This window comes from Facivitalis istanbulensis (assembly GCF_040560405.1).
Classification (GTDB): domain Bacteria; phylum Pseudomonadota; class Alphaproteobacteria; order Sphingomonadales; family Sphingomonadaceae; genus Sphingomonas; species Sphingomonas istanbulensis.
In genome coordinates this window covers 1-51,070 of sequence record NZ_JAVSCQ010000029.1, presented here as the reverse complement: position 1 = coordinate 51,070, position 51,070 = coordinate 1, and the positions used below count along the sequence as shown (strand labels likewise).

Sequence of the window (51,070 nt, the reverse complement as noted above, 5' to 3'; positions counted from 1 at the left end):
TCTTGGGAAAGAACGGCCGAAGCCGCTTCATCTGATCGTCCGTCAGCCAAAACAGGTCGCTCATATCGGTCTCCTTGCGGAGCCTGAATCAGATCACGGCGCTCACATCAATGGGTCCTGACCCTAGCAAGGCGGATTGCCGCGATGCCTGCGCACCGAATTGCGTGGTGTTGTTGTTCGAGATGGCACCCTGACGAAGATCTCCGGCCAGGTTCGACATGCCGCCGGCCGTGGGCGCTTTCGCTTAGATTTGGCCATCGCGGCTTTTGAAATGTCTTTGCAGGACGATGTTGATTACCCGGCGTGCCGGATCGCCGCCATATTGCGCGCCAGCCTCTCGCGGCAGTATTTCGACGCGCACCAGGGCATCCGGTGGGAAGCGGGAAAACACGCTGGGATCGGCGACGCTCTGGCCGTTGACGATGACGACGGGGTCACTGCCCAGCGCCTTTGTCTGGGCAACGCGGTAAAGCACCTCGCCGATGTCATAGGCGCCCAGCGCGTCGATTTCGTTCGGCGGCAGTTCCGTTTCGGGCGGCATATCGGCCGCACCGCGCCGTCCGGTCACCAGAATGTCGGCGGCATGGGATTCTGGGGCAGACCCGTTCCGTGCCGTCTGCCCGTAGCTCACAGACGGGGGCACCGGGCCGGGCGACCGATCATCGGTCACGGGGGCGGCCAATGCGCAAAGGAATAACGGCATCGCGCGACTGTCCTCGCCATGTCCGGCCGACAGGATCCGGCGGGTTTGGTCCGGACTTCGTTCAACCAGACCCGGTTCAAGCGGCGTCCACCTGCCGAACGCTCAGATCATCCGTCCTGCAGGAACCCGATGCTTTACCCCTTCTATGTGACACGCGCTGGTGCCCAGACCGGAGGGCGGTGCCTGGCCCAGGCGGAAGCCTGTTCCAATTCGAATGCGAGTTCGAGCAGGGTGCGTTCGTCGCCGAGGCGGCTGGCGAACTGGATGCCGATCGGCAGGCCGCCGGGCGTCCGATAGAGCGGCAGGCTGATCGCCGGTCCGCCGCACGCATTCTGCACCATCGTGAAGTCGGCATAGCCGTTCAGCCGTTGGGACAGCGTTGCGAGGGGCAAGGTGCCGTTGATCTCGCCGATCTTGACCGGTGGCTTCAACAGGACCGGCGACATGAGCAGGTCGACCGTGTCGAAGGCGCTGAAATAGGCTTTCGCATAGCCATCCACCCGTCCGAGCGCCTGCTCCGCGCTGGCAGGCGGTATCATGTCGCCCATCATGCCGATCGCCACCGAGGCCGGCTCGATCAATGCCGCGAGACGCTGGGCGTCGAGGCCCGTCAGGGTGAGCAGGTCTTTCTTGAGCTGGGCACCTTCGAGTGCGTAGATCAACGTGAAGTCCGACAGGAACGCTCTGGTGTCGAACGGCCACTTCACCTCGTGAACCTGATGGCCGAGGCCGTTCAGCAGCTTGTCGGCGGCATCGAGGGCGCGCAGCGTCTCGGTATCGGGCAGCGCACCGCCCAGGCCGTTGATCAGCAGCCCGACCCGCAGCCGCCGGGTCGATGGACCGGTGACGCGACCCACCGGCGGATAGGGTCCGTTCCGCCCGATCTCGACCGCGGCGAGGAAATTGGCGGTGTCGCGCACCGTGCGGGACAGGCACAGCGGCTCGGTCAGGTTGAGGTGCGCGAGACGCCCCGGGGCATCCGGCACCCGCCCGCGCGACGGCTTGAGGCCGACCAGCCCGCAATTGCTGGCCGGGATGCGGATCGATCCGGCGCCGTCGGCGGCATGCGCGATCGGCACGATCCCGGCGGACACCGCCGCCGCCGATCCGCCCGACGATCCGCCCGGCGTATGATCGAGCGACCAGGGATTGTGGGTGATCCCATAGGCAAGCGTCTCGGTCGTGGGCAGCGCGCCGAACTCGCTCATCGTCGTGCGCGCGAAGATGGTGAACCCGGCCCGCCCGATCGCCGCGGCCATCGGGCCGTCCTGTCGGGCGACCGGCGTGACCTTGTCGAGCCGCGAGCCGAAATGGATCGGGGTGCCGGCGATAGCCTCCTCGTCCTTCATCAGGACCGGCACGCCCGCGAACGGCGGCGAGAAGTTCCTGGTCGCCAGCGCCTGCTTGCGGGCGCGGTCGTATAACTGCTGGCTGAAGCAGTTGATCTCGGGCAGCACGGCCTGCGCCCGCGCGATCGCGGCGTCGAGCGCCTCGACCGGGCTGAGCTTGCGAGCGCGGATCGCCTCGGCCAGGCCGGTCGCATCATATTCGGCGAAGGCGTGCACTGTATCGGGCGCGATGGCCTGCGCCAGACTGGCGGGCATCAGCGCGCCGATACCGACTGCGCCGGCCTGTTGCAGGAAATGGCGGCGCGTGTTCGCGGGCATGGCGGGATCGTCGCGAGGCATGATCGGGTTCCTTGTGTTTGATGCGAAGATCACACGCTCAAGATGTTGCGCCCGCGCTCCACCGTCATCGTCCGGCCGGGCCGGGTCGCGAGGGAGTGCGTCAGGATGGTGTCCATGAACACCCATTCGCCGGTCACCCTGTCGGGTGTGAGCTGGATCGCCATATAGCCGCGATTGCTGGTGTCGGCCCATTTCAGTTCGGGGCTGGCCCCCATGATGAACTGGGCGATCATCGGAGGCGGCATCGTCAGATACGCCTCCAACCCCGGCGAGGTGATGCTGTGGCCGCCGAACTCGACGCCGGCGGGCTTGCCGTGTGAGGCGAGGTCGAACGCCCAGGCATTGTGGCTGTCGCCCGACAGCACGACCAGATCCGCCTCCACCGCCTGCGCGGCGTCGAGCAGGCGAGTCCGCGCTGCCGGAAAACCGTCCCAGTCGTCGAGGTCGGGGGCGATACCGGCCTTGCCGGCGGCCGAGATCACGCTGAGAAAGGCTGCCTGGTCGGGCGGCAGCTTGAGGTTGTCGGTAAAGCCGGCCGGCAATTCGGGCAGCCGCGTTTGGCCCATCACCACTTCCTGCGCCAGCACCTGCCATTTCGCGCCGCGCTTTCGGGAACGGGCGAAGCCGTCATACAGCCACTGTTCCTGCGTAGCGCCCATCATTGTCCGCCGTGGGTCGGCCAGCGGGCCGTCGCGCAGCGCCCTGAGCCTGGCCACCGGATCGCCACCGGTGCCGATCGCCTCGGCCGGATCGAGCCGCACGCTGCGCGCGGTCAGCCGGGTCTCCGGGCGGAAGATCGTCGCGAGATCGCCGACTTCAAAGCTCGACCAGGGCCGGTCCGACACGGGCAGCCATTCGTGCCATGCCTTCATCGACGCGCGCTTGCGCTCCTCGTAATCGCCTTCACCGGGCTGGTGGTTTTCCGCGCCATGCGCCCAGGCGTCGTTCGCCGTCTCGTGATCGTCATGCTGGGCGATCATCGGGAACATCTGGTGCAGCCGCTGCAAATCGGGATCGGCGCGGTAGCTGGCGTAGCGCAGCCGATAATCGGCGAGCCGGATCGCCTCGCCCGCCGGTTCGATGATGCGCCCGGCGACGGCCTTGTCCGCGCCCGGATAATAGCCGCGTTGATATTCGTAGATATAGTCGCCGAGATGGACCATCAGGTCGATATCGTCGCGCGCCGCCGCATGGGCATAGGCGTTGAACCAGCCGAAGGGCAGGTTGGCGCAGGAGAAGACGCCCAGCCCGAACCGCGCGACCGGCCCGATCGGCAGCGTCCTGGTCCGCCCGGTGGGGGAGACGCTGCCGTCCGGTGCGATGAAGCGGTAATAATAGGTCTGGCCCGGCTTCAGGCCGCCGACCATCACCCGCGCGGTATGATCGTCGGCGCGGTTCGCCATCGCCACGCCGCCCGACTTTCGCGCGAAGTCCGGGGTTTCGGACAATTCGGCGGTGAGCGGGGCGTCGTCGCCATGGGCGGGGACGTAGCGGGTCCATAACAGGATCGAGTCCGGCCCCGGCTCGCCGCTGGCGACATTATGGGTAAAGCCCCGTGCGGTCAGCAGCGCCTGCGCATGGGCAAGGCCACCCATGGCCAGCGCGCCGATGCCGAAGCTGCCGGTCAGGATCAGGCCGCGCCGGTCGAGAATGATCGTCATAAAGCCTCCTTTGGAGGATCGAGGATTATCGGGAACCGGCCGCCATGCGATCGCTCGCGGCCGGGGCAGGGGCTGGGACAGCGGCCGGAACAGGGGCTGGCGGTGGGGCCTGGCTCGGGCTTGGGGGCGGGGTGTCCGGCGACGGCGGGGAGGGCGTCGCGGTGGCGGCCATGGCATCCGGCGTCGATGGGCCGGGCAGGGGGATCGCGCGCAGCGCGGTGTCCACCGCCTTTACCCGCTCATGCGGCACCGCATCGGGGAACATCGCCTCCAGCGTCTCGAGGCTCATCGCCTTGAACTGATCATATTGCGGATGGGTGGTGAAGCCGGGCAGTTCGCGTTCCAGCACCGCCCGCGCCTGGGGGTTGGCGGCGATCCGCTCGATCGGCGTCTTGATGCTGAACGCCGGTTTCTCCTTGTCCGGCGCGGCGTGCAGCGGTGCGACCACGGCCTGCAAGGCGACGGCCAATTGCAAGATACGAAAACCCATACGCATCGATGACATCCTGATGGCTTGCAAAAAGAGGCGATGCGGCGCCCGAAAACGCCGCATCGCCCGAGTGGTCGGGGAAATTAGTTGATGACGATCGCCGGCGAGAGAGTCAGGCTGCCGGAGGCGTGGCACTCGCCGTGAATCGCCGCCAGAACGCCGGACGTGCCGGGCAATGAGCCATAAAGCGGGCCAGCGACGCCGCCGCTATACGAACCGACGACGTCGGCCGGGCCGCAGTCACCGAGCCGGGTTGAAACCGTCAAACCCTTGATCGTTACGCTGGTCGGCGACGTGGCCTCGACATGGAGCGGAAGCACCAGGCCATCATCGCAAGCCAACAGTCCGCTACCAACCTTGGTGCCGGTGTAGCTCGTGAAAGTCATGCCTTTCTGGTCGGCATCCACGGTGCCAGTAAAGGTGAGGTTGCAGACCGTGGTGAGGTTGCCGTTCAGATCCTGGGTGAGTTGGCCCGAAGCCGTTACCGGCGTACCGGCCGGCGAAGTGATCGTCGCGGCTACGGCTGCCGTCTGAAAGGCGACGACGCTGGTCAGGCCAATGAGAGATTTTGTGAAGATGTTCATGGTAAGTTTCCTTCCTATTGGGTAAGTTGGAAAAATTATACTTCACGAACAGTTTCTATTTATGAGACTTACTTCCTCCCTGAAATCAAAATTCATTTGAAACCAACTTTCACGCTGAAGCCGATGATGCGCGGATCAAGCGTGAAGACGTTGGTAAAATTGCCGACTTCGATCGGTCCGGTGAAGGCGTCGGTGATCGGCGTGCTGTCGAACAGGTTTTTGACGTAAAGCTGGTACGTCAGGTTTGATTTCGGCCGGCTCAGCGTCAGCGCTAGATTTGCGTTACCCCAGGCCCGCAAACGATCGTAATCGGTGTTGTACATGCGAGCGAAACTGGCTGACTGGCGATAATAATCGCCACGGAGTGAAAGTTTCCACCTGTCGCTATCGAAGTAGAAGCTATACTCTGCTCCGACGTTGAATGTTAGATGCGGTGCATTGGGCAATTGGTGCCCACTGAGATCAGCCGAAAAGCCATATCCGTTATTAGGCGCTCCATAGTTTGATGGATTGGCGCCGTAATAATTTGCTGGCTTGTTCGGGTCATATGGTGCTGTAGCATCGTATGTAAAACCATAGAAAGCATTTCCTGGACCGAAAGGATTTCCAAGGTTTCCGAATAGGTGAGGCTTTTCGCAGAAGAAAAGTACGCCGCCGTCGCTGGCGTCGTTGACATTCTTCGATGGGGAAGCCTTGAGGTAGGCGCCGATCAACTTCTTGGGGGCGATGCAGGCGTTAGGGCTCTGGGCCCAGGGATTGACCACCATCCAGTCGTTATGACCTTGCAATCGGTCCATCACGTCGATCGAGCTTTGGCCATTGCCGATCCGAGTGCCGAGGTAGCCTAGCGTCGCGCCAATTCTGAAATGCCGCGACGGCACCCATGCGGCTTCGACCTCCGCACCATAGGTAATGGCGTTGACATTCTCGGTATTGATCACACGGTTGATCAACTGCGAGATCTGATAGTCTTTGTAATCGTTGAAGAACGCAGCCAGGTTGAGCATAACCTTTCCACCGGCAATCTTGTTCTTCATGCCGATCTCAAAGGTGTTGACCTCTTCCGGTCTGAAGGTGGTGGGAAGCTGGGTATAAGTTCCGCACGTGATGGCTCCGTTCGGTGGGAAGCCTTTCGCGTCGCAGGGTTTGTCGACCTGCCCCTTGGCGTTGTCGCCACCGCCCTTGTAACCATGTGAATAGGAGGCGTAGAACGCTGTTTCATCGGTGAACGACAGATGCGGTTTCCAATCGACCGCCAACCGGCCGGTCACGCGCCGCCATTGCATGGTTTCCACGGGGTCAGCCGGATATCCGCGATCGACAGTGCCGCTGTTGAAGCCTTTGGTGTCGCTCAGCAATTGGGTGGGGTAAGGCGTGATCTGCTTACGATCATCGGTATAGCGTAGGCCTGCCGTGACCTTAAAATTTTCAGAAGCTTTCCAGTAAATTTCTCCAAATGTGGCCCATGATGTCGTATGGAGTTGCTGTATGCTTCTGAAATAATTGTGGCCTTCACCGTTTATTTTATCGATTGGGTTGGGGTCAATATATGTACATCCGTTGCCATTTTTGTCGCAGAATGCTGTTTCAGATATCGCGGCGGCTGTGAACAGATTGCTGAATACGTAGTAATTTTCAGTTGTCTTGTAGGATAAGTAGTTGCCTCCAAGGTTGAAGTTGACTGGGCCATCGAAGGAGGAGTTCAGTCGTACCTCCTGCGACCATTGCTCACTACGCGCTTCTGAACGATCCACAGCAGCCGGAACGGTCAGCTCACCAAGTTGTGGATCCTTGAATGTACCAACGCCGTTCTGAGAACCAAGATAGGGCTTCCATGCGGTGACGAGACCTCCCTTATATTTCTCGGGGGCCACAAACCAAGGGGCTGCCTCAAACCGGAAAAAATCCTGCGAAGCGTTGTAATAGTCTTTAGAATACAGCGTCTGAGAGGTGAAATGGAGATCATGTTGGATGTCGAATTCAGCATTGAATTGAAAGAGGTCATTGTGAGCCCGATATTTCGGATCATAGAAGGTCGCGATTTCCCGCAGATTATGGGATTGCTCCCCATTGGCTGTGGCGAAGGGGTCAAGTCCCATTGGAATGAGATAGCTGCCGTAAGGCCCGCGACTGCCAGGTAGCGCCAGAATGAGCGCAGTGACGAGCGGTGAGCCGATGCCATTCGGCACGCCATAAGCGGAGTCGGAATAAAGCGACTTCTCCTGGCACCCCCGCGTCAAGGCGCCCATGCTCCACGCGCCGTTCACGGGGCCAGACTGCGCCTTGCCATTCTGATCGATATAGTCGACCGACTTTGGCGTCGCGCCACGCGTGCAGAGCTGCTTGCCGGTGCGCGCCCGGTCGTCATTCTCGTTGAAATGCTCCCAGAAGAAGCTGAAGCGCAACCGCGGGTCGGGCTCCCAGAGCGCCGACAGCCGCGTCGAATAGAGATCGCGGCCATTCACCTTCTTTTGCGTGACCGTGTTGTAGTCATAGCCGTCGCGCTTGGTCCATGCGCCCGCCGCGCGGATCGAGAAGGTGTCGCCGATCGGGATGTTGATGAAACCGCGCAGGCGGGTCGTGTCGTAATTGCCGACTTCGCCCTGAACCTCCCCCTCCCATCGTCCAAGCTTCGGCTTGGCCGGCAGCATGTTGACGACGCCAGCGGTCGCGTTGCGGCCATAGAGGGTTCCCTGCGGTCCGCGCAGCACTTCCACCCGTTCTACGTCGAAATATTCCTGCTCGAACAATCGGTTGCGAATGAGAGGCGTATAATTGAAGCTGATGGCGACGGCCGGGTCGGCGGTGAGGGAAATCGCCTTGGTGCCGATGCCGCGAATGGTGAAATTATAGCCCGAGAAATTGTCCTTCGAGAACGAGACGTTCGGAATGGCGCGCAGCAATTCCGGCCCGCCCTCGATCTTCTGGTCGGACAGATCCTGTGCGGTGAACGCGGACACCGCCGCCGGCACGTCGATCAGGCGCTCGGACATCTTCTGCGCGGTGACGATGATGTCGTTGCCCGAACTGGTCCGCGTATCTTGACCGGCGGCGAGGCTGCCGTCGTTTCCGCGCGAGGCCGTATTCGCTCGGCCCGGCGCGCCCGGGTGCGCGGCGGACGTCGCGGTCCGGCGGGCGGCGGGACGCAGTACGATGGTCGCGCCATTGTCGGAGGCGATTTCCAGCCCCAGCGGGGCGATCATGCGGCGCAGCGCCTGACGCGCATCCTGCTGCCCCCGGACCGCCGGCGCGATCCGTCCACGCAGCCTGGATGACGGGACGATGATCTGGATACCGGCCTGCCGCGCAAACGCCGGAATGGCGTCGACGGCGGGCTGGGCGGGAATGTTGAAAGCGCGATCTTGTGCAAAAGCCGGGCTGGCGACGGCCATCAAGGCCAAGGCACCAGCACCCCCCAAAAGTCGGCAAGTCGTCGTCGTCTTGGTCACGAAACCCCCTCTTGCTAGCGGGGGCGTTCGTCGCGGCCCCCATCAGTCTGGAGATTCCAGGGCCGGTCTTCCCCCATAAATTTTTCCGGAAAAATTTCCGGGTGGAGGAAGGAAAAATCGCGGGAGCGGCTAACCGATTACGATCCGGTCCGATTCGACTCGTACGGGGACATCGAACGCGGTGCCGATCGCCTGGGCAAAACCGGCGGGATCGTCGGCGGCGTACAGGCCGCTCACCGCCTCGCGCGCAAGGGCAGGATCGCGCAGCAGGATCGGCCGCTCGCTATAGCGGGTGAACGCCGCGACCGCGCTGCCCAGGCTTTCGTCGTGGAAGGACAATTGGCCGTTGATCCACGCCAGTTCGCGCGACATCTGCTCGGGCGAGACCGTCTCGATCCGCTGCTCCAGCCCGGCCGCCGGGGTCAGCACGAGCCTGCAATCCCGCTCCAGCCGCACGCCGCGCGCGCTGCCCGGACCGATGACGTCGATCGCGCCGCGATGCACCGTGAGTTCGGGCGGGCGATCCGGCAGGTTGCTGACGAAGACCATGGCGGAGGCGGCATGAAGGCGCCAGTGGCGGACCCGCAGGACATAGGCGCGCTTGTGCTCGCCCGCGAGCGACAGCAGTATCTCGCCCGTGTCCAGCCAGATGTCGCGCGTGCCGACATAGGTGCCGATCCGCACGGTCGACAGCGTATTGAGCGTCAACCGTGACCCTTCCTCCAGCGGCACCTGGCGCATTTCGCCGCGGGTGGTGGCATAGGCGGTCGTCGCGGTGAGGCCATAGCCGAGGACGCCGGCGCCGACGCTGGCCGCCACGGCGCCGCCGGTGCCCCACATCAGCATCCCTCGCCGGGTGACCTGTGGCGGCGACGGCGGCGCGAAGGCTTGACGGTTGAAGACGGGGGCCAGGGACCATGCCGCTTCGGTGCGGGTGAACAGCGCCCGCGCGCGCATCAACGCGCCCAGCCGCCGGGGGTCCTGCGCGAGCCATGTCTCGAGCGCTTCGGCGTCATCGGCGGAGAGGGGGCCTCGATCCATGCGAACAGCCCAGCCGGCCGCCACCTCATTGATTGTCTGCGGAGTCTCGCGGTCTTGCACCAAGTCCAATTCTTCCCAGCTTCCCTCTCCTAGGAGAATCGGCCACGTCATTTCCACCATGGTGGGCGAAACGCTCGATCACCAAGGTCAGTCCCTTGCCGATATGTTTCTCGACCGTACTCTCTGAAATGTCCATGCGCTTGGCGATTTCGCGCTGTGACAGGCCCTCGACCCGCCGCATGACGAAGACGGCGCGTACCTTGGCCGGCATCGCCTGGATCGCGGCCGCCAGCCGTCTCAATTCGTCGCGGGCGATGGAGATTCGCTCGGGCGAAAAGGGATCGACGGGTTCGAAGACCTCCATGTCCTCGATCGATTCGAACGGCACGATGCGCGCGCGCTTCAGATCGCGCAGGACCAGCGAGCGCGCGATCTTGAACAGATAGGCTTTGGGATGAAGCAGATCGTCGAGCCGTTCCCGTGAGGCGAGAATTGCATAGGTTTCCTGCACGATGTCGTCGATTTCGTGCGGATCGAGGCGGCGCCGACGGAGCCACGAACAGAGGCTCGCTTCATGCGGCAGGATATGATGATCGAACCAGCGCGCGCGTTCGAGGCTGACCTTTTCGGTCAGCGGCCGCCGTTGGGACGGGGGCAACTGGGGGCGTTGGCGCAATGGCATTGGAGCGGACCAATCGAGCGTGTCTCGTGTCCGCTTAATGGACAGTAGTGACAGAATCGGGACGGATGTTCGGGGAAGTGGAGTTGCAACCGGATCGGTGGTGACTCGGATTGACCTCGCCCGCGCAGGGCGCAAGCCGTCGGTGAAAACGATAAATCAGATGGCAAAGCGATCGGCGACGGCGGTCCAGCAGTGGCGTTGGAGGTTTCCACGCGGCATCGGCCCGATCGTGGAGACGCGGTCGCCGATCCGCCCGGCCGCTGGATCCGACGCGGCCGCCTGGAGTGCGGGTGCAACCCTTCGGTTTCGTCATTCGGACAGGGGAGGATCGCCTCTTGTCCCGTGCGGTCTTGGCCTGTCGTCAGCTCAGCGGGATCATCACGACGTTGCGAAAGGCGTCGCGTTCCTGCAAGGCCGCATACCAACGCTCGAGATTGGGGCGCGAAGGCCGTTCGACGGGCAGTTGGACCCAGGTGTTCGCATAGGCCGCCACCGGAATGTCGCCGATGCCGAATGCGTCGCCGGACAACCAGGGCTGCCGCTCCAGCGCTTCGTCGAGGATCGCCGAAAGCGCCGCCGCTCGCGCCACGCTCCGCGCGACAAGCCCGGCATCGCGCTGGTCGGGTGAGGTCCGCACCATCTGGAAGAAGATCGGCCGTACCGCGTCGGCCCAGGTGAAATGCCAGTCCATCCAGCGCTCGGCCGAGGCGCGGGCACGGGATTCGACCGGATAGAAGCGCTCGCCGCCATGACTGGATGCGAGATAGCGCAGGATGCTGTTCGACTCCCATACGGTGAAGCCACCATCCTCGATCGTCGGGATCAGCGCGTTCGGATTGAGCGCGCGGTACGCATCATCCATCCCGAACGGGCCGCCGACATCGCGGCGGTCATAGGCCAGGCCCATTTCCTCGGCCAGCCACACGACCTTCTTGACGTTGTGCGAGTTGATCCGCCCCCAGATGGTCAGCATCGCATCAGCTCCGGTAATCGGCGTTGATCGAGATATAGCCGTGGGTCAGGTCGCAGGTCCAAACCGTCGCGACGCCGTCGCCCAGGCCCAGTTCGACGCCGACTGCGATCTCCTGACCCTTCAGATGCGCGGCGACGGGGGCCTCGTCATAGCCTTCGACCGCGAGGCCGTCCCGGGCCACCAGCGTTTCGCCGAAGCGGATCGACAGCTTGTCGCGCTCGGCCGGTTCGCCCGCCTTGCCGACCGCCATGACGACGCGCCCCCAGTTCGCATCCTCGCCCGCGATGGCGGTCTTCACCAGCGGCGAGTTGGCGATCGACATGGCGATGCGGTGCGCCGAGCGGTCGCTCTCCGCGCCCTCGACGCGGATTTCGATCAACTTGGTCGCGCCCTCGCCATCGCGAACGACCAGTAGCGCGAGCTGGTGGCACAGATCGGCCAGCGCCGCGCGGAAGGCGTCCGCCCCGTCGCTGTCGTCATCGACCAGCGGCGCATTGCCCGCCCGGCCGGTGGCGAAAGCCAGCACGGTGTCGCTGGTCGAGGTGTCGCCATCGACCGTGATGCACGAAAAGCTGCGGCCATTGGCGGCGTTCAGCGCGCGTTGCAGGAATTCCGGGGCGACGGCGGCATCGGTGAAGATGAAGCCCAGCATCGTCGCCATGTCGGGCGCGATCATGCCCGAACCCTTGATGATCCCGGCGAGCGTCACCGTGCGGCCATCGACCATGGCCGTCGTCGTCGCGCCCTTGGCAAAGGTGTCGGTGGTCATGATCGTCGCGGCGGCCTCTTCCCAGCCGCACGGCGTGGCGGTGAAGGCGGCGTCCAGCCCGGCCTCGGCCTTGTCGATTGGGAGCGGCACGCCGATCACGCCGGTCGAGGCGACGAATATGTCCGAGGGCTGGCAATCCATCGCGGCGGCGGTGCGTGCGGCGATCGCCTCGACGGCGGCGCGGCCCCGATGGCCGGTAAAGGCGTTGGAGTTGCCCGCATTGACGACCAGCGCACGCGCCTGGCCCAGGACCAGCGCCTGGCGGCACCATTCGACTTCCGGGCTGGGGCACTTGCTGGTGGTCAGCACGCCCGCCACGCTCGTCCCCTCCGGCAGCGTCACGAAGGTCAGGTCGCAGCGGTCCCAGTTCTTATACCGCGCACGCGCGACGCGCAGCGTCACGCCATCGATCGCGGGCAGGGCGGGAAAGGGCTGGGCGAGGGGCGAGGTGGCGGTGCTCATGGCGCCGTGCTTTGCCGCTTGCGCGCTCGCGCTGCAACGGGTTGATGGCGGCGTGGGCAATTTTGGTGGGGGGAATCGATATGGCGATGATTGCACTGATGCTCATGCTGCTCTGACAGGGCGCAACGGAGCAGGCGGATGATGCGCCAAAGCCCGAAATCATCGGTGACATGGCGGCGGTCTACGGCCCTCATAACTATCCTCCGGCGGCGCTGCGTGCGCGGGAGGAGGGGCGGGTTGTGGCCGACCTGACCATCGACGCCCATGGGCGGGTGACGGACTGCCGGATCGTCGAGGCCGCAGCAGCCTCGCTCCGTGAGCAGACCTGTCATCTTGCCGTGTCGAGCCGGGGATTATTCCGTGCAGCGAGGGATCGCCAGGGCAATGCCGTTGTCGGTCATTATCGCCTGCGCATCCGATGGCAGTTGCCGGATGGCGATCCCACGCCGCCCAGGCCGGCCCGTTCCAGCGCCGCCATTTCCGAGATGATCGTCGAACCCGATGGCCGGGCGACCGACTGCCGGGGCCGCACCCTGCCCGGCAACATCGCCATTCCCGACTTGCCCTGTCCGTCATCGACGGAGGGGTTGCGGGCTGCGGTCATGCGGCATGCCGGCCTCGGCGCGCCGCCGCGTTTCCGCTATTTCGCTCTGGTCGAACATGTCTTCGGCGATGGGCCGCCCGCTAGCGACGATATGGCCAAGGATATGGCGATTCTTCAACGCCTTCGCGTTGACTTCAGGATCGATGCTACGGGCAGGGCCGTGGATTGCCGATGGTCGGTCCGCATGGGGGTGGTCGATGGCCAGCCAATGCCGACCAGATGCCAGACGGGCGAAGCGAGCCCAACATGCCCAAGTCTGGCTATGATCAGGTGGAGATCCTTTACAAGATCCTGCCGCCCAGCCCGTGATGGTCCGCATGGTGCCGCGATGATATCGGTCGCGGCGATGCAACGGATGGACGCGCCGCGCGTATCTGCCTAAGACAAGCCTCGCATGAACCTGCTTCTGCTCCTTTCCGCCCTTTTGTCCGCGCTGACCGGCGTGGGCGCGAATGCGCGTGGGCAGGAGGCGCGGGGGGTGGTCGCCGAGTGCGCGATCGTCGCCGCCGCCAAGCAGGCGGCCGTCGCCCGCGCGGCCACCCGGCCGGTCCAGGCACTCGCGACACTGGTCGACAGCGCCCGGCCGCTGGGCCTGTTCCGCGCCTTGTCGCCGCGCCCTGTCGCCGCGATCTTCGCGAGCCGTCGGCGCGAATAGGCTTCGGCGTCGGTACCACGCCGACCCACCTCCTCGTCCTTTCCAGTCGCGCGTGCCTCGCTTCGATCGGCGCTGCGCCTGTTTCCACGATCTTCAGTCAGGAAATCGCTTATGTTCGGCGGCCTCGCCAAGTCCCTGTTCGGTTCGTCCAACGACCGCTACGTCAAGTCGCTCAAGCCGACCGTCGCCAAGATCGCCGCGTTCGAGCCCGAAATGGAGGCGATGACCGACGAGCAGCTCGCCGCACAGACGGTCAAGTTCCGCGAGCAACTGGCCAATGGCGCGACGCTCGACAGCCTGCTGCCCGAAGCCTTCGCGACCGTCCGCGAAGCCGCCAAGCGCGTGCTCGGCCAGCGTCACTATGACGTGCAGATGATCGGCGGCATGGTCCTTCATCGCGGCGAGATCGCCGAGATGCGCACGGGCGAGGGCAAGACGCTGGTCGCAACGCTCGCGACCTACCTGAACGCGCTGCCCGGCAAGGGCGTGCATGTCGTCACCGTCAACGACTATCTCGCCAGCCGCGACGCCGCGACCATGGGCCGCGTCTATGGCTTCCTGGGCATGACCACCGGCACCATCATCCCCAATCTGGACGATGCGCAGCGCCGGGCGGCCTATGACGCCGACATCACTTACGGCACGAACAACGAGTTCGGCTTCGACTACCTCCGCGACAACATGAAGTATGAGCGCTCGTCGATGGTGCAGCGCCCCTTCAACTATGCGATCGTCGACGAGGTCGACTCGATCCTGATCGACGAGGCGCGCACCCCGCTCATCATCTCCGGCCCGACCGACGACAAGTCGGAACTGTATATCGGCGTCGATGCGATCGTGAAGCAGTTGACCGCCGACGATTACGAGAAGGATGAAAAGCAGAAATCGATCATCCTGACCGAGGATGGCACCGAGCGCGCCGAGCGCCTGCTGGAGGCGGCGGGGCTGCTCCAGGGCGAGAATCTCTACGACTTCGAGAATACCCAGGTCGTCCACCACCTTAACCAGGCGCTGCGTGCGAACATGATGTTCAAGCGCGATACCGATTACATCGTGAAGGACGGCAAGGTCATCATCATCGACGAGTTCACCGGCCGGATGATGGACGGGCGTCGCTGGTCGGAAGGGCTTCACCAGGCGGTCGAGGCGAAGGAGGGCGTCAATATCGAGCCCGAGAACCAGACCATGGCCTCGATCACCTTCCAGAATTACTTCCGCATGTACCCGAAGATTTCGGGCATGACCGGCACCGCCGCGACCGAGGCGGGCGAATTCTACGACATCTACAAGATCAACGTCGTCACCATCCCGACGAACCTGCCGATCGCGCGCGTCGACGAGGAGGACGAGTTCTACAAGAACACGCAGGACAAGTTCCGCGCCATCGCCAAGAAGATCCGCGATCATGCCGCCAAGGGCCAGCCGGTGCTGGTCGGCACGGTGTCGATCGAAAAGTCGGAATTGCTGAGCGAGTTCCTCACCCAGGAAGGCGTGCCGCACAAGGTGCTGAATGCGCGCTATCACGAGATGGAGGCGCATATCGTGGCGCAGGCGGGTCGCCTGCGCGCGGTGACGATCGCGACCAACATGGCGGGTCGCGGCACCGACATCCAGCTCGGCGGCAACCTGGAATTCCGAATGCTCGACGAGCATCCCGAGCTGGTCGAGGGCACGCCCGACTATGAGGCGGCGGCGACCCGCATCCGCGCCGAGATTATCGCCGAAAAGCAGCAGGTGCTGGACGCCGGTGGCCTGTTCGTCCTGGGCACCGAGCGCCATGAAAGCCGCCGCATCGACAATCAGCTGCGCGGGCGTTCGGGGCGTCAGGGCGATCCGGGCCTGTCGCGCTTCTACCTCAGCCTCGACGACGATCTTCTCCGTATCTTCGGGCCGGACACGCTGTTCGCCAAGATGATGCGCAGCAATATCGAGGATGGCGAGGCGATCGGCAGCAAGTGGCTGTCCAAGGCGATCGAGACCGCGCAGAAGAAGGTCGAGGCGCGCAACTACGACATCCGCAAGCAGGTCGTCGAATATGATGACGTGATGAACGACCAGCGCAAGGTCATCTACGAACAGCGCGCCGACATCATGGATGCCGAGACAGTGGGCGAGATGGTCGCCGACATGCGCGCCGAGACGGTGAACACGATCGTGGGCAGCGCCTGCCCGCCCAACAGCTATCCCGAGCAATGGGACGTGGCGGGCATGAAGCAGCAGCTCAAGGAGCAGCTCAACCTCGAACCGCCGCTCGACGCCTGGCTGGCGGAGGAAGCGATCGACCCGGAAATCGTGCTGGAGCGCGTCAATGCCGAGGCGGACGCGATGGTCGCGGCCAAGGCCGCCGAACTGGAGCCGGAAACCTGGGCCAGTGTCGAAAAGTCGATCCTGCTCCAGAATCTCGACCATCACTGGAAGGAGCATCTGGCGACGCTCGACGCGCTGCGCCAGGTCGTCCATCTGCGCGCCTATGCGCAGAAGACGCCGATCAACGAGTATAAGCACGAGGCGTTCTCGCTGTTCCAGCGGATGCTCGACAATATCCGCGAGGATGTGACCCGCACCATCGCCTATGCCCAGTTCCAGATTCAGGCGCCGCCGGAACTGCCCGAGCTGCCGGACTTCATCACTTCGCATTTCGACCCGTTCACCGGCGAGGACAACACGAACGACTGGGATGCCGCCGCGAGGGGGCTGCTTCCGCCGCAGATGCCGCCGATGCAGATCCCGATGCCGGACGGTGACGATCTGGGCACCGATCCGGCGCAATGGGAAGGCCGCGTCAATCGCAACGCGCCGTGCCCCTGCGGCTCAGGCCTGAAATACAAGCATTGCCATGGGGCGGTGACGGTCTGACCCATGCGTCCTCGGTGACGAAGACCGGGGAATAGACGACAGGGGCGGTGGACTTCGGTCCGCCGCCCATTTTCGAATCCCGGACATCCTGCGTCGGACGATCCCGGTCCTGCCCGGGCGGCGGGTGCGTCCGGTTCGGGCAGGTTTGCTGCCAAGGCCGAGGACCATGAAAAAGGCGGCTGCCCCGTCGGAGCAGCCGCCTCATTCGGCTGGCATGGAGGCCGGATTTACTTCGGCATGACGACCGTCGGCCCGATCGTGTTGACGATCGCGCGCGCGTCGAAGGCGCGCAGATTGTCACGCGGGATCGGCCCCTTGCGCATCACGACCTCAGCGGTCGCTTCGTAGCGGTCGATCGTGTTGATATCCATGTTGTTGCCGAAGAAGGGATCGCCCCAGAAGGGGTCCCAGCTACGCCAGCCAAAGCCGCGGCCATAATAGCGCCACGACGGGCCCCACCAGCCGCCACCCCAACCGCCGAAGCCGGGACCGTAGGCGCCCGGCGTCGAATAGGTGCGCGAGCGCAGCTGCGTATCGCGATCCGCCATCACGAAATAGTCATAGCCATTGGCAAGCGTCAGCTGCGCCGCGCGGAACAGCAGATACCGCTCCACCGTATCGCGCGAAGTGACGGTGTTGCCGGCGAAGCTGACCATGAAGCGATCGGGTTCGAGCTGCTGATCGGAATAGCCGGTGCGATAAAAGCCGGTGCCGGTTGCCGGACGATAGGTGGTTTCGGTCGCGCAGCCCGCGACCATCAAGGTGCTGGCGCCGATGAGCGCGATGGCGACCTTCCGACCGAATTGCATGGTCATTTTTCCTTTCCTGCTGACCAGCCACGCTGGAGAGCCGAGCGACCCTATCCGATACTGGCCGAACGGTCGATGAACGGTTTTGCTCCAGCGATGAATTGTGCGTCACGCCCCGGCCATGTGCAGCGCGATGCTCCGGCGATGCGGGGATCGGCGATGCTCGAACAGATAGATTCCCTGCCATGTGCCAAGCGCCAGCCGCCCGCCGATGAGGGGGATGGACAGGTGAATGCCCGTCAGGATGCTGCGCAGATGCGCGGGCATGTCGTCGGGCCCTTCATCGTCATGGGCATAGGCGCGGCTATCCTCGGGCGCCATCCGGGCGAAATAGGCCAGGATGTCGGTCCTGACCTCCGGCGCGGCGTTTTCCTGGACGATCAGCGAGGCCGAGGTGTGGCGGCAGAACAGGGCCAGCAGTCCTTCCTCCATCCGCTGTTCACCGACCCAGGCGGCGACGGCGGGGGTGATGTCGGTCAGACCCTGGCCATGGGTGTCGAGGGACAGGATCGTGGTGGCCTGGCGCATGACGATGCCATGCACCAGAACAACGAAGGATGCCATGGCCTTGCCGGGCCTGATTGAACGCCTCTGGTCGCCATGCGTTGACCCGTCGTTACGAAAAAGGAGAGTATCCGATGAAAGCCGCATTGTTCGCTGCGATGGCCGTCATGACCGTCGCCGCGCCGATCGTCGCCACGCCCGCCGTCGCGCAGAGCCGCGATGGTCAATGGCAGGGCGATCGCGACAATTGGGAGCCATCGCGCGATTATCGCCGGGGCGATTATCGCGAACGGCGTCTGGGCCGTGACGACAAGGTGTTTCGTGGCCGCGACGGTCGGACCTATTGCAAGCGCAATGACGGAACCACGGGCCTGGTCGTCGGCGCGGTCGGCGGCGGCGTTCTGGGCAATGTGATCGGCGGCGGGACGCTGGGTACGCTGCTGGGGGCGGGCGGCGGCGCGCTGCTTGGCCGTTCGATCGATCGCGGCAAGGTGCGTTGCCGCTGATCCGCCAGGGACGATAGCGGGCTGACCGTCCCGGCTCGCTTTTCGGTGGCCGGGGCGCCTTCGATCACCGCCCCGGCCTTTACCGGGGCGGTGGCTGGCGTCATCCCGTGCGGCCGTAATCCGCGATCATCGCAACCTCTTCGGCATCGCCCAATACGACGCCGATCCGTTGGTGCAGGCCGATCGGATCGGCATCCATGATCGGGCTCGCGCCATCGATCGACGCACCGCCAGCCTGTTCGATCAGGAAGCTCATCGGATTGGCCTCGTAGAGCAGGCGCAGCTTGGCCTTGCCCTGCTGGCGATGGTCGCCCGGATAGAGGAACACGCCGCCGCGCTTCAGGATGCGGTGGATGTCCGCCACCATCGAGGCGGTCCAGCGCATGTTATAGTCGACGCCGCACGGCCCTTCCGAACCCAGGATCCGCTCCTCGATATAGCGGGCGATGCCGGGCGACCATTGGCGGCGGCGCGCCATGTTGATCGCGAATTCGCGTGTGCCCGCCGGAATGCGCATCGGTCCGTCGGTCAGCCGCCACGATCCCAGTTCGCGGTCCAGCGTGAATTCGTAGACGCCATCGCCGACCGTCAGGACCAGCAGCGTCTGCGGCCCGTAAATGGCATAGCCCGCCGCCACCTGCGCGCGGCCGGGTTGCAGGAAATCGGCCTCGGTCACTTCGCGCCCGGCACAATCCTCGGGCGCGCGCAGCACCGAGAAGATGGTGCCGACCGACAGGTCGACATCGACGTTGCTCGATCCGTCGATCGGATCGAACAGCAACAGATATTCGCCCTTGGGATAGCGATTGGGGATGCGGTGGATCGTCTCCATCTCCTCCGACGCCATCGCCGCCAGATGGCCGCCCCATTCATTGGCGTCGAGCAACAGGTCGTTGGCGATCACGTCCAGCTTCTTCTGGACCTCACCCTGGACATTCTCGCTGTCCAGGCTGCCCAGGACATCGCCCAGCGCGCCCTTGGAAATGGCCTGGTTCACGGCCTTGCACGCGCGCGCCACCGTTTCGATCAGCAGGCGCAACTCCGGCGGGCAGGTCTTTGGCGACCGGCGCTGCTGCTCGATCAGGAAACGCGTCAGCGTCGTCTGGCGCGGGATGATCATCGTCTCTTGCTCCGGGAAAGGGGACTGGCGGCGGGCGGACCATGCCCCGGCTGGCTTGCGTAAAGCAACCTCGGGTTAAGCCATGGAGGAGCTTTATTGCGACGTAGCATTTCTGTTATATCCCATTTTAGCAGTGGGATATGATCGCAGGCCGGAGGATCATGATGTCGACCAAGCCCAATGCCGCCATGAACCCTGTCGCGACCGGGTCCGCGACCGGCATCGACGGCATCGTGTCGGGGCTGCGCCGTGCGCGCGAGGGCTGGCGGCAACGGCAGGATGCGGGGCGTGATGTCGAGCGTTTCCCCTCGCGCGCCGGCGTCGAGGATAGCGTCGCGCTGATCGCGGCCGCGCTCTATCCACGCCGACTCGGCCATTTCCGCGGTGTCGCCGTCGAGGAGGACCGCTTTGTCGCCGCCAAGCTGCTCGCCGGCCTGACCGCGCTGGAGCGGGAGATCGGGGCGGAGCTGGCCTATTGGCAGAAGGACGCCGACGCCGCCTTTCCGCCTGAACAGGCGGCGCTGATCGCACGGCTGTTCGGCGCGACGCTGCCGGGCGTCCGCGATCGGATCGACAGCGATGTGGAGGCGGCGTTCCTGGCCGATCCGGCGGCGCGCAGCGTGGACGAGATCCTGCTCTGCTATCCGGGGGCTGTCGCCAGCCTGCATCACCGTATCGCGCATGAGTTGAACGAGCTGGGCGCGCCGATCGTCGCGCGGATGATCTCCGAACTCGCCAATGAGCGGACGGGGATCGACATCCATCCCGGCGCCACCATCGGGCGGCATTTCTTCATTGACCATGGCACCGGTGTCGTCATCGGCGAGACCGCGATCATCGGCGAGCGGGTGCGGCTGTATCAGCATGTGACGCTGGGCGCGCGCTCGGCACTGGGCACCGCGCCGCGCTCGCCGCGCGATCGCTTCGCCCGCCATCCGATCGTCGAGGATGATGTCATCATCTATGCGGGGGCCACGGTGCTGGGCCGGGTGACGATCGGCGCGCGCTCGGTGATCGGCGGCAATGTCTGGCTGCTCGCCGATGCCGCGCCGGACAGTGTGCTGGTCCAGCCAGCGGCGCAGGCGCTGCCGCATGCGGAGGGGCGGGCGCTGCGCCAGGAACTGGAGGGGACGGCATGACGCGCGGACGCAAGCCCGTCATCGGCCTGATGTGCGGCAACGAGGTTGCGGGGCGCCCGATCCAGGCGGTTGCGACCCGCTTCATCGAGCCGCTGGTGCGGCTGTGCGGTGCCAGCGTGGTGATGATCCCCGCCATGCCCGAGGCGGTCGATGCTGCGAGCATGGCGGACATGCTCGACGGGCTGTTGCTGACCGGCGGGCGCTCGCATGTCGATCCGGTGCAATATGGCGATACCGGGCATCTGGCGCGTCACCAGTGCGACCCCGCGCGCGATACGGTCGCACTGTCGCTGGGCGGGCGGATGATCGAGCGGGGCAAGCCCGTCTATGGCATCTGCCGGGGGATGCAGGAGATCAATGTGTTGTTCGGCGGTTCGCTGACCTGTCTGGGCGGATTGCCGCGCCATCATCGCGGCTCGTGGGACGAGGATTATGAGACCCTGTTCGGCCATCATCACCCGGTCGATCTGATGCCGGGCGGATATCTGGCGGGCCGCAGCGGACATCGCCGGCTGGAGGTCAATTCGGTCCATCAGCAGGGGGTCGACCGGCTGGGCTATGGCCTGGTGGTCGAGGCGCGCGACAGCGAGGACGGACTGATCGAGGCGTTCCGCGCGCCGGGGTGCGGCGCGGACGTGCTGGCGGTGCAATGGCATCCCGAATGGGGCGGAGCGGAGTGCGCGGTCTCGCGCAGCTTCTTCACCCTGCTGGGCGAGTCGGTGCAGGGCCGCGCCTGACCGGTTCGGCGGCCCTGTCGCCCGAAGGCGCAGCTCAGTAGATATCGCGGCGATAGCGCCCCGTCGTCGCCAGTTCCTCCATTGTCGCATCGCCCAATATGGCGGCCAGCGTCTGATGCACGTCACCGGCCATGCCCTTCAGGCTGCCGCACACATAAAGCGTCGCGCCCGCCGCCACGGCGTCGGTGATGATGTCGATCGACCGGGCGATGGCGTGCTGGACATAGCGCGGTCCCGTTTCGATCCGCGACCAGGCGGTGACGCAGCCGGTCAGCGCGCCGGTACACGCCAGTTCAGTGCGTTCGGCGGCGTGGAAATCGTCATGATCGGGATGACGCTCGCCCCAGAAGAGCCAGGCGGTGCCGCCGCCGGTCCGCGCGCGGTACCGCAGATGCGCCATCAGGCCCGCCAGCCCGGTGCCGTTGCCGATCAGGATCATCGGCGTGGCGATGTTCTCGGGCGAATGGAAGCCGGGATTGGGGTGGACGCGCGCCTGAACGACCGCGCCCAGCGGCGCCCCACCGCACAGCCAGCCCGACCCCAGGCCGGGCAGGCCGTCCGGCCCCCGGCATTCGCGGATGATCAGTTCGACGCGACCGGATTCGGCGATCGAGGCGATCGAATATTCGCGGTGCGCCAGCGGCCGTAGCGTGTCCAGGTCGAAGCCCGGCCGCGCATTCGCGGGCAGGATGCAGCCACTCAACCGCGCGCGCATCTCCGCTGTGTCGGGGATGCCCGTGGCGGCGAGAAAGGCGGTGACGCGGCGATGATCCTGTCGGGGGAGGATTTCGAGGATGTCGCCCGCCGCCCATTCCGCCGGGCCGTCGACGGGCTCCAGCGCGACGTGCCAGCAGGGGCCCCCGCTGCTCCCCGGATTGAGGAGATGGCGTTCGACCAGCCGCCATCCGGCCATCGGCGTGCGGGCCCAGTCGGCCTGGTCGGTCCGCGCGCCGAGCGCGGCCAGTTCCTGCTGCCACAGCCGCAGCGCATCGGCATCCTCGACATCGACCTCGATCGGGTCGAACAGCCTGCTCGCCCCGGCGGCGTGCAGCCCATGATCGATGCGATGCCCGAAAGCGCAGAAATCGGGATATTCGCGATCGCCCAGCGCGAGCACGGCATAGTGCAGATGCGACAGGTCTGGCGGGGTCTCGGCGAGCATCCGGGCAAAGCCGCGCGCGCGGTCGGGCGGCTCGCCCTCGCCATAGGTACTGGCGATGACGAGCAGCCGTTCGATCTGGCCGAGCATCGCGCGATCAAGCGCGGCGACGGGCAGGGCGGCGGCTCCGGGCAGCGCCTGGGCGGTCAGTCGCGCTATCCGTTCGGCGGTGCCGGTCTGGCTCGCATAGGCGACCAGCGTGGTCGCGGTCGCCGCGTCGCCCGACATCCCCTCGGGGGCCAGCGCCGCCAGCGCCGCCAGCGCCGCCTTGCGCCGTCGCCGCGCGAAATAGAGCAGGAACCCGGTGATGGTGAACAGCGGCATGGTCAGGCTGGTAACCAGCATCGCAATGCGGCCGATCAGCCCGAAATAGGCCCCGCGATGGATCTCGAAGACGCTCGCGACGACATCCTCGCCCAATGGCCGTGCAGCATAGGGTTTGTTGGCGATGATCGCACCGGTGACGCCGTTGATGGTCAGGTCGTCGGCCACGCGATCATGACGTCCGCCCGGCAACTTGGCACGGAACTGGACATTCACCCCCTCGCGCGCGGTGGCGGTAACCTGTTCATAGGCGTGGCCGCGCGTGGCGCGATCGAAGCTTTGCCAGGCAAGTGCGAGGTCGGGGCGTCCTTCTTTCGCGGTCCGGTCGGCGTGCGGCCGCGCCTCCGCCGCGCCACCGGTCAACAGGGCGCGAACCCCGTCGCGATACCAGCCATAGGACCACCAGAGCCCGGTCCCCGCGCTGATGAGGTAGAAGACCAGCACCCAGCCGCCGATGACGGCATGCAGCGCACGGTAGAGATTGCGGCCCGTCCGGCGCAGGTCGAGAACGAACCAGGCGCGCCAGTCGAGTGGCCGTCTGGGCCAGCGCAGATAAAGGCCGGACAGCGCGAAATAGATCAGTGACAGCGCCGCAAAGCCAGTGATCTGCCGCCCGATGCCGTTGCCCTTGCCGGGCAGCGCCAGCCAGCGATGGATATTCTCCACCGTCTCCAGCAGTGCCCCGCCACGCGCCTCGCCCAGGATCGCGCCCGTGGTCGGATCGACGTAGCGGCGCTCGCGCGTCTTGCTGTCGCCGATGCTGTAGGTGACGATCGCGGCCTGGTGGGGATCGTGCTCGACGATCAGCCGCCCGATGCGGATATCCGGCCGCTCGGCGGTGATCCGGGCGACGAGCGTAGGCGCGGGCAGCGGCGCGCGGTGGCCGGGGTCCAGAGTCACGATGCCCGGATTGGCGAGCGCAAGAATCTCATGCTCAAAGCTGATCGCCGCCCCGGTCACGCCCATCACCGCCAGGACGAGCCCGGCCGTGATGCCGAGAAACCAGTGAATCTGGAACAACAGGTTACGCGTCGACACCCAACCCCGCCTGGATGTGTAAGTGATAATGATTTGCGGTAACTGTCGTCGGGCGGGCGGTCAATGGTGGCGTGGTCGGTCCTGTCGTCCTGGCGCGGGTCGATCCAGGGTCGGGGCCGGGTCGGGGGATGGGCACAAAGAACCGCCCCGGTCGAAACCGGAGCGGTGAGTCGGCGGGAGGGAGCCGTTAGAGGCGGAAGCCGAGGCCGACGCCGAAGACCAGCGGATTGAGGTCGAGCTTGGCGCGCTGCGTCCCCGCCGCGGCGGTGTCGAGGCGCACGGTCGTGCCCATTTCGATATATTTGACGTCGAGGTTCAGGAAGACCTTGGGCGTGATGTCCACATCGACGCCCGCCTGCGCCGCCCAGCCCACGCTGTCGCTCATGCCGACCGAGGTCTTGCCGACCGCCGCCTGCAGTCCGTCGGAGGCCTTTTCGTTCCAGAAGATGGTGTAGTTGATGCCGGCACCGACATAGGGGCGGATATGCGAGGTCGGGGCGAAATGATACTGTGCGGTCAGCGTGGGCGGCAGAACCCAGGTGGTCGCCAGCTTGCCGATGCTGCCCGTCGTGCCGCTCATCCCCTTGGCCGTGTGCCGGGTGGTCGAGGCGATCAGTTCGAAGCCGATATGGTTGGTCGCCATATAGGTCGCGTCGATTTCCGGCATCACCGCATTGCCCACCGCCAGCCGCTCGGTCGGGAAGGCGGGCCGGATGCCGCCCGAATCCTCATTGGGGACGACGGTGATGGCCCGCACCCGCAGCAGGACATCACCGGCCCGCACGCCGACGCGCGGCGCATCGGCCGTCTGCGCCATAGCCGGCACGGCAGCGGCTCCCCCGACCAGTCCCATCAGCGCCATGGCGGCTTTCGTGATGGTCTTCATTCCCCAATCTCCTTGTACGGTACGCAATCTGTAAGGACGGGCTAGGCGCGCGGCGGGCACCGCGCGTTGACCGGGGACAAAGGCTCGTTTGATCGGGATCAAATCCGGTCGCGGCGGCGGGGTGCCCCCGCGACCGGCCGGTGAACGGTCTACGGGGAATCCCGATGGACAATCTGCCCCGCGACAGGGCGGCCGGATGCGGTTAGGGCAAGGGCATGACCCCGCCACTTACCTGTACCGCTATCTGCGCCGATTGCGCGGTCCGTGATCGTGCATTGTGCGGCAGCCTGGACGACCGGGAATTGCGCGCGCTCAACGCGCTGGGCCAGCGGCGGCGGGTCGCGGCGGGGCAGGCGGTGGCCTGGGCCGGGGACGAAGCGATCCTGTGCGGCAATATCCTGTCGGGGACACTGAAGCTGGTGGCGGGACCGGCGGACGGGCGCGAGCAGATCGTGGGCCTGCTCTACCCGGCGGATTTTTTCGGGCAGCCCTTTGGCGGACAGACCGACTTCACCATCGTGGCGCTGAGCGATGCCGAATTGTGCGTTTTTCCCCGTGCGGGGTTCGAGCGGGTGCTGGACGATCATCCGCGAATGGAAAGGCTACTGCTCGAACGGACGGCGGCGTCGCTGCGCGAGGCGCGGCGGCAGATGCTCGTGCTGGCGCGGCAATCGGCCGCGGAGAAGGTGGCGGGCTTCCTGCTCGACATGGCGGCGCGCGCCGGGGATGGGGGATGTTGTGCGGTGCCGGGCGGGCCGTTGACGTTCGACCTGCCGTTGACGCGCGGTCAGATCGCCGACGTGCTGGGCATGACGATCGAGACGGTCAGCCGCCAGCTGACCCGGTTGAAGAATGCCGGCACGATCGCCTTGCCCGGTCCGCGCGCGGTGACCATTCGCGATGCCGCCGCGCTGGCTGCAAGGGCCGAGGCCGCCTGACCGCTCCGGCCGGGCGGATCGGGCCGGTCGGTTCAGGCGGGGCGGATCAGGCGGGGCAGGGGCGTGGATCGGCGGCGCGAAAGCGCAGGCTGTCGAGTAGGGCCTGGCGTGCCGCACGGGTCAGCCGGTGCCCGGCCAGCGCCAGGATGGCCAGTTCCTCGCAGTCCATCGCCTGGCGACAGGCGTTGAAGAAACACCGCATCATATAGCCGAGCGTGTCGGCCGAGATCCGGTCCGCCATGCCGGGCGCGGCGCGCAGGGCATCGGCCAGATCCTGCGCATGCATCGCGTCCGTGGCATAGCGGATGCGCAATTCCTCCATCAGCGCGGCGGCGAAGGGATCGCCGGGGTCGTAGATTTCGGTCAGCGCGGGATAGGCCGGACACTCATTCTCCACCGGCTCGGTCAATGCGGTCAGCGCCTCGCACAGCCGGGCGGCCGTCGGTTCGGGCGGCAGCCTGGGCAGTTCGTCCGCACATCGTTCGAGCAGGTTGCACAGATTGGCCAGGCAGCGATGATCGGCGACGATCCGGACGATGTCGATGTCCTGAATGGCGTGCCAGGGTTGCGGGACCGGTCCGTCGTGACCGCTGGCGCGAGGCGATTCCATCCTCAATCTCCCATATTGCAGGCATCCTGCATCGCGCGTCGCCGGGGAAGCCGCATTGACCGCCGTCAAAGCGTTTCTGGTGAAGCCGGCATAGTTGCTTCATCACCGGCATCGGGCGGTCGTCCCCGGCGCGGGCTGAAGCCTGTGGCGCGAGACGGTTCAGATTATGGGGTTTTGACCATGCCATGCGATATTATCATCATCGGCGGCGGACCGGCCGGGCTGGCCTTTGCCGGCGGACTTGCGGGCAGCGGGCTGCGCGTCACGCTGGTCGAGCGCCTGTCGCTGTCGTCGCTGGCCGATCCGGCGGATGATGGCCGGGAGATCGCGCTGACCCATCGTTCGGTCGCGACGCTGGAGGCGCTGGACGCATGGCGGCGGATCGCGCCGGAGGCGATCGCCCCGCTGCGCGCCGCGCATGTGCTCAACGGCGCCTCGCCCCTCGCGCTGTCGTTCGAGCCCGATGCGCCAGCGGGGCAACCCCTGGGCTGGCTGGTCGCCAACCATCATATCCGGCGTGCCCTGTTCGCGGCGATTGATGAGCAGCCGGGGTTGACGCTGATCGCGGGTGCGCAGGTGGCGGCGGCGCGGACCGACCGCGACGGCGCGTCGGTGACGCTGGAGGATGGACGCGTGCTGCGCGCGCGGCTGCTCGTCGCGGCGGATTCGCGCTTTTCGGCCATTCGGGCCCAACTGAATATCCCGGCAAAGGTGACGCGGCTGGGCAAGTCGATGCTGTTGGCGCGCGTCGAGCATGACGGCGATCACCAGGGTATCGCGACCGAATGGTTCGACCATGGCCAGACGATCGCACTCCTGCCTTTGACGGGGCGGCGGTCGTCGGTCGTGCTGACGCTGCCCGAGGATCAGATCGCCCGGCTGGCGGCGCTGGCCGCGCCCGCCCTGTCGGCGGAACTGACCCGGCGATCGGATGGACGGCTGGGCACCATGCGGGTGGAGGGGGCGGCGCATGTCTATCCGCTCGCCACGGTCTGGTGCCGTCATTTCGCCGCGCCGCGCGCCGCGCTGATCGGCGATGCGGCGGTGGGGATGCATCCGGTGACCGCGCATGGGTTCAACCTGGGGCTGCGCGGCGGCGCGACGCTGGCCGGGTTGCTGGTCCGGGCGGCGGCGCGGGGACAGGATATCGGCGCGGCGAGCCTGCTGCGCCGATATGAAGCGGTGCATCGCTTCGCCTCCGCCCCCCTGTTCCTGGCGACGGGGGCGATCGTCGGGCTGTTCACCGACGACCGGCCGCCGGCGCGACTGCTGCGCCCGGCGCTGCTCCACGCCGCGGCGCGTGTCACCCCGGCCCGTGCCGGGATCTCGCGCCTGCTGATGCGGCATTGATGAAGGATGGCATGATGACCATGGTGATGGACCCGCCGCCCAGCCTGTTCGACCGGATCGGCGGTGCCGCGCGCGTGCGGGGGCTTTCCGATCGCTTCTACGACCTGATGGAGGCGGAGGAACGCTATGCCGCGTTGCGCGCCCTGCACGGCGAGGACCTGACCGAGGTTCGCGAATCCCTCGCCGTGTTCCTGGGCGGCTGGCTCGGCGGACCGCGCATCTGGTTTTCGCAGCGGCCGGGAACGTGCATCATGACCGCGCATCGCGCGCTCGGCGTGACGCCCGCGACCGCCGGGCAATGGCTGCACGCCATGGGCCGGGCGATCGACGATGAGGGCGTGGAGCAGGAGGTGGCGACCGCGATGCGGCGGTCCTTTGCCCGCATGGCCGCGATGATGATCGCCAACGGCCAGGACGAGGGCTGATCGCCGGGCGACGATCCCGGATTTGACGCGGGTCAAGGATCGATCGACCCGACTCCGACAGGAATCGCGGCATGACTGATATCACCGCCACGCCGCGCTTCTGGGACCGCAGCCATCATCTCGGCCGGATGGGCCTGGGCGATCTGGTCCGTGCCTATTTCACCCATTATGCCGTCATCGTCTATCTGGCGCTGACCGGCCTGTGCATCGCGGCCTTTGCGCGATGGCCCGCGCCGCCGGTGCCGACGCTGGCCATCGTCGCGCTCATCGCGCTGGCCTATCCGTTGATCTGGTACGTGCTGCATCGCTGGGTGCTGCACAGTCGCTGGATGTTCAAGGTGCGGCCGCTGGCGGGCGTGTGGAAGCGCATCCATTACGACCATCACATGGACCCGGACCGGCTGGAGATCCTGTTCGGCGCGCTGCACACCACGCTGCCGACGCTGCTGCTGGTCGCCGCGCTTCCGGGCTGGCTGATCGGCGGCGTCGGGGGCGCGCTGGCAGGCATGGCCACGGGGCTGCTCTGCACCTGTTTCTACGAGTTCGCCCATTGCGTGCAGCATCTCGGCTGGAAGCCGCGCCATCCATGGCTCGCGATGATCAAGCGCCGTCACATGGAGCATCATTTCCATGACGAGGACGGCAATTTCGGCATCACCAACTTCGCCTGGGACCGGCTGCTCGGCACCTACTACACCCGTGCGGACCGGCCGCAGAAAAGTCCGACCGTCTTCAATCTGGGGTATACGGCGGAGATGGCGGCGCGCTATCCGGCGGTCGCCGAGCGTTCGCGCGACCTGGCCCGGAGTCGTCCCGGCCGTGGCGGGGCACGACCCGGCGAATTCCAGGGCCCGTCGACCGGGTGGCCTGATAGCGAGGCGGGCGGGGAGCTTTCCCACGGCCGCCCAGATGGGAGTGACGATGACCGACCGTATTGCCAGTGAAACCCTGTGCGCCCGTATCACCGATGCCGACAGCGCGGCCGCGCTGATCCGTCCGGGCGAGACGATCGCCGCAAGTGGCTTCACGGGTTCTGGCTATCCCAAGGCGGTGCCGCAGGCGCTGGCGCGGCACATGGCCGCGGAAAGCGCGGCAGGGCGCCCTTTCCGGGTCAATCTGTGGACCGGGGCTTCGACCGGGCCCGAACTGGACGGCGCGCTGGCGGCGGTCGACGGCATCGCCCAGCGCCTGCCCTATAGCGGCGATCCCGTCGCGCGCGAGAAGATCAACCGTGGCGAGATCGATTATCTCGACATGCATCTCAGCCAGGTCGCGCCGATGGCGTGGGAAGGCGTGCTGGGGGCGATCGACACCGCGATCGTCGAGGTCACGGGCATCCGCAGCGACGGAACGCTGATCCCCTCTTCCTCGGTCGGCAACAACAAGACCTGGCTCGACCGGGCCGGGCGCGTCATCCTGGAGGTCAATCGCTGGCAGAATGCGGCGCTGGAGGGGATGCACGACATTTACTATGGCACCCGCCTGCCGCCCGAGCGCGTGCCGATCCCGTTGTTGCGTCCGGACGATCGCATCGGCACGCCCTATCTGACCTGCGATCCCGACAAGATCGTCGCCATCGTCGAGACCGACGCGCCCGACCGCAATCTGCCCTTCGCCGCGCCCGACGCGACCGCGCTCGCCATTGCGGGGCATATCATCGAGTTTCTGCGGCACGAGGTTTCGCGCGGGCGGCTGCCCGCCTCGCTGCTCCCGATCCAGTCGGGGGTGGGCAATATCGCCAATGCGGTGCTGTCCGGCCTGGCCGATGCCCCGTTCGATCCGATGACCGCCTATACCGAGGTCATCCAGGACGGGATGCTCGACCTGCTCGATTCGGGCAAGCTGCGCATGGCCTCCGCAACCGCCTTCTCGCTCAGCCCGCAGGCGGCGGCGCGACTCAATGCGAACATGACCGCCTATCGCGACCGGATGATCCTGCGCCCGCAGGAGATCAGCAACCATCCCGAACTCGTCCGCCGCCTGGGCTGTATCGCGATGAACGGGCTGATCGAAGCCGACATCTACGGCAACGTCAACTCGACGCTGGTGATGGGATCGCGCATCCAGAACGGCATCGGCGGTTCGGGCGATTTCGCCCGCAACGCCTATGTGTCGATCTTCATGACCCCTTCGACGGCCAAGGGCGGCAAGATCTCGGCCATCGTGCCGCAGGCCGCGCATGTCGATCATATCATGCAGGACGTGCAGGTGATCGTCACCGAACAGGGGCTGGCCGATCTGCGCGGGCTCTCGCCGCAACAGCGGGCGCGGCTGGTGATCGAACGCTGCGCGCATCCCGATTACCGCCCGCTGCTCACCGATTATGCCACGCGCGCGCATGGCGGGTCCTATGGCCTGCACGCGCCCTCGCTGCCGGGTGAAGCCTTGTCCTGGCATCAGCGTTTCATGGCGACCGGAACGATGCTACCTTCTTGACCATCGTCAAAGCGGCGCGTGCCCTGCGGGTGCATGACGGGCAACGGAGAAGGAGGAGGCGACCATGACCATCATCGACACCGACCTGCTGGTGACGCGTACGGGCGTTAGGCTGAACGTCCGCCCGGCACGTCCCGAGGATGAACCGGCGCTGGCAGAATTCTTCGGGCATGTGACGCCCGACGATCTGCGCTTCCGGTTCCTGACCGGGGTGCGCGAAGTGGGGCATGAGCGGCTGCTGGCGATGGCGACGGCCAATGATGCCCGGTCCGAAAGCCTGATCGCGCTGGACGATGGTGGCGCGGTGCTGGCAAGCGCGATGCTGGTCGGCGACGCGGCGGGCGAAACGGCGGAGGCGGCGATCGCGGTGCGCGGGGATCATAAGGGGCGGGGGATCGGCTGGACCCTGCTCGACCATCTGGTCGGCCATGCGCGGCGTCATGGCTATGCCGCGATCGAGTCGATCGAGGACCGCGCCAATCGCGACGCCATCGCGCTGGAGCGGGAAATGGGGTTCGAGGCGATACCGATCGACGGCGAACCCGCGCTGGTGCGTATCCGGCGGGAACTGCGCTAGCGGCCGTAACGGGCGCGGTAGCGGCGAGGCTTTATCCGGTCGCGAGTGAGCCTTGCCCGCAAGCCGCGTCCGTCGGATGTCAGCGATCACGAATGGCCGCTGGCTGGGCCGTGCAGGCTGCGGCCACCGGAGAGTCCGGCCATCGCCATGCGCCTTAGCCGATGATCGACTGGCCCAGCATCATCGTCTTGCCGTTGGTGACGATCACCCGGTCGCCGATCTTCGTCGCCTCGAACAATTTGCGCGCGAAGGCGGTGGGGACGCCGACGCAGCCATGGGTGGCATAGCCGAAGCGGACGTCGCTGCCATGGATCGCCACGCCGTCATTGGTCAGGCGCAACATATAGGGCATCGGCGCGTCGTAGAGATTGGAGACGTGGTCCGCGTCCTTTTGCAGGATCGGGAATACTCCCAGCGGCGTCGGCATATTGTCCGCGCCATAGATGATCGCCGCGGTGCCGATCTCATAGCCATTGCGGAAGATCGACACGACCTGCGCCGTCAGGTCGACGGTGATGACGATCGGTCCCGGCGGCGCGCCGCTGTCGTCCCAGACATAGGTGCCGTGGCGCAGCGGTTGCTTCAGGTCGAGGATGCGGCGGACGACAAAGGGTTCCGGCGTCGATACCGGCGTTGGGAGCGGGCGGAGCGGGCGCACCACCGGGGATGCCGCGGGAACCGGGCTCGGCGAAACGCGGGGCGCAGGGGGCGGCGCGCGGCCGGAGCGGAGGAGCAGCGTGCCTCCGCCCATGAGGGTGACCACCAGGATCGTAGCGGCAAGAAGTTGCAAGCGGCGCATGACGGGATCGGTCTACCACATCGCCCCTTGCCCAATCCTTAGCGGATTTCGACCGTCACATGGCCCAGCGCCGCCATGCTGGCCAGCCGCTGGTGGATGGTCCGGCTGGAGACGTCGCTCTCGACCGCGAGCACCACGGCATGGGCGGTCGGGCCGATGCGCCAGATATGGAAGTCCCGGATGCGCGTGTCGCCGGGGCCTTCAACGCGCTCGCGAACCTCTTCGGCCAGCCTGGGATCGGCGGCGTCGAGCAGCACGGCGGAGGCCTGCCGCATCAGGCTGACCGACCAGTTGGCGATCACCGCCGCGCCGATCAGCCCCATGGCCGGATCGAGCCAGACCCAGCCGAGCCAGCGTCCCGCCACCAGGGCGACGATCGCCATTACCGAGGTCAGCGCGTCTGCCAGGACATGGATATAGGCCGCGCGCATATTGGTGTCGCCGCCATGGCGGTCATGCCCATGGTCGTCATGGTGATGATGGCCATGGCCGTGCGCGTGACCATGAGCGTGACCATGATGATGCGCATGGCCACCGCCCGACAGCATCAGCGCGCTGACCAGATTGACCAGCAGGCCAAGCACCGCGACGATGATCGCGTCGCCGAACGCCACGGGGTAGGGGTTGGTCAGCCGGACCAGCGATTCATAGGCGATGAACAGCGAGACCAGTCCCAGCACCATCGCCGACCCGAACCCGGCAAGTTCGCCGACCTTGCCGGTGCCCCAGCTATAGCGAGGATTGGCGACATGGCGCTTCGCATAGGAATAGGCGATGGCGGCGATGCCCAGCGCGCCGACATGCGTCGCCATGTGAAAGCCATCGGCCAGCAGCGCCATCGATCCGGTCAGATAGCCCGCGACGACCTCGGCCACCATCATCCCGATCGACAACCACATGACCGCGCGGGTCCGACGGGCATTGTCGTCGTGGGCGTGACCCAGATAATCATGGCTGTGGGTGGTCATGGCATCAACCTTTGGGGAGCGTGTCGGGGCATCAGCGAAAATGGCGGCGGAGCAGCCGCGCCAGCTCGGCGGCCTGCGCGGTGCGTTCGGCATCGGACAGGTGGGGGGCGGCGACATGGGCGTGGAGATGATCCTCGACCAGTTCGTCCATCAGCCCCGCGACCGCGCCGCGCACCGCCGCCACCAGGTGCAGCGTCTCGGCGCAATCGGCATCGGCCGCGACCGAACGCTCGATCGCAGCGACCTGTCCGGCGATGCGCCGGACGCGGGCGATGATCTTCTCCTTGTTGGTGGTCACATGCGCCATAACATATAGGGGTATAGGGTATGTTGCCGGCGATCGCAACTTTGCTTGCGCGGCACCCGAGCGATCGGCCACAACGCTCCTGATCCAGTCACGGGAGGCGATATGGTCGGGCGGAAATGGTGGGTGTTCGGCATTGTGTGGCTGGCGGCGGCGGCGATGCCGGTCTCGGCGGAAACCATCCTGTTCGTCGGCAACAGCTTCACCTTTGGCGCGCATTCGCCCGTGATGCGCTATCGTCCCGATCTGGTGCATGACCTGAACGGCGAGGGTATCGGCGGCGTACCCGCCTTGTTCAAGACCTTTGCCGAGGAAACGGGCCGTGACTGGACGGTCAGCCTGGAAACCGTGCCGGGCAAGGATCTGGCCTTTCATTACGAGCATAAGCGCGGGGTGATCGACGGGCGCTGGGACGTCGTCATCCTTCAGGGGTATAGCGTGCTGGACCCGCAACGACCGGGCGATCCGGTGCGCCACGCCGAGGCGGCGGCGCGGATCGCGGCGATGCTGCGCCGGGCCAACCCGCATGCGCGGGTGGAACTCGTTTCCACCTGGAGCCGCGCCGACCTGACCTATCGCAAGCCCAGCCCATGGCGCGGCAAGCCGGTCACCGCGATGGCGGACGATCTGGCCGCGGGCAATGCCTATGCCCTGCGGCAGAGTCGCGACCTGTCCGGCGCCATCCCGGTCGGGCAGGCATGGAACCGCGCGTGGCGCGAGCGGCTGGCCGATCCCAATCCCTATGACGGCATCGCCTTTGGCCAGATCGACCTGTGGACCTGGGACCAGTATCATGCCAGCGCGGCAGGATATTATCTGGAGGCGCTGGTGATCTTCGGCCGGATCACCGGCGTCGACGTGCGCCTGCTGGGTGAGCAGGAGCGGGCGGGGCGCGACCTCGGGCTGGAGCCACGCACGGTGGGGCGGCTCCAGGCGATCGCCCAGGCGGAACTGACCGCCGAACCGACCGGGATCAGGCCGTAACGATCGCGCCGTCGATGACCGTGACGGGCCAGGGCGTCAGCGCCTGGCCCACACAGGGACCGCCAAGGCAGTGGCCATTCTCGACCGCGAAGACCGCCCCGTGCCAGGCGCAGGCGATCCGGTGGCCGTCGGGCGTCAGATAGCCGTCGAGTTCCTGCGCCAGCGGCAGGCCCATGTGCGGACAGCGGTCGACATAGCCATGTACGGTGTCGCCCCGCCGTACGACGAAGCCATGGAAACGACCCGCGCGCATCTGGAGGACGAAATTGCGCGCCGTGCCATCGGCGACGAGGTCGAGCGGCCCCAATCTAATGCCCGCCGGCGCGGAGGTCAGGCGTTCGCTCACCCCGCATCCCCCTGCGCCTCAGGCGCGGCCTGCGGCACGCGATCGTGCAGCCGCCGGGCGCTCGCCACGGTCGCGGGATAGGGGGTCAGGTCTACCGCAAACCGCTCCGCATTATAGACCTGCGGCAGGACATGGCAGTCGGCCAGTGTCGGCGCGTCGCCATAGGCAAAGCCGCGACCATGATGCCGGATCATCGTCTCCAGCGCGGCGAAGCCTTCCGCGATCCAGTGCGCGATCCAACCGCGTATCATCGCCTCATCGGCGTTCAGGTCGGTGCGAAGTCTGGTCAGCACCCGCAGATTGTTGGTCGGGTGGATGTCGCATGCCACGATGGCGGCCATAGCGCGCACCGTCGCCCGGGCACCGAGTTCGCGGGGTAGCAATGGTGGCGTCGGATAGCGTTCCTCAAGCCATTCCAGGATCGCCGGGCTCTGGATCAGCGCGCCATCCGGCCCCTCGAGCACCGGCACCAGCCCCTGGGGCTGCAAGGCCCGGAATTCAGGTGCGCGCTGTGCCCCGACCCGCAGATCATGGGGTACATCGTGATAGGTCAGCCCTTTCAGGCCCAGGGCCAGGCGAACGCGATAGGCCGCGCTGGATCGCCAATAGCCATGCAGCGTCAGGCTCATGGCAGCCGAGCCTTGGGGAAATCCCGCCATACCGCGTCATAATCGAGCTGCGCATGGGCCAGCGCGTGATCGGTGGGGCGATAGGGCCAGCAGCTTTCGACCATGAAGGCCATCGTGCCGTCGATCCGATGCGGCTTGAGGTCGGCGGCGCTCGCCCCCTGCCAACTCGCCAGATCGGGGCCATGCCCGGCCATCAGATTGTGCAGCGACAGGCCGCCGGGGCGGAAACCCTCCGCCTTGGCGTCATAGGCGCCGGTGATGAGGCCCATCGCCTCCGACATCACGTTGCGGTGGAACCAGGGTGGGCGGAACGTGTCCTCCGCCACCATCCAGCGCGGCGGAAAGAGGACCAGGTCGGCATTGGCGCGACCGGGCACGTCGCTGGGTGATGTCAGCAGGGTGAAGATCGACGGATCGGGATGATCGAAGCTGACCGTGTTGATCGTGTTGAAGCGTGACAGGTCATAGCGCCAGGGCGTGAGATTGCCGTGCCACGCGACCACGTCGAGCGGACTATGGTCGAGCGTCATCGTCCAGAGCGCGCCGAGGAATTTCTGCACGACCTGGATGGGGTCGTCGCGATCCTCGAACCAGGCGACGGGCGTCTCGAAATCGCGCGGATTGCCCAGGCCGTTCGCGCCGATCGGGCCCAGATCGGGAAGGCGGAACAGGCTGCCGTGATTTTCCGCGACGTAGCCCGCGGCCTCGCCATCGGGGAGTTCGACGCGAAAGCGCACGCCACGCGGGACCAGCGCGATCTGGCCCGGCGCGATGTCGATCCGGCCGAGTTCGGTCAGGATGGCCAGCCGTCCCGATTGCGGCAGGAAGACCAACTCGCCATCCGCGTCGACGAACACCCGCTCCATGCTGCGGTTGCAGGCATAGACATGGACCGCCACGCCCTCCAGATCGGCGGGATCGCGATTGGCGAGCATCGTCGTCATGCCGTCGATCCAGTCGGTGCCTGCCTCCGGCCTCGCCACCGGGTCCCAGCGCAGCCGGTTGGGGGGCAGGGGGCTGTCGCTGGTGCCCGGGGCGAAGCGCGCCGCGCCGGCATAGCGTTCATAGGGCGGATGCTCGGCGGTCGGGCGCAGGCGATAGAGCCAGGAGCGGCGGTTTTCGTGGCGCGGCGCGGTGAAGGCGGTCCCCGACAGTTGCTCGGCATAAAGGCCGAAGGCCGGGCGCTGCGGCGAATTGCGGCCGATCGGGAGCGCGCCGGGCACCGCCTCGGTCGCGACATGGTTGCCGAAGCCGGAGATGTAGCGCGGGGTCGCCGTCTCGTTCATGATCCTCTCCTCTGCCGGGCTGCTATCGTTTGCTGGCCCGTCGGTGGCGGCGGGCGATGCCGCGCCGCCCCGCGATCGATCCCGATCAGGCGTCGACGGTAATCACGCCGCGCCGGATCTGGTCCAGTTCGATGCTCTCGAACAGCGCCTGGAAATTGCCGTTGCCAAAGCCCTCATTGCCCTTGCGCTGAATGATCTCGAAGAAGATCGGGCCGACCATATTCTCGGTGAAGATCTGGAGCAGGATGCCCTCCTCGCCGACATTGCCGTCGATCAGGATGCGGTTCTTGCGCAGCCGCTCCAGATCCTCGCCATGGTTGGGCACGCGCTTGTCGACCAACTCATAATAGGTCTCGATCGTGTCCTGCAGGCGAATGCCGCGCGCGCGCAGCTTTTCGACCGTTTCATAGATATTGTCGGTGGTGAGGGCGAGGTGCTGGATCCCTTCACCATTATATTCGCGGAGGAATTCCTCGATCTGGCTCTTCTCGTCCTGGCTTTCGTTCAGCGGGATGCGGATCGCCTTGTCGGGCGCGATCATCGCCTGGCTGAACAAACCGGTCGCCTTGCCCTTGATATCGAAATATTTCTGCTCCTCGAAGCCGAAGAGCTTGGAATAGAAGCCCGACCAGGTCCGCATCTCGCCGCGCCGCACATTGTGGGTCAGATGGTCGAGCAGGTCGAGGCCGACATTGTTGCGCGCCTCGGCCGCCTGCCACCCTTCGATCTCGGTCCAGTCGGCGAACAGGTCGGTGCCCGCCTGGACGAGATACAGATAGCTGCCGCCGATGCCCTCGATCACCTGGGCGTCGGGGGTCAGGCAACCGCGGGCCGCATCGACCGGGGTCGCGCCGCCCCGGACCGCATGATCGAACGCTTCGACCGGATCGGCGACGTTGAAGCCCATGCCGCTGGCGGAGGGACCGTGATCGGCGCGGAAGTCGGCGGCCTGGCCCTCCGCCTCGGCGTTCAGGAGCAGGGTGATCCGACCCTGCTTGTACCGGGTGATCGCCTTGCTTGGATGGCGATGGGTGGGGACGAAGCCCATCATGTCGAACTGCCTGGCCAGCATGTCCGGCTCAGGCATGGTGAACTCGCAGAATGCGAAGCCGTCGAGGCCGAGAGGATTATGGCCCGTCGGATTGAAGGGGGCGGTTGCCATGACGTCCAACTCCTGATTCAGTAACGTTCGTCACTAAATCGCAGACCGGAGAATTGGTGTCAAATGTTACGATCTCGCGAATTGCGGCTCGACGGCTTCCTGCCCTATCGACTGTCGATCACCTCCAACCTGGTCAGCGACCATATCGCCAGCGCCTATCAGCAGCTTTTCGGACTCACGATCCCTGAATGGCGGCTGATCGCGATCGTGGCCGAAGAGGGCGCGGTGGCGCAGTCGGCGGTGTGCGAGCGGAGCCGAATGGACAAGGTCATGGTGTCGCGCGCGGCGATCGCGATGGTCGGCCGGGGCTTGCTCGAACGGACGGCGCATGACGGGGACCGCCGCTCGCACCTGCTGGTCCTGACCGAGGCGGGGCGGACTCTCTATGCCGATGTCGCGCCCAAGGCCCTGGAGCTTGAGGCGCAGCTCTTCGCGGGTTTCGCGCCCGATGAGCTGGAGGCCTTTGTCGCCATGCTCCACCGGATCGATGCCGTGGCGCTGTCGCTGCGCGCCTGATCCTATCGGCCGAGGATCGATCGGTAGAGCGCGAGATAGGCATCGGCCATCCGGTCGACCGAGAAGCGTGTCTCCACCGCGCGGCGGCAGGCGGCCCGATCGATCTCGTCGATCCGCACCACCGCCGCGATGGCCTCCTCGACCGAGTCGACCAGAAAGCCGGTCACGCCATCCTCGATCAGTTCGGGCATCGACCCGCGGCGGATCGCAATCACCGGCGTGCCGCAGGCCATGGCCTCGACCACCGAGAGGCCAAACGGCTCATCGAAGTTGATGAGGTGGAGGAGCGCTCGCGCCTGCCCCAGCGTGGCGGTGCGATCCGCGCCACCCACCGGCCCGCGATAGGTGATGCGGTCGCCATCGACATGCGGCTGAACGTCGCGCTCCCAATAGCCCTGGTCCTGGACGATGCCCGCCATGACGAGCCGCCGATCACAGGCCCGCGCGACCGTGATCGCCTCGGCTGCGCCCTTGTCCGGGTGGATGCGGCCGAAGAACAGGAGATATTCGCAACGGTCTGGGTTGAAAGGGAAATCCTCTAACGGAATACCGTGATGGATGGTCGCGGCATAGCGCAGGTGCGGATGGCGATCGGCGTCCGAGATCGCGACATAGTGAACCCTGTCCTGATAGGGTTCATACATCGGCATGATCCGTTCGGAAGAAAAGCCGTGGATCGTCGTGACCATGGGCGTGTCGACCAGCCGGGAGAAGGCATGGGCGGGGAAATCCGCCTGGTTGTGGATCAGGTCGAAGTCGCCTGCGCGCTCGAAGACGGCGGCGAGATGCCGCATCTCCCAGACCTTCGCATCGACCGATGGATTTTCCGAATAGGGGGCAGGAACCGGCCCGGCGAGCGTTGCCCGGGTCAGGCTGTCCCGTGTGGCGAACAAGGTCATGTCGACCCCGCGTTCGACCAGGGCTTCGGTCAACAGGCTGGTGACGAGTTCCCAGGGGCCATAGGCGCGCGGCGGCGTGCGCCACGCGATCGGGGCGATCATCGCAATCTTCATGTCAGGCGGTCGACCTTCCAGATCAGGCCCTCATCAGGGCGCAGTATCGGCGGCACCCCGTCGGGCAGGGGGCCGGGCAGGGTGGAGAGCAGCGGGCTTCCGGGTGGCAGCGCGAACGGTGCGGCTTGGTGGCCGAGGTTCAGCGCGATCAGCAGGTGCTCGCCGTCATGTTCGCGACGATAGGCCAGCACATCGCCCTCCGCCTCGACGATATGCAGCGAACCCAGGGTCAGTGCGGGGGTCGCGCGGCGGAGCTGCAACAGCGCGCGGTGGAGCGAGAGCATCGAGGCCGGATCGTCCCATTGCGCGGCGACATTGCGTCGGGGCCAATCGGCGTTCAGCGGCAGCCAGGACTCGCCCAGCGTGAAACCGGCCTGCGGGCTGTCATCCCATGGCATCGGCGTGCGGACGGGATCGCGCCCCAACCCGAGGCCCGGCTCGCGCAACTCACGCGGATCGCGGACGCGTTCGGGCGGGATCACGCCATTCTCCATGCCCAGTTCGTCGCCATAATAGAGCGTCGGCGTGCCGCGCAGCGTCAACAGCAGCATCGCAGCGACGCGCGCCTGCGCCTGACCGCGCTTGCTCGCGCTGCGCGGGCGATCATGATTGCCCAGCACCCAGTTAGGCCAGCCGCCTACCGGCAGGGCGGCTTCATACTCGGCGATCATCCGCGCGAGTTGGCGGGCGTGCCAGGGCGCGTCGATCAACTGGAAGTTGAACGGCAGATGGACGCCTTCGCCTTGCAGACCGTAATAGCGCATCAGCCGCTCGACCGGCAGGTAGATTTCGCCGATCAGCACCCGGTCGTCGCCCTCCCGCCCGAAGGCATCCGCGATCACGCGCATATCTGCCGCGATATCATGCACTTCCGGCTGATCCGTGGAATGATGTTGCAAGACCTGGTGCATCGCGCCCATCCCCGGATGCCAATCCGGATTGGGCGGATTGTCCGGGAAAGCGGCATGTTTGACGATGTGCCACAGGACATCGATACGGAACCCGTCGACGCCCCGCGCGAACCAGAAGCGCAGCACGTCGAGCATGGCGGCGCGCACCTCTGGATTGCGCCAGTTGAGGTCGGGCTGTTCCTTCAGGAAGGCATGGTAATAATATTGGCCGGTCGACGGATCGAGCGTCCAGGCGGGGCCGCCAAAGTCGCTGATCCAGTTGTTGGGCGGGCCGCCATCGACCGCCGGATCGCGCCAGATATACCAGTCGCGTTTCGGATTGGCGCGCGACGCGCGGCTTTCGATGAACCAGGGATGCTGGTCCGAACTGTGATTGGGCACGAAATCGAGCAGCAGCTTCAACCCGCGCGTATGGGCGGCGGCGAGCAGCGAGTCGAAATCCGCCAGCGTGCCGAACCGTGGATCGATTCCGCGATAATCGGCCACATCATAGCCGAAGTCTGCCATAGGCGACAGAAAAATAGGCGATAACCAGATTGCATCGATGCCAAGTTCGACCAGATAGTCGAGCCGTGCCTTGATCCCGCGGAGATCGCCGATCCCGTCATTCCCGCTATCCTGAAACGACCACGGATAGATTTGATAGAGGACGGCCGACTGCCACCAGTGCGGACGGCTCATCGAAACACGCTCTTGGGCAAACGGGTCAATCGACAGGCGAGGTCGGCCTCGCCGCTCGCCACCAGATAATGGTCGCCCAGATCGATCATGCCGGTCGAAAAGACCACCGGTGTCGGCAGATAAAGCTGGTCCGCGATCGGCGCGGTCAGGGCCGGCGCCGCTTCAATCAGCGGATGTTCGTCCGCGATGTGGAGGATGCGGGTCGGGTCATCGGCGTCGAACAAGGCCCAGAATGTGCGATAGATGCCGACCGTCCCCCGCTGCTCGACTCCATGATAGAGCGTCAGCCATCCCTGATCGGTCAGGATGGGGGGCGTGCCGCCGCCGACTTTCATCGCCGATGTCGAACCCTTGCGCCCCCGGATGCCTGGGGCCTCCAGCGGTTTCCAGTGGAGCGCATCGGGCGAGGCGGCGAAGTTGATCGAGGGACCGCCGACGAACGGGCTATCCCCCGGGTAGGCGAAATAGACCTCACCCAGCGGCCGGGTCAGCGCCAGGAAATGTCCATCGACCCGCCCCTCGAAGAACAGCATGTCCTTGTTCTGATGGTCGAGGATGATCCCCGCCAGCCGATAGTGAAGGCCATCGTCGGACAGATGCAAGGTTGTCGAATGCCGCTCGGCCGATACCGAGCAGGTGGTCATGTACCAGCGATCCTCGATCCGGCTGATCCGCGCATCCTCGATACCATAGTCCTGCCATGTTGCGGCAGGCTCGATCACCTTGTCATAATGCACCGTGACGATGGCGGAGCCATCCGGGGTCAGTTCGACGGGCAGGAGCCAGGAGAGCGAGGTGAGGGCAAGGACGCGGTGCGCGGTCCCCCGAAGCGCGAACTGCCGCGGATCGGTCATGTCGAGCAGGCTGATCGGATGGCGGTCCAGCACATAGCCATCGGGTGTCCAGCGTATGGCGCGGACATGGTCGCCATCGATCGGCTCCGCCAGCGCCTCGGCCACCCGCACCATCAGGAGCAGATTGCCGTTGACGAGTCGGGTCATCCCCGGGTTGAAAGCGCCGAGCACATAGGTGGGCTCGGCGATACCACGCCGCAGCGGGGAACGGGCGAGATCGACATCGTCGGGGCGGAGAACAAGCAGGTCGTCGGCCATGATCCCGCCAACGTCCGCCTCCCGCCGCCGTTCCGTCTCACCCGTTCTTTGCGACCTTCAGGAAGACCGACCAGCGATGTTCGAAAAACGCTTCGGGCTCCAGTCCGCTAAAGGGATCGGGCATGTCGAACTGCATCCGGCGGCTGGGACCGTCCAGAATATCGATGAGCAGGCTGAACCGCGCCGTGGGTGTTTCGTCGCGGCGCAACTGGCCATGTTCTTGCGCGGCCTCGATGCAGGCGATGATGGGCGCGGACAGGACGCGTTCCCAGGTCACAAAACGCCGCCGCAGATCCTCGGAAAAGACCGATTCGGACGTCAGGAACGCCATGAACCGCACCGAATCCGGCTCGACGCAGAAATAGAAGAAGCGGCGCGCGGAATGCCTCAGCCGTTCGAGCGGATCGCTCTCGGTGCTGGCCTCAAGCATGGCCTGGTTCAGGCGATCGAGATCGCGCGTCACCACCGCGTCGAGCAATGCCATCTTGCCCGCATAGCGACGATAAATGGTGTGCTTGCTGACCCCGACGGACAAGGCGATTTCTTCCATCGACGTGCCCTCGATCCCGCGACAGCAAAACGCCTCGCGTGCGCCCGTCAGTACGATGTCCCCGATGTGTTGCGCCTGCTCGCGGGTCGGGCGTCCAGCAGTCCGCTTGGTGATGGTCATGACACCCATTTTGGGCCCTGGAGTAGCGGAGGTCAAATTTAATTGCACTTAACCGTTGCTTTTTTGCAGGTGCGAGGTAAAGAGGGAAGCTGAATGACTTTAACGTCATCTGTTTCAGGGAGTTTCACGGCGTGTCCAAATTTTTTGCCTTTGGGTCATCGGCGGCGATGGCTCTTGCGCTTGCAGCCTGCGGACAAGGGCAGCAGGGCCAGCAAATGGCCGCGCCGCCGCCACCCCTGGTGGACGTCGTGACGGTTCAGTCGAGTGCGGTTCCCAATATCATCGAGTTGCCGGGCCGGATCGAGGCGGTTCGCACCGCCGAGGTGCGCGCGCGGACCGACGGCATCGTCGAGGCGCGGCTGTATCGCGAAGGAACCGACGTCGCGGAGGGGCAGCCCTTGTTCCGCATCGATCAGCGCGATTATCGGGCCCAGGTCGAGCAGGCGCAGGCGGCCCTGGCCCGGGCGCAGGCGGCGCGCGCCAACGCCGCGTCGATCGTCCGGCGCTATCAGCCGCTTGTGGCCGAACGGGCAGTCAGCGCGCAGGAATTCGATGCGGCGCAGTCGGAACTTCGTCAGGCCGATGCCACCATCGCCGATGCCCGTGCGGCCCTGTCGCGCGCGCAGCTCCAGTTGAGCTACACCATCGTGCGCGCGCCGATCGCGGGGCGCGTCGGGCGGGCGCAGGTGACCGAGGGCGCGCTGGTCAGCGCGACCCAGGCGACGCCGCTGACTCAGGTCGATCAGATGTCGCCGATCTACGCCGTTTTCACCCAGTCGAGCTCGGCGCTGACCGAAATGATCCGGCAGTCGCGCTCTGGGGGCGTGGCGCTGCCCGCTCTCTCGAACATCACGGTTCGCCTGACCCTGGAGGATGGCACGGAATATGGTCCGACCGGTCGCCTCGACTTTGCCGGGCAGACGGTCGATCCGACCACGGGCAGCCAGCAATTGCGCGCCCAGTTCCCCAATCCCAACCGTGCCCTGCTGCCCGGCCAGTTCGTTCGTGCGCATGTGTCGGCGGGGACGATCCGCGACGGCATCTCCATCCCGCAGCGTGCGGTGCAGCTGAGTAACCAGGCGGCGTCGGTCATGGTCGTCGACAATGGCGGCACGGTGCAGGCGCGTCCGATCACCCTGGGCGGACAGGTCGGCAGCAACTGGGTCATCCTGTCGGGCCTGAAGCCCGGCGAGAAGGTCATCACCGAAGGATGGCAGAAGGTGCAGCCGGGCCAGAAGGTCCGCGTCCAGGCGCCGGGCCAGAACGGACAACAGGCACAGGGTCAGGCGGGCGCTCAGCCTGCCGCCGGTCGCTGATCGCCGGAGTACGAACCCTATGAACCGCTTTTTCGTCTATCACCCGGTCTTTGCCTGGGTGATCGCGTTGTTCATCGCGCTGTTCGGCGTGATCGCGCTGCGCCTTCTGCCCATCGAGAGCTATCCATCGGTCGCGCCGCCCGCGTTGAACGTCGCGGTCAATTATAACGGCGCCGATGCCGAGGTGATGGACCGTTCGGTGACCGCCGTCATCGAGAAGGAATTGAACGGCGTCGACAATTTCCTCTACATGGCGTCGACGAGCCGTTCGAACGGTACGGCGCAGATCACGGTCACGTTCAAGCCGGGCACCAATCTGGACGTCGCGCGCACCCAGATCCAGGATCGCCTGCGCCGCGCCGAGCCGCGCCTGCCGCAGGAAGTCCGCGCGCTGGGCATTCAGGTGACCGAGGGGTCGGCAGGTTTCCTGGAGGTGATCACGCTCAGCTCGAAATCGGGCAAGACCAGCCCGGTAGAGATGGGCAACTATGCCGAGAACAATATCCGGAATGAGCTGCGCCGGATCGATGGCGTGGGCGACGTGCTGCTGTTCGGTTCGCCCTATGCGATGCGCATCTGGCTCGATCCGCAGAAACTGGCCGGCTATAATCTTTCGGCGTCCGAGGCGCTGGCGGCGGTACAGGAACAGAATAGCCAGACGGCGGGCGGCGCGATCGGTGCGCAACCGCTGACCCGCACGGCCGAGTTCACGGCGCAGATCATCACCCAGAACCGCTTTGCCACGCCGGAGCAGTTTCGTCAGATCATCATCCGCGCCAATCCCGACGGTTCGGCGGTTCGGCTGGGCGATGTCGCACGCGTCGAACTGGGCAAGGACAATTACGGCTTCCGTCTGACGCTGAACGGCAAGGAGACGGTTGGCCTGGCGGTGCAGCTCGCCAGCGGCGCCAACGCGCTGGCTACCGCCGACGCGGTCGCGGCGCGGATGAAGTCGCTGCAGGTGAACTTCCCGGCCGATATTGCCTGGAGCGTCCCCTTCACCACGACGCCGTTCATCAGCGCATCGGTCGACAGCGTGATCCACACGCTGGTCGAGGCGATGATCCTCGTCTTCCTAGTGATGTTCCTGTTCCTCCAGAACTGGCGCGCCACGCTGATCCCCGCGATCGTCGTGCCCATCGCGCTCGGCGGGGCCTGTATCGGCCTGCTGGCCTTCGGGTTTTCGATCAACACGCTGTCGCTGTTCGGCATGGTGGTGGCGATCGGCATTCTGGTCGACGACGCGATCGTGGTCGTCGAGAATGTCGAGCGCATCATGTCGGAAGAGGGGCTGGGTCCGCGTCGCGCCACGGTGAAGGCGATGGGCCAGATCACGGGCGCGATCATCGGCATCACGCTGGTGCTGGTGGCGGTGTTCATCCCGATGGCCTTCTTCCCCGGATCGACCGGCGGCATCTACCGCCAGTTCTCGGTCACGCTGGCCGTCTCGATCTTCTTCTCGGCGCTTCTCGCGCTGACGCTGACCCCGGCCCTGTGCGCCACCCTGTTGAAGCAGGAACAGGCGCATCTCGAGGACCGGCCCGAGCCGCAGCCGGGCGTGCGCGGTTTGCCGCGTCGTTTCTTCAACTGGTTCAACGACAAGTTCAGCCGGGGGACGGATAGATATTCCGGCCGCGTGAGCAGGATGATGTCGCGGCCGGTCCGCTGGCTGGCGGTGTTCGTCCTGACCGTGGTGCTGACGGGTTTCCTCTTCCTGCGCCTGCCGGGCGGCTTCCTGCCGACCGAGGATCAGGGCTATATCTTCGTGTCCTATGACGCCGCGCCCGGCGCGACGCTGGAACGGACCGGAGCCGCGATCACCAAGGTCGAGAAATTCCTCCACGCCCAGCCGCAGGTGACCGACGTCGTGTCGGTGGCCGGCTTCAACTTCTTCGGACAGGGGCAGTCGGCGGGTATCTCGTTTGTCAACCTCAAGCCGTGGCATGATCGCAAGGGCGTGGAGAATAATTCCACCACGCTGGTCGGCAAGACGATGGGGTTCGTCCAGTCGATCCCGGAGGCGACGATCTTCGCGCTCGACCCACCGCCGATCCAGGCGCTGGGCAACGCCACGGGCTTTTCGATGAAGCTTGAGGATCGCTCGGGTCTGGGCGAAGCGGCGCTGCAAAAGGCACAGCTCGCGATCCTGGCGAAGGCGGCGCAGAACAAGGTTCTGTTGGGCGTTCGCCCCGAAGGCCTTGGTCCCGCGCCGCAGCTCTATGTCGATATCGACCGGATCCAGGCGCGCGCGCTGGGGCTTCAGATCGCGGATGTGAACCAGACGCTGTCGATCGCCTTTGGCTCGGCCTATGCCAACGACTTCGTTCGCGAAGGCAATGTGTTGCGGGTCTATCTTCAGGCCGATGCGCCGCAGCGCATGACGCCGGAGGATGTGCTGGCGCTTCGTGTCCGCAATGCGCAGGGCAATATGGTGCCCTTCTCCTCCTTCACGAAGGTGCGGTGGCAATATGGTCCGCAACAGCTGGAACGCTATAACGGCTATCCGTCGCTGACCATCTCCGGCATGGCCGCTCCCGGCCAGTCGACCGGCACCGCGCTCAACGAGATGGAGAAGATCGCGCATGAGGTGATGCCCGCGGGCATGAGCTTCGAGTGGACCGGCACCGCGTTCGAGGAAAAGCAGGCGGGGGGCCAGATCGGCCTGCTGCTGGGGCTGTCGCTGGTCGTGGTCTTCCTCCTGCTCGCCGCCCTGTACGAGAGCTGGGCGATCCCGCTTGCGGTGTTGCTGGTGGTGCCCTTCGGCGTGCTGGGCGCGGTGTTGCTCACCATGCTGCGTGGGTTCTCGGCGGACGTGTATTTCAACGTCGGGCTCATCACCATCATTGGTCTGGCGGCCAAGAACGCGATCCTGATCGTCGAGTTCGCGATCGAGGATGAGGAGGGCGGTCGCTCGCCCTTCGAGGCGGCGGTGGAAGCAGCGCGGCAGCGTCTGCGTCCAATCCTGATGACCAGCCTTGCGTTCATCCTGGGCATGGTGCCGCTGTTCATCGCCACCGGGGCGGGTGCCGCGAGCCGCCGGGCGGTGGGCACCGGCGTCATGGGCGGGATGATCGCGGCGACCGCGTTCGGTATCTTCTTCACGCCCATCTTCTACATCGCGGCCAAGAAATGGCTGGCGCGCGAGAATAATCACGAGGCGGAGGATGCCGAGGAAGAAGCGCGCGATCGTGAAGCCCCGGACCGCCACGAGCGAACCGGCGAAGAGGAGGGCCCGGCCCATGCGTAAGGCGTTGAACCGGACCGCCGCGATGCTGGCGGCGACCAGCGCGCTGTCCGCCTGCAATCTCGCGCCGCAATATCGTCAGCCTGTCGCCCCCGTCTCGGCCAGTTATCCCGAGGCGGTGCGCGGGACCCGGACGGCGGCGGACATTGGCTGGCGGGAGTTCTTCGCCGACGAGCGCCTCAAGGCCTATATCGCGGCGGCGCTGGCCAATAACCGCGATCTGGCGCAGTCGGTCGCCCGTGTGGCGCAGGCGCGCGCCCAGTATCGGATACAGGATGCCCAGCGTCTGCCGCCGCTCGACGCATTGGTGAGCGGCACGCGGACGCGGGTTCCGCTCAACTCGCTGGGCTTTGGCGACGCGCTGGGCGGCGGTGGCAACCGGCCGGCGCCGACCGCGATCACCTATAACCAGTTCGCGGTCGGAGCCCGGGTGTCCAACTTCGAGCTGGATTTCTGGGGCCGGGTGCGCAACCTGGCGGAGGCGCAACGGCGTCAATATCTGGCGACGGTCGAGGCGGAGCGCGCCTTTCGCCTGTCGCTGGTCGGCCAGGTCGCGGCGACCTATCTCCAGATGCGCGCGCTCGAGGAGCAGATCGCGCTGGCCGAGCGCACCGTGGCAAGCCGCCGCGAGGGGTTGGGCATCGCCAAGCGGCGCATGGACGCGGGCGTCACCTCCAGCGTCGATTATGACCAATCGGTCGCGCTGTTGACCCAGGCGGAAACGCAGCTGGCCGAATTGCGCCGGACCGTCGCCCAGACGGAGAATCTGCTAACCGTACTGGTCGGCGGCCCGATCGCCACTGCGCTTCCGGCGGGACGGCGGCTGGAGGAACAGGGGCAGTTCGCGGCGATCGAACCAGGCCTGCCCTCTGCGCTGCTGGTCAATCGGCCGGACATCGTGGGTGCCGAACAGCAATTGCTGGCCGCCAACGCCAATATCGGCGCGGCGCGCGCGGCCTTCCTGCCCAGCATCTCGTTGACTGGCCTCGGCGGGTTCATTTCGCCTGCGCTCAGGACCGTGATCGATGGCGATTCCAGCCAGTATCAGGTTCAGGGCACCGCGCTTCTGCCGATCTTCGATTGGGGGCGGCGTAACGCGCAACTGCGTCTGAGCCGGGCGCGGGCCGAGGAACTGACCGCCGCCTATCAGAAGACGGTCCAGTCTGCGTTCCGCGAAGTGGCCGACGCCCTGGTGGCCCGTCGCCGTTATGCCGAGCAGATCGAGGCGCAGACCCGCGCGGTCGAGGCGCAGCGGCGGCTCGCCCGGACGGCGCGGCTTCGGTACGGCAATGGCATCTCCATCTATCTCGAAGTGCTGGATGCCGAACGCAATCTGTTCCTGGCGGAACAGCAACTGCTGAACCTGCGCAGCGCGGCGTTGCAGAATGATGTGACCCTCTATGTCGCGTTGGGTGGTGGTCTTCGTGAGACCGTCCAGCAAGGCGGAGAGGTACCGGCGGCCGGCTGATCGAACTCCCAGTTCGGACGCATGGCTCAGGGGCGTGGCGGGAGACCGCCGCGCCCCTTTGTATTGGGCGGCGGTTCGCGGTAGCGCCGATCGCGGGATGAACGGGAAACGCGGCGGATGACGAACATGCGGGAATGGACGATCGGGGTGATCGGCGGGTCGGGGCTGTACACGATCGATGCGCTGGAGGATGTCGAGTATCTTGTCGCCGATACGCCCTGGGGCGCGCCATCCGACACGCTGCTGCGCGGGCGGATCGGCGATGTCCGCTTCGTGTTCCTGCCGCGTCACGGACGGGGGCATCGGCTTTCGCCGACCGACGTCAATGCGCGCGCCAATATCCATGCCCTCAAGGCGGCGGGGTGCACCGATGTGCTGGCGATCTCCGCCATCGGGTCGCTGCGCGAAGAGCTTCCGCCCGGCTGCTTCGTGGTAGTCGACCAGTTCATCGACCGTACGGTTCACCGCGACACCAGTTTCTTCGGGGCCGGGCTGGTCGCGCATGTCTCGATGGCCGAGCCCGTCTGTCCGCGCCTGGCGGCCTTGGTGGCGGACGCGGGCGAGCGGGCGGGGGCTCGCGTCGCGCGAAGCGGCACCTATCTGGCGATGGAGGGGCCGCAATTCTCGACCCGTGCCGAAAGCCATCTCTATCGCCAATGGGGCGCGGATGTCATCGGCATGACCGGGATGCCCGAGGCGAAGCTCGCTCGGGAGGCGGAACTGCCCTATGCGCTGATCGGCATGGTCACCGATTATGACTGCTGGCGCGAGGATGCCGCGCATGTCGAGGTCGATACGGTGCTGGCGCAGCTTGCGGCCAATGCCGCGACCGCGCGGTCGCTCGTCGCCGAACTGGCGGTGCTCCTGCCCCGCGAGCGCATGCCGTCGCCGATCGATACCGTGCTGAACCAGGCGCTGATCACGCATCTTGCCCATATGGATCGGGCCAAGGCGGAAAGCCTTGGCCCGATCGTCGCGCGGGTGCTCGCCGCACGGGGCGGCGGGGGCGTTTAGTCCTCGGTGATCTGGCTGTCCTTCGCGGTGTCGCGCATCCGCAGATAGACGATCAGCGAGATGGCGATCATGCCGGTGACATACCAGTAGAAGCCGCTTTCGATGCCGGACTTCTTGAACCACAGCGCGGCATATTCGGCGGTGCCGCCGAAAATGGTGTTGGCCAGCGCATAGGGCAGGGCGACGCCCAGCGCACGGATATGCGCGGGGAACAGCTCGGCCTTCACGACCGCGTTGATCGAGGTGTAGCCGGTCACGATGATGAGCGCGGCCATCACCAGTCCGCCCGCGACCAGCGGATCGCGCGTGGTCTCCAGCGTCGAGAAGATGGGATAGGTGAACAACACGCCCGCGATGCCGAAACCGACCATCAGCGGCTTGCGCCCGATCCGGTCGGACAGCCCGCCCGCCAGCGGCTGGAGCAGCATGAAGATGAAGAGCGTAATGGCGTTGATCTGGCTCGCCGTCTCGCGGCTGAAGCCGCTGGTATTGACCAGGAACTTCTGCATGTAGATCGAATAGGCGTAGAAGGCGAGCGTACCGCCCGCGGTCAGCAGCATGACCGTCAGCGTTTCCTTCGGATGCTTGGACAGCAGCTGGAGGAAGCCCGATTGGGGTGCGCCTTCCTTCTTCGCGTTTTCGAAGCTCTGCGTCTCGGCCAGTCCCCGGCGGATATAGAAGACGACGACCGCCAGCACCGCACCGATCGCAAAGGGAATGCGCCAGCCCCATTCGTCGAGCGCAGCCTCCGACAGGACGGTCTGAAGGACCAGCAGCACGCAGATTGCGAGAAGCTGGCCGGAGATCAGCGTGACATATTGAAAGGACGAGAAAAAGCCGCGCCGGTCCTTGCCCGCCATTTCGGACAGATAGGTCGCGCTGGCACCATATTCGCCGCCGACCGACAGCCCCTGCATCAGGCGCGCGAGGACCAGCAGCGCGGGGGCGGCCAGGCCGATCGTCTGATAGCTGGGCGTGACCGCGATGATGAGCGAACCCGCGCACATCAGCGTGACCGCCAGGCTCAGCCCCGCCTTGCGGCCCTTGCGATCGGCATAGATGCCCATCACCCAGGCCCCGATCGGCCGCATGATGAAGCCGACCGCGAACACCGCCGCGGCGCTCAGCAACTGGGCGGTGCGGTTCTCCGACGGGAAGAAATGCGGCGCGAAATAGAGGGTGAAGGCGGAGTAGACATACCAGTCGAACCATTCGACCAGATTGCCGGTGGATCCGCCGATAATCGCTTTCAGGCGGTGCCGTCCAGGATCGGCGATGGTGGCTGACATAGTCTACTCCCCTTATACATATCGGTTTTCCGGCGTTCCAGGCCCCGCAATCGCCCCTAGGGTCAGGACCCATTGATGTGAGCGCCGTGATCTGATTCAGGCTCCGCAAGGAGACCGATATGAGCGACCTGTTTTGGCTGACGGACGATCAGATGAAGCGGCTTCGGCCGTTCTTTCCCAAGA

General features: G+C 65.8%; 46 protein-coding genes. 18 read left to right on the top strand and 28 right to left on the bottom strand.

Features of this window, described 5'->3' with window-relative positions:
- Window positions 1-244: 244 nt before the first annotated feature.
- The 10 genes from RN629_RS14790 to argJ form a co-directional block, all read right to left on the bottom strand.
- On the bottom strand, window positions 245-670 hold the full coding sequence (locus RN629_RS14790) for a hypothetical protein (protein WP_407035907.1): 426 nt from the start codon (window positions 668-670) through the stop codon (window positions 245-247).
- A gap of 176 nt (window positions 671-846) precedes the next feature.
- Window positions 847-2,391: an amidase family protein gene (locus RN629_RS14785; protein WP_407035906.1), complete on the bottom strand. Its 1,545-nt coding sequence runs from the start codon at window positions 2,389-2,391 to the stop codon at window positions 847-849.
- Between the two features lie 29 nt (window positions 2,392-2,420).
- Entirely contained in the window at window positions 2,421-4,052 is a 1,632-nt protein-coding gene (locus RN629_RS14780) for an alkaline phosphatase D family protein (protein WP_407035905.1), read from the bottom strand.
- A 25-nt stretch (window positions 4,053-4,077) separates the two neighbouring features.
- Entirely contained in the window at window positions 4,078-4,548 is a 471-nt protein-coding gene (locus RN629_RS14775; RefSeq protein WP_407035904.1) for a hypothetical protein, read from the bottom strand.
- Window positions 4,549-4,625: 77 nt separating this feature from the next.
- Window positions 4,626-5,126 (bottom strand): hypothetical protein, encoded by a 501-nt coding sequence (locus tag RN629_RS14770; protein ID WP_407035903.1) that lies wholly within the window; start codon window positions 5,124-5,126, stop codon window positions 4,626-4,628.
- A 92-nt stretch (window positions 5,127-5,218) separates the two neighbouring features.
- Complete coding sequence (locus RN629_RS14765) at window positions 5,219-8,575, bottom strand: TonB-dependent receptor domain-containing protein (RefSeq protein ID WP_407035902.1); 3,357 nt, start codon at window positions 8,573-8,575, stop codon at window positions 5,219-5,221.
- Window positions 8,576-8,704: 129 nt separating this feature from the next.
- Window positions 8,705-9,727, bottom strand: coding sequence for a FecR family protein (locus tag RN629_RS14760; protein WP_407035901.1), 1,023 nt, complete (start codon window positions 9,725-9,727; stop codon window positions 8,705-8,707).
- On the bottom strand, window positions 9,642-10,433 hold the full coding sequence (locus tag RN629_RS14755) for a sigma-70 family RNA polymerase sigma factor (RefSeq protein WP_407035900.1): 792 nt from the start codon (window positions 10,431-10,433) through the stop codon (window positions 9,642-9,644). Before RN629_RS14755 ends, RN629_RS14760 begins: the two co-directional genes overlap by 86 nt.
- Window positions 10,434-10,659: 226 nt before the next feature.
- Window positions 10,660-11,271 carry a glutathione S-transferase family protein gene (locus RN629_RS14750; RefSeq protein WP_407035899.1) on the bottom strand — a complete coding sequence of 204 codons (612 nt, stop codon included), beginning with the start codon at window positions 11,269-11,271 and terminating at the stop codon, window positions 10,660-10,662.
- Window positions 11,272-11,275: 4 nt separating this feature from the next.
- Window positions 11,276-12,502, bottom strand: a complete 1,227-nt coding sequence (gene argJ, locus RN629_RS14745; RefSeq protein ID WP_407035898.1) for a bifunctional glutamate N-acetyltransferase/amino-acid acetyltransferase ArgJ — start codon at window positions 12,500-12,502, stop codon at window positions 11,276-11,278.
- A 170-nt stretch (window positions 12,503-12,672) separates the two neighbouring features.
- Here argJ and RN629_RS14740 point away from each other — a divergent pair, with 170 nt between their 5' ends.
- The 3 genes from RN629_RS14740 to secA all read left to right on the top strand — a co-directional run bounded on the left by RN629_RS14740 (window position 12,673) and on the right by secA (window position 16,617).
- On the top strand, window positions 12,673-13,488 hold the full coding sequence (locus RN629_RS14740; RefSeq protein ID WP_407035897.1) for a TonB family protein: 816 nt from the start codon (window positions 12,673-12,675) through the stop codon (window positions 13,486-13,488).
- A 12-nt stretch (window positions 13,489-13,500) separates the two neighbouring features.
- Window positions 13,501-13,761 (top strand): hypothetical protein, encoded by a 261-nt coding sequence (locus RN629_RS14735; protein WP_407035896.1) that lies wholly within the window; start codon window positions 13,501-13,503, stop codon window positions 13,759-13,761.
- A gap of 111 nt (window positions 13,762-13,872) precedes the next feature.
- Complete coding sequence (secA, locus tag RN629_RS14730; RefSeq protein WP_407035895.1) at window positions 13,873-16,617, top strand: preprotein translocase subunit SecA; 2,745 nt, start codon at window positions 13,873-13,875, stop codon at window positions 16,615-16,617.
- Between the two features lie 227 nt (window positions 16,618-16,844).
- Here secA and RN629_RS14725 read toward each other — a convergent pair whose 3' ends face one another.
- Both RN629_RS14725 and RN629_RS14720 read right to left on the bottom strand, forming a co-directional pair.
- Window positions 16,845-17,426, bottom strand: coding sequence for a CC0125/CC1285 family lipoprotein (locus tag RN629_RS14725; protein ID WP_407035894.1), 582 nt, complete (start codon window positions 17,424-17,426; stop codon window positions 16,845-16,847).
- A 108-nt stretch (window positions 17,427-17,534) separates the two neighbouring features.
- Window positions 17,535-17,954, bottom strand: coding sequence for a secondary thiamine-phosphate synthase enzyme YjbQ (locus tag RN629_RS14720; RefSeq protein ID WP_407035910.1), 420 nt, complete (start codon window positions 17,952-17,954; stop codon window positions 17,535-17,537).
- Between the two features lie 110 nt (window positions 17,955-18,064).
- On the opposite strand from RN629_RS14720, the gene RN629_RS14715 reads away from it, so the two are divergent.
- Window positions 18,065-18,436, top strand: a complete 372-nt coding sequence (locus tag RN629_RS14715; protein ID WP_407035893.1) for a glycine zipper 2TM domain-containing protein — start codon at window positions 18,065-18,067, stop codon at window positions 18,434-18,436.
- Window positions 18,437-18,536: 100 nt separating this feature from the next.
- Here the strand turns inward: RN629_RS14715 and RN629_RS14710 are convergent, their stop codons facing one another.
- Window positions 18,537-19,556, bottom strand: coding sequence for a class 1 fructose-bisphosphatase (locus RN629_RS14710; RefSeq protein ID WP_407035892.1), 1,020 nt, complete (start codon window positions 19,554-19,556; stop codon window positions 18,537-18,539).
- A 164-nt stretch (window positions 19,557-19,720) separates the two neighbouring features.
- Between RN629_RS14710 and epsC the strand changes: the two genes are divergently transcribed.
- Both epsC and RN629_RS14700 read left to right on the top strand, forming a co-directional pair.
- Window positions 19,721-20,695 carry a serine O-acetyltransferase EpsC gene (epsC, locus tag RN629_RS14705; RefSeq protein ID WP_407035909.1) on the top strand — a complete coding sequence of 325 codons (975 nt, stop codon included), beginning with the start codon at window positions 19,721-19,723 and terminating at the stop codon, window positions 20,693-20,695.
- Window positions 20,692-21,432, top strand: a complete 741-nt coding sequence (locus RN629_RS14700; RefSeq protein WP_407035891.1) for a gamma-glutamyl-gamma-aminobutyrate hydrolase family protein — start codon at window positions 20,692-20,694, stop codon at window positions 21,430-21,432. Before epsC ends, RN629_RS14700 begins: the two co-directional genes overlap by 4 nt.
- Before the next feature lie 34 nt (window positions 21,433-21,466).
- On the opposite strand, the gene RN629_RS14695 is transcribed toward RN629_RS14700, so the two are convergent.
- Together RN629_RS14695 and RN629_RS14690 are read right to left on the bottom strand one after the other, a co-directional pair.
- Window positions 21,467-23,953, bottom strand: coding sequence for a PepSY domain-containing protein (locus RN629_RS14695; protein WP_407035890.1), 2,487 nt, complete (start codon window positions 23,951-23,953; stop codon window positions 21,467-21,469).
- A 187-nt stretch (window positions 23,954-24,140) separates the two neighbouring features.
- Window positions 24,141-24,839, bottom strand: a complete 699-nt coding sequence (locus tag RN629_RS14690; protein ID WP_407035889.1) for an OmpW/AlkL family protein — start codon at window positions 24,837-24,839, stop codon at window positions 24,141-24,143.
- Between the two features lie 215 nt (window positions 24,840-25,054).
- Here RN629_RS14690 and RN629_RS14685 point away from each other — a divergent pair, with 215 nt between their 5' ends.
- Window positions 25,055-25,777, top strand: coding sequence for a Crp/Fnr family transcriptional regulator (locus RN629_RS14685; RefSeq protein ID WP_407035888.1), 723 nt, complete (start codon window positions 25,055-25,057; stop codon window positions 25,775-25,777).
- A gap of 46 nt (window positions 25,778-25,823) precedes the next feature.
- Here the strand turns inward: RN629_RS14685 and RN629_RS14680 are convergent, their stop codons facing one another.
- Window positions 25,824-26,387 carry a hypothetical protein gene (locus RN629_RS14680; protein ID WP_407035887.1) on the bottom strand — a complete coding sequence of 188 codons (564 nt, stop codon included), beginning with the start codon at window positions 26,385-26,387 and terminating at the stop codon, window positions 25,824-25,826.
- A 180-nt stretch (window positions 26,388-26,567) separates the two neighbouring features.
- Between RN629_RS14680 and ubiM the strand changes: the two genes are divergently transcribed.
- The 5 genes from ubiM (at window position 26,568) to RN629_RS14655 (ending at window position 31,175) form a co-directional block, all read left to right on the top strand.
- The gene (ubiM, locus tag RN629_RS14675) at window positions 26,568-27,737 is read left to right on the top strand and encodes a 5-demethoxyubiquinol-8 5-hydroxylase UbiM (RefSeq protein WP_407035886.1); all 1,170 of its coding nucleotides are present in this window, start codon (window positions 26,568-26,570) and stop codon (window positions 27,735-27,737) included.
- Between the two features lie 14 nt (window positions 27,738-27,751).
- Window positions 27,752-28,162: a group II truncated hemoglobin gene (locus RN629_RS14670; protein ID WP_407035885.1), complete on the top strand. Its 411-nt coding sequence runs from the start codon at window positions 27,752-27,754 to the stop codon at window positions 28,160-28,162.
- A 71-nt stretch (window positions 28,163-28,233) separates the two neighbouring features.
- Entirely contained in the window at window positions 28,234-29,106 is an 873-nt protein-coding gene (locus RN629_RS14665) for a sterol desaturase family protein (RefSeq protein ID WP_407035884.1), read from the top strand.
- On the top strand, window positions 29,084-30,598 hold the full coding sequence (locus tag RN629_RS14660; protein WP_407035883.1) for an acetyl-CoA hydrolase/transferase family protein: 1,515 nt from the start codon (window positions 29,084-29,086) through the stop codon (window positions 30,596-30,598). The genes RN629_RS14665 and RN629_RS14660 overlap by 23 nt, the downstream gene beginning before the upstream one ends.
- A gap of 64 nt (window positions 30,599-30,662) precedes the next feature.
- Complete coding sequence (locus RN629_RS14655; RefSeq protein ID WP_407035882.1) at window positions 30,663-31,175, top strand: GNAT family N-acetyltransferase; 513 nt, start codon at window positions 30,663-30,665, stop codon at window positions 31,173-31,175.
- A gap of 154 nt (window positions 31,176-31,329) precedes the next feature.
- On the opposite strand, the gene RN629_RS14650 is transcribed toward RN629_RS14655, so the two are convergent.
- From RN629_RS14650 to RN629_RS14640, 3 genes are read right to left on the bottom strand one after another with little or no spacing between them, the layout of a single operon-like run.
- Window positions 31,330-31,974 (bottom strand): L,D-transpeptidase family protein, encoded by a 645-nt coding sequence (locus tag RN629_RS14650; protein WP_407035881.1) that lies wholly within the window; start codon window positions 31,972-31,974, stop codon window positions 31,330-31,332.
- A gap of 38 nt (window positions 31,975-32,012) precedes the next feature.
- Window positions 32,013-32,942 (bottom strand): CDF family Co(II)/Ni(II) efflux transporter DmeF, encoded by a 930-nt coding sequence (gene dmeF / locus RN629_RS14645; RefSeq protein WP_407035880.1) that lies wholly within the window; start codon window positions 32,940-32,942, stop codon window positions 32,013-32,015.
- Window positions 32,943-32,973: 31 nt separating this feature from the next.
- Window positions 32,974-33,249 carry a metal/formaldehyde-sensitive transcriptional repressor gene (locus RN629_RS14640; protein ID WP_407035879.1) on the bottom strand — a complete coding sequence of 92 codons (276 nt, stop codon included), beginning with the start codon at window positions 33,247-33,249 and terminating at the stop codon, window positions 32,974-32,976.
- A 102-nt stretch (window positions 33,250-33,351) separates the two neighbouring features.
- Here RN629_RS14640 and RN629_RS14635 point away from each other — a divergent pair, with 102 nt between their 5' ends.
- Entirely contained in the window at window positions 33,352-34,230 is an 879-nt protein-coding gene (locus RN629_RS14635) for a PEP-CTERM sorting domain-containing protein (protein WP_407035878.1), read from the top strand.
- Here the strand turns inward: RN629_RS14635 and RN629_RS14630 are convergent.
- The 4 genes from RN629_RS14630 to hppD form a co-directional block, all read right to left on the bottom strand.
- Window positions 34,220-34,576, bottom strand: coding sequence for a Rieske (2Fe-2S) protein (locus RN629_RS14630; protein WP_407035877.1), 357 nt, complete (start codon window positions 34,574-34,576; stop codon window positions 34,220-34,222). The genes RN629_RS14635 and RN629_RS14630 overlap by 11 nt on opposite strands.
- The gene (gene maiA / locus RN629_RS14625; RefSeq protein WP_407035876.1) at window positions 34,573-35,205 is read right to left on the bottom strand and encodes a maleylacetoacetate isomerase; all 633 of its coding nucleotides are present in this window, start codon (window positions 35,203-35,205) and stop codon (window positions 34,573-34,575) included. The genes RN629_RS14630 and maiA overlap by 4 nt, the downstream gene beginning before the upstream one ends.
- Window positions 35,202-36,491 (bottom strand): homogentisate 1,2-dioxygenase, encoded by a 1,290-nt coding sequence (hmgA, locus tag RN629_RS14620; protein WP_407035875.1) that lies wholly within the window; start codon window positions 36,489-36,491, stop codon window positions 35,202-35,204. Before hmgA ends, maiA begins: the two co-directional genes overlap by 4 nt.
- Window positions 36,492-36,576: 85 nt before the next feature.
- Window positions 36,577-37,653: a 4-hydroxyphenylpyruvate dioxygenase gene (gene hppD / locus RN629_RS14615; RefSeq protein ID WP_407035874.1), complete on the bottom strand. Its 1,077-nt coding sequence runs from the start codon at window positions 37,651-37,653 to the stop codon at window positions 36,577-36,579.
- A gap of 63 nt (window positions 37,654-37,716) precedes the next feature.
- Here hppD and RN629_RS14610 point away from each other — a divergent pair, with 63 nt between their 5' ends.
- Complete coding sequence (locus RN629_RS14610; RefSeq protein WP_407035873.1) at window positions 37,717-38,169, top strand: MarR family winged helix-turn-helix transcriptional regulator; 453 nt, start codon at window positions 37,717-37,719, stop codon at window positions 38,167-38,169.
- A gap of 2 nt (window positions 38,170-38,171) precedes the next feature.
- On the opposite strand, the gene RN629_RS14605 is transcribed toward RN629_RS14610, so the two are convergent.
- From RN629_RS14605 to RN629_RS14590, 4 genes are read right to left on the bottom strand one after another with little or no spacing between them, the layout of a single operon-like run.
- Window positions 38,172-39,182, bottom strand: coding sequence for a glycosyltransferase family 4 protein (locus RN629_RS14605; protein ID WP_407035872.1), 1,011 nt, complete (start codon window positions 39,180-39,182; stop codon window positions 38,172-38,174).
- The gene (locus RN629_RS14600) at window positions 39,179-40,774 is read right to left on the bottom strand and encodes an alpha-amylase family glycosyl hydrolase (RefSeq protein WP_407035871.1); all 1,596 of its coding nucleotides are present in this window, start codon (window positions 40,772-40,774) and stop codon (window positions 39,179-39,181) included. The genes RN629_RS14605 and RN629_RS14600 overlap by 4 nt, the downstream gene beginning before the upstream one ends.
- Window positions 40,771-41,886: a glycoside hydrolase family 130 protein gene (locus RN629_RS14595; RefSeq protein ID WP_407035870.1), complete on the bottom strand. Its 1,116-nt coding sequence runs from the start codon at window positions 41,884-41,886 to the stop codon at window positions 40,771-40,773. The genes RN629_RS14600 and RN629_RS14595 overlap by 4 nt, the downstream gene beginning before the upstream one ends.
- Window positions 41,887-41,923: 37 nt before the next feature.
- On the bottom strand, window positions 41,924-42,556 hold the full coding sequence (locus tag RN629_RS14590) for a TetR/AcrR family transcriptional regulator (protein WP_407035869.1): 633 nt from the start codon (window positions 42,554-42,556) through the stop codon (window positions 41,924-41,926).
- A 131-nt stretch (window positions 42,557-42,687) separates the two neighbouring features.
- Here RN629_RS14590 and RN629_RS14585 point away from each other — a divergent pair, with 131 nt between their 5' ends.
- The 4 genes from RN629_RS14585 to mtnP all read left to right on the top strand — a co-directional run bounded on the left by RN629_RS14585 (window position 42,688) and on the right by mtnP (window position 49,598).
- Window positions 42,688-43,872, top strand: coding sequence for an efflux RND transporter periplasmic adaptor subunit (locus RN629_RS14585; RefSeq protein ID WP_407035868.1), 1,185 nt, complete (start codon window positions 42,688-42,690; stop codon window positions 43,870-43,872).
- A gap of 19 nt (window positions 43,873-43,891) precedes the next feature.
- Window positions 43,892-47,119: a multidrug efflux RND transporter permease subunit gene (locus RN629_RS14580; RefSeq protein ID WP_407035867.1), complete on the top strand. Its 3,228-nt coding sequence runs from the start codon at window positions 43,892-43,894 to the stop codon at window positions 47,117-47,119.
- Window positions 47,112-48,584, top strand: coding sequence for an efflux transporter outer membrane subunit (locus RN629_RS14575; RefSeq protein WP_407035866.1), 1,473 nt, complete (start codon window positions 47,112-47,114; stop codon window positions 48,582-48,584). Before RN629_RS14580 ends, RN629_RS14575 begins: the two co-directional genes overlap by 8 nt.
- A gap of 126 nt (window positions 48,585-48,710) precedes the next feature.
- Window positions 48,711-49,598: an S-methyl-5'-thioadenosine phosphorylase gene (gene mtnP, locus RN629_RS14570; protein WP_407035908.1), complete on the top strand. Its 888-nt coding sequence runs from the start codon at window positions 48,711-48,713 to the stop codon at window positions 49,596-49,598.
- Here the strand turns inward: mtnP and RN629_RS14565 are convergent.
- Complete coding sequence (locus RN629_RS14565; protein ID WP_407035865.1) at window positions 49,595-50,887, bottom strand: MFS transporter; 1,293 nt, start codon at window positions 50,885-50,887, stop codon at window positions 49,595-49,597. The two genes, mtnP and RN629_RS14565, sit on opposite strands and share 4 nt — an antisense overlap.
- Between the last annotated feature and the right edge of the window lie 183 nt (window positions 50,888-51,070).

Bases quoted from the DNA above. Each gene is read 5' to 3' on its own strand.
- RN629_RS14785 (WP_407035906.1), bottom strand. From the start codon at position 2,391: ATGCCTCGCGACGATCCCGCCATGCCCGCGAACACGCGCCGCCATTTC.
- RN629_RS14780 (WP_407035905.1), bottom strand. From the start codon at position 4,052: ATGACGATCATTCTCGACCGGCGCGGCCTGATCCTGACCGGCAGCTTC.
- RN629_RS14775 (WP_407035904.1), bottom strand. From the start codon at position 4,548: ATGCGTATGGGTTTTCGTATCTTGCAATTGGCCGTCGCCTTGCAGGCC.
- RN629_RS14770 (WP_407035903.1), bottom strand. From the start codon at position 5,126: ATGAACATCTTCACAAAATCTCTCATTGGCCTGACCAGCGTCGTCGCC.
- RN629_RS14760 (WP_407035901.1), bottom strand. From the start codon at position 9,727: ATGACGTGGCCGATTCTCCTAGGAGAGGGAAGCTGGGAAGAATTGGAC.
- RN629_RS14750 (WP_407035899.1), bottom strand. From the start codon at position 11,271: ATGCTGACCATCTGGGGGCGGATCAACTCGCACAACGTCAAGAAGGTC.
- argJ (WP_407035898.1), bottom strand. From the start codon at position 12,502: ATGAGCACCGCCACCTCGCCCCTCGCCCAGCCCTTTCCCGCCCTGCCC.
- RN629_RS14740 (WP_407035897.1), top strand. From the start codon at position 12,673: ATGGCGGCGGTCTACGGCCCTCATAACTATCCTCCGGCGGCGCTGCGT.
- RN629_RS14735 (WP_407035896.1), top strand. From the start codon at position 13,501: ATGAACCTGCTTCTGCTCCTTTCCGCCCTTTTGTCCGCGCTGACCGGC.
- secA (WP_407035895.1), top strand. From the start codon at position 13,873: ATGTTCGGCGGCCTCGCCAAGTCCCTGTTCGGTTCGTCCAACGACCGC.
- RN629_RS14725 (WP_407035894.1), bottom strand. From the start codon at position 17,426: ATGCAATTCGGTCGGAAGGTCGCCATCGCGCTCATCGGCGCCAGCACC.
- RN629_RS14720 (WP_407035910.1), bottom strand. From the start codon at position 17,954: ATGCGCCAGGCCACCACGATCCTGTCCCTCGACACCCATGGCCAGGGT.
- RN629_RS14715 (WP_407035893.1), top strand. From the start codon at position 18,065: ATGAAAGCCGCATTGTTCGCTGCGATGGCCGTCATGACCGTCGCCGCG.
- RN629_RS14710 (WP_407035892.1), bottom strand. From the start codon at position 19,556: ATGATCATCCCGCGCCAGACGACGCTGACGCGTTTCCTGATCGAGCAG.
- epsC (WP_407035909.1), top strand. From the start codon at position 19,721: ATGTCGACCAAGCCCAATGCCGCCATGAACCCTGTCGCGACCGGGTCC.
- RN629_RS14700 (WP_407035891.1), top strand. From the start codon at position 20,692: ATGACGCGCGGACGCAAGCCCGTCATCGGCCTGATGTGCGGCAACGAG.
- RN629_RS14690 (WP_407035889.1), bottom strand. From the start codon at position 24,839: ATGAAGACCATCACGAAAGCCGCCATGGCGCTGATGGGACTGGTCGGG.
- RN629_RS14685 (WP_407035888.1), top strand. From the start codon at position 25,055: ATGACCCCGCCACTTACCTGTACCGCTATCTGCGCCGATTGCGCGGTC.
- RN629_RS14680 (WP_407035887.1), bottom strand. From the start codon at position 26,387: ATGGAATCGCCTCGCGCCAGCGGTCACGACGGACCGGTCCCGCAACCC.
- ubiM (WP_407035886.1), top strand. From the start codon at position 26,568: ATGCCATGCGATATTATCATCATCGGCGGCGGACCGGCCGGGCTGGCC.
- RN629_RS14670 (WP_407035885.1), top strand. From the start codon at position 27,752: ATGACCATGGTGATGGACCCGCCGCCCAGCCTGTTCGACCGGATCGGC.
- RN629_RS14665 (WP_407035884.1), top strand. From the start codon at position 28,234: ATGACTGATATCACCGCCACGCCGCGCTTCTGGGACCGCAGCCATCAT.
- RN629_RS14660 (WP_407035883.1), top strand. From the start codon at position 29,084: ATGACCGACCGTATTGCCAGTGAAACCCTGTGCGCCCGTATCACCGAT.
- RN629_RS14655 (WP_407035882.1), top strand. From the start codon at position 30,663: ATGACCATCATCGACACCGACCTGCTGGTGACGCGTACGGGCGTTAGG.
- RN629_RS14650 (WP_407035881.1), bottom strand. From the start codon at position 31,974: ATGCGCCGCTTGCAACTTCTTGCCGCTACGATCCTGGTGGTCACCCTC.
- dmeF (WP_407035880.1), bottom strand. From the start codon at position 32,942: ATGACCACCCACAGCCATGATTATCTGGGTCACGCCCACGACGACAAT.
- RN629_RS14640 (WP_407035879.1), bottom strand. From the start codon at position 33,249: ATGGCGCATGTGACCACCAACAAGGAGAAGATCATCGCCCGCGTCCGG.
- RN629_RS14635 (WP_407035878.1), top strand. From the start codon at position 33,352: ATGGTCGGGCGGAAATGGTGGGTGTTCGGCATTGTGTGGCTGGCGGCG.
- maiA (WP_407035876.1), bottom strand. From the start codon at position 35,205: ATGAGCCTGACGCTGCATGGCTATTGGCGATCCAGCGCGGCCTATCGC.
- hmgA (WP_407035875.1), bottom strand. From the start codon at position 36,491: ATGAACGAGACGGCGACCCCGCGCTACATCTCCGGCTTCGGCAACCAT.
- hppD (WP_407035874.1), bottom strand. From the start codon at position 37,653: ATGGCAACCGCCCCCTTCAATCCGACGGGCCATAATCCTCTCGGCCTC.
- RN629_RS14610 (WP_407035873.1), top strand. From the start codon at position 37,717: ATGTTACGATCTCGCGAATTGCGGCTCGACGGCTTCCTGCCCTATCGA.
- RN629_RS14605 (WP_407035872.1), bottom strand. From the start codon at position 39,182: ATGAAGATTGCGATGATCGCCCCGATCGCGTGGCGCACGCCGCCGCGC.
- RN629_RS14600 (WP_407035871.1), bottom strand. From the start codon at position 40,774: ATGAGCCGTCCGCACTGGTGGCAGTCGGCCGTCCTCTATCAAATCTAT.
- RN629_RS14595 (WP_407035870.1), bottom strand. From the start codon at position 41,886: ATGGCCGACGACCTGCTTGTTCTCCGCCCCGACGATGTCGATCTCGCC.
- RN629_RS14590 (WP_407035869.1), bottom strand. From the start codon at position 42,556: ATGACCATCACCAAGCGGACTGCTGGACGCCCGACCCGCGAGCAGGCG.
- RN629_RS14580 (WP_407035867.1), top strand. From the start codon at position 43,892: ATGAACCGCTTTTTCGTCTATCACCCGGTCTTTGCCTGGGTGATCGCG.
- RN629_RS14575 (WP_407035866.1), top strand. From the start codon at position 47,112: ATGCGTAAGGCGTTGAACCGGACCGCCGCGATGCTGGCGGCGACCAGC.
- mtnP (WP_407035908.1), top strand. From the start codon at position 48,711: ATGCGGGAATGGACGATCGGGGTGATCGGCGGGTCGGGGCTGTACACG.
- RN629_RS14565 (WP_407035865.1), bottom strand. From the start codon at position 50,887: ATGTCAGCCACCATCGCCGATCCTGGACGGCACCGCCTGAAAGCGATT.